This window comes from Parabacteroides sp. AF18-52 (genome assembly GCF_003479145.1).
Classification (GTDB): domain Bacteria; phylum Bacteroidota; class Bacteroidia; order Bacteroidales; family Tannerellaceae; genus Parabacteroides; species Parabacteroides faecis.
Map to the genome: position 1 here is coordinate 1 of NZ_QUGR01000017.1, position 57,671 is coordinate 57,671.

Consider the following 57,671-nt stretch of genomic DNA (forward strand, 5'->3'; position numbering starts at 1 on the left):
TAGTCCTTTTTGAAACTTATTTTTTTTCAAGACTGTCAACTTATTTCAGGACAGGACAGCATGTAATTTTATTTACCACGTATACTAATTCAAATTACATCGTAACAAAAACCAAATACAATAGCGAATGTCTTTGATAAGTTTCCTCCCCTGACAAAAAACACTTACCTTAGTGCCGTAATTCAAAAAATTATGGTAACAGAAGAATTAAAAAGACTCTACTACGGATACACAGGTTCACAGGCCGAAGATATAACTGAACTTCCTTCATCAGGCTCTAACCGCCGGTATTTCAGAATATCCGGACCGAAGACACTGATCGGGGTCAGCGGCTCTTCCCTGGAAGAGAATAAAGCATTTATTTATATGGCCGGATTTTTCAAAGGAAAAGGTATCAACGTTCCGGAGGTACATTTCCATTCGGACGATTATTCCTTTTATCTGCAGGAAGACCTGGGAGATACCATGCTCTTCAACGCCATAGAAAAAGGACGTAAAAGCTGTGTGTTCGATGAAGAAGAACGTCGTCTGTTACACAAGACAATCACGAAGCTCCCTTCTATCCAGTATGCGGGAGCCGACGGATTCGATTACAGTAATTGTTACCCTCAACCGGAATTCAACGAGCGTTCCATTCTCTGGGACTTGAATTACTTCAAATATTGTTTCCTGAAAGCAACAGGCATGGAGTTTCAGGAAGACCGTCTGGAAGATGATTTCCAGAAAATGAGCGATGTCTTATTACAAGACGCCTCTCCTACTTTCCTGTATCGGGATTTTCAGTCACGTAACGTGATGATCAAAGAAGGCGAACCCTGGTTTATTGATTTCCAGGGAGGACGGAAAGGGCCGGTCTATTATGATGTAGCCTCTTTCCTCTGGCAGGCCAAAGCCAATTACCCGGAAGATTTAAGGAATGAATTGCTAGCCGATTATTTGCAGGCATTACGAAAATATACGGACGTAGACGAAGAATATTTTTTCCGTCAACTACGTCATTTTGTCTTATTCCGCACCTTACAGGTGCTGGGCGCTTACGGATTCAGAGGATACTTTGAAAAGAAACCACATTTTATCCAAAGCGTCCCTTTTGCCATCAACAACCTGCGACAGTTATTAAAGAACGATTATCCGGAATATCCGTATCTGTGTTCCGTCCTGAGAGAATTGACCGGTCTGACTCAATTCAGGGACGATATACAAAAACGGATGCTGGAAGTCAAGATCGTCAGTTTCGCATATAAAAAAGGGATACCGAACGACCCGAGTGGAAACGGCGGTGGTTTCGTCTTCGATTGCCGGGCAATCAATAACCCCGGGAAATATGAACGATACAACCACTTTACGGGGCTGGACGAGCCGGTGATCCGTTTTCTGGAAGAAGACGGAGAGATCACTCAGTTCCTCGAACATGTATATACGATTGTCGATGCTTCGGTAAAACGTTATCTGGATCGCGGATTCACGAACCTGATGATCTCTTTCGGTTGTACCGGCGGACAACATCGTTCCGTCTATTCGGCACAGCATCTGGCAGAGCATCTGCATGCGAAATTCGGAGTAAAAGTAGACTTGACCCACAGGGAACAGAATATAGAACAAATCTTTGACGCAATATTATGAAAGCTATGATTTTTGCAGCCGGTATGGGGTCCCGCCTCAAGCCGATGACTGACAATACCCCAAAAGCATTGATACCAATAAATGGAAGACCAATGTTGGAGCATGTGATCCTGAGACTAAAGGATGCAGGGTTTCATCAAATCGTTATCAACGTTCACCACCTGGGAGACCAGATCATTGATTTCCTGGCCGCCAATAACAATTTTGGCGTTCAGATCCATATTTCCGACGAACGGGATTATCTGCTCGACACCGGAGGAGGAATAAAAAAGGCTGCCAAATTTCTCCAGGGAAACGAACCGTTCCTGGTACACAATGTCGATATCATGTCGAACGTCGACCTGAAAAAGTTATATGATCGTCACCTGGAAACTAATCCGCTTGCCACCTTGCTGGTCAGTAAACGCAATACATCACGTTATCTCCTGTTCAATGAAAAGAACCGATTATGCGGATGGCGTAACCACGAAACCGGAGAAGTTAAATCTTTCTATCCGGATTTCGACCCTAATCAGTACAACGAATATGCTTTTAGCGGTATCCATGTCTTATCGCCTAAAATATTCGACTGGATGGAAGAATGGACGGGAAAATTTCCGATCATCAATTTTTATCTCTCGATCTGTGCCAAGACGAATATCCACGCTTATGCAGCCGAAAACCTGCGGTTACTGGATATAGGAAAACCGGATGCGCTGGCTAAAGCGGAAGAATGGATGAAAAATCAATAAAAAGGTAGGTGGCTTTAGCTGGAAATGTATTCAAACAATTCTGACTAAGGCCATCAACAATGGCAAATAATCTTTCAGTTCGGTACGAAGAAGTTTCAATGCCTGTTGAATACGGTAATCGACTGTTTTAGACGAAACATTCAGTTTTTCTGCAATCTCGCTATAAGTCATATTCTGGAACCGGTTCATTTCAAAAGCTTCCCGATAGCTTGCCGGCAAGCGGGACAAGGCTGTTTCAATATTTCTTGCCAGTTCTTCCACGATGTAAAAATCAGGATCCTCATACTGAGCCTGCATATTTACAGAGATAGTATCGACTATCCGCTGTTTCAGCTCGTTACGATTAATCAATGTAAGACATCTGTTCTTTACGGCCCTAAACAGATAATTTTTAGGAGAAGACTCGATCACCTGCATGGAACTATTCTCCCAGAACCAAACCATCACATCCTGTACTATCTCCTGTCCGTCATCAAAATCGACAAATCGTTTAGCATACGCACATAACAAAGGATAGTAACGCATAAACAAAATATCGAATGCTTTCACATCACCAACCTGGATCCTTTGAAAAAGAATCTCGTCGTTTGTTTTGTCTGTTACAGTAGAAAGCATATAAAAAGTATTTAGTTCTAGTAAGACTCATGTATATAGTTGTGCAAAAATAACATTTTTCAACACATTGACCTATTACATTCCGATTAAGTTTTTATAATGTTAAAAAATACAAGCTTTTAGATATATCAACGCCCACAAAATCAACCATATTAACCATAGTCTTACTAGAACTCTTTCAGTAATCAAAAAAAATTATCACAAAAAAACACTTTTTCGTTTAGGAGGTTTCCCAGTTCATTAGTCTTAATTATAAAAGAGACAAAATGGACACACAAAAACATATAGACGAACAAGCATTATTGGACTATTTTTCCGGTATTCTTTCCCCTGTTCAAAAACAGGAGGTGGAAGCCTGGATACAGGAAACTGAAGAAAACCGGAAAATAGCACGGGATATCGAATACATCTACTTTGCCACAGATACGATCAATACGATCAAATCCATCGATTCGACCAAAGCATTAAAGGAGGTAAAAGTCAGATTCAGCAAAAAAGAGAATAATAAACGATCTTTCATTCTTCAATTACAACGGATCGCGGCGATTCTTGTTATACCCTTATTAATCAGCACACTCTATTATGCAACAAAAGAAGAACCGGTCGAATTCATAGAAATCAGGACTAATCCGGGAATGGTTGCAACCGTTAATCTCCCTGACGGCAGCAAGGTATGGCTCAACTCCCGCTCTTACCTGAAGCATCCGCAGAAATTCACAGGAGACACACGAAACGTTGAAATGGAGGGTGAAGCTTATTTTTCCGTACAAAAAGACAAATCGAAAAAATTCATAGTAAACACTCCTTTTAATCTGAAAGCGGAAGTGTTGGGTACAGAATTCAATATGGAAGCTTATAAAGAGAGTAATAAGGTGGTCACGACGCTGATCTCCGGCTCTGTAAGACTCTCATTCCAAAACAAAAACAATACAGAAGAGACGATGATCATGAAACCCAATGATGAAATCTCCTATAACTCAAAAACCAGAGGAGTCAGCCTGAGCAAACCTTATCTTCCTACGCTAACAGCCTGGAAAGACGGTTTGGTTATTTTCAGAAACACTCCATTTGAAGACGCATTAAATGTATTAAGTAAACGATTCAATGTTGAATTCATCGTAAAGAATGATCTTCTATATGAAAACTCATTTACGGGACCTTTCGACGGGCAACATCTGCATCTTATACTTGAACACTTCCGCTTATCATCCGGCATTCATTATAAGTTCGTTGATCCGGAAACAGGAACAGATAAAATATCAGAAAAAACAATTGTTGAACTATATTAAATGTATAGAAGTATGAACAACCTAAATTCAAGTACTAAAATGAAAACATTCGAACCTCCTTAAAAAACATACGGGAAAATATTGGCGTATTTCCCCGTATGAAAAACAACTGAAAGCTTGTTTGGCGACAAGCTCCAGCAAATGAATTTTTTTAACTCTAAAATCACTTACAAATCTATGACAAATTATTTTAGCATCCAACATTTCAGGATGGTGAATTCATCGTTTATTGTCCTGAAAAAAATACCATTATGTATGAGACTCACCGCAATAATGTTATTTGTATGCATCGGACTGGCATATGCTTCCGAAAGTTACAGTCAATCTGCAACATTAACTCTGAACGTTAACAACAAAACGGTACAAGAGGTCCTGGATGAAATTGAGAAACAATCTGAGTTTCATTTCTTCTACAACAACAAACAGGTAAATACGAATCGTGTTGTTTCTATTAAAAGTAAAAAAAAGGATGTATTCAACGTCCTTGAACAATTATTTAACGGAACGGATATCAGTTATAAGGTTCTGGATAAAAGTATTATCCTCTCACCCAAAGAGATGCTGATGAGTGCTGTCGTACAGCAAGCCATAAAAAACATATCCGGTACTATTACCGATAGCAACGGCGAACCGATCATCGGAGCAAATGTATTGGAGAAAGGATCTACAAACGGTACCGTGACCGATATCAACGGTAAATTCAGTTTATCCGTGCCCAATAAATCGACATTGGTAATCTCCTATATCGGATACGTATCCAAGGCTATTATCGTAGGAAACCAGACAGTCTTCAACATACAATTGACAGAAGACACTCAAAACTTAAATGAAGTAGTTGTAACGGCGTTAGGTATCAAACGTGAAGAAAAAGCCTTGGGATATGCAGTTCAAAAAGTAGATGCGAAAGCATTAACCTCTGCAAAAAGCATCGATGTCGGAACTTCATTAACCGGAAAAGTGGCAGGTTTAAATGTTAAGAACAGTACCGAATTCAACGAAGCTCCTTCTTTGAAATTAAGAGGAGAAACTCCCATATTGATCATTGACGGTATCCCATATGGAAATATGACATTGAACGAAATTGCACCTGACGATATCGAATCCATCGATGTTTTAAAAGGTGCCACCGCTTCTGCTTTGTACGGAGCACGCGGTACGACCGGTGCGATCATGATCACTACCAAGAGAGGTTCACAAAATGAAGGTATCAATGTAGAGATCAACAGTAACACAATGTTTTTCGCAGGATATCTGGCATTTCCGGAAGTACAATCATCTTATAGTAGAGGTTATGGTGGAAAATACAATAGCGATTATGTATGGGGAGACAAATTGGATATCGGAAGAACGGCTATTCAATACGATCCGGAAACATTCGAGTGGAGGGAAATGGAGTTAACATCCAAAGGAAAAAATAACTTTAAAAACTTCCTCCAATTCAGTGCGATCACAAACAACAATGTCAGTGTCTCGCAAAAAGGAAAATACGGCTCGTTCAGAACATCATTGACCCACGTATTCAACAAGGGACAATATCCGAACCAGAAACTGAACAAAATAACTTATACAGCCGGAGGTGAAATGAGTTACAAAAACTTCAAACTGGAAGGATCAGCGTCATACAACAAACGTGTGTCATCAAACGACAACGGTTCCGGTTATAGCGGTAGCTATATTTACGACATGGTAATTTGGGGTGGCACAGAATACGACGTACGTGATTATAAAAACTATTGGGTTGAAGGCAAAGAAGATGAACAGCAAAACTGGTACGATAACAGTTGGTATGATAACCCCTGGTTTAAAGCGAATGAAGTAGTCGATGCTTATGACACCGATATATTGAATGTGTATATGAACTCATCCTATGAAATTACTCCGTGGTTAAAAGCCATGTTAAGGGGAGGCCTTGATTTTTATTCTAAGAAAAATCAATGGAGAAACGCAAAAAGCGCAAACTACGCATGGGACAAAAACGGTTTCTTCGGAATCAGCAGAAATTCGGGGTATAGTATTAACACCGATGCTATGTTGATGGCTGATAAAACATGGGGTAAACTAAATATGAATGTTTTAGCCGGAGGAAATATCTACTTCTATTCTGATGACAAATTGAGAAGTACAACAGCCGGAGGACTCACTATTCCTGGATTTTACTCTCTGAAAGCCAGTGTCGATCCTATTTCTGCCAGCAGTGAATTAAAGAGGAAAAGAGTGAACAGTCTATATGGCAAACTTTCATTGTCATGGGCTAGTACTTATTTTCTGGACGTAACCGGACGTAACGACTGGTCTTCCACACTATCCAAAGAGACGCGTTCTTATTTCTATCCTTCCTTAGCTGGAAGTATAGTACTTTCAGAGATTATCACATTACCTGAAGTTTGGAATTTCTGGAAAATAAGAGGTTCATGGACAACCTCCAAACAAGATGCTGCAGTTTACGATAATAATAATGTTTACTCTGTCTCTACCAATGTTTGGGATGGATTAGGTACGGCTTCTTATCCTTCATCTGTTATCGGAGGTAATGTACGTCCTAAAAAATCTATGGTATATGAAGTCGGTACAGCTGTTAATTTCTTCAATAACAGATTATACGCAGACTTTGCATATTTCAGAAAACTTGAATCAGACTTTATCATTTCCGGCGGTATAAGTTCTGCAACAGGTTTCAGCTCCGTTCAGGTCAACTTTAAAGAAGAAAGATTGAGAAACGGTTATGAATTGACCATAGGGGGAAGTCCTATAAAAAATAAAGATTTCCAATGGGACATTCTTACAAACTGGGGACATGATAAATATTCTTACTTCAAAATCGACCCAGATTATTCAACTAAAAAACCCTGGGTAAAAAAAGGTGAAAGCTGGGATTGGTTCGATATATATGACTGGGACAGAGATCCGGACGGAAATATCATACATAACGGAGGTATTCCGGTAAAACAAAACTTCAAAACCAAAGTAGGAAATCTGACTCCCGACCTGGTTTGGGGTATCACCAATACTTTCAGATATAAAAACTTTACACTCAACTTCACTATCGACGGACGTATTGGAGGCATGTCATACTCACGCACCCACCAAATGTTATGGAACTCCGGTGCACATAAAGACTCCGACAATCAATGGCGATATGAAGAGGTGGTCAATGGAAACAAAACATTCATCGGAGAAGGTGTCAAAGTTGTATCCGGTAGTGTTGAACGTGACCCGGATGGAAACATCCTCAGCGATACCCGCGTTTTCGCTCCTAATGATGTTGTAGTATCTTATGAAGCATATATTTCAAAATACCATGACTCAACCAGTCGTCCCAGCCGCCAGAATGTATTGGATGAAACATTCTTCAAACTAAGAAATCTGACATTTACTTATGACATACCTCAATTGTGGTGTGGAAAAATAGGAATGAAAGCGGCATCGGTCAGCCTGACAGGCCAGAATTTATTCTTATGGGCCAAAGAATACAAATACGCAGACCCTGACAAAGGAGGAGATAGCAGTGGTTACGAAAGTTTGAATTCACCTTCTCAACGATACATCGGTTTTAACATAAAAGCAAACTTCTAAAGGTAGAATATATGAAAACAACGAAATATATAAAGCAATCTCTATTTGCTTTCAGTGCAATAGGAATATCTATGATCTGGAATGGCTGCACATCTTCTTTTGATGATCTGAATACCAATCCGGATGCAACAACAAAAGTGTCCCCGGCAATGCTTGCAACTAAAGTGATACTGGATCATGTAAAATCAGCGAGCAGTGATAATGGTGAATTCATGTGCAAACGCATGTTCTGGGGAGAACAAATGGATAATTATCAATACAATCGTGTGGAAAAAGGAAGCTTCAGTGCCATACAGGGACTTACCAATGCACAAAAAATGGTTGAATTATCCTCCGAATCCAATAAAGATGCTTATACAGGTCTCTATTATTATTTAAAGGGCTGGGCATTTTACCGGACAACAATGGATATGGGAGACATTCCCTATAGCGAAGCGCTTCAGGTCAATGAGTTCAGATATCCTAAATATGATGAACAAAAAGAGGTATTCAAAGGGATACTCGACGATCTGGAACAGGCAGACAGTCATTTTGCCAAAGCGACGGAAGGTATCAGCGGTGATCCGTTTTACAACGGCGATCCTGCTAAATGGAGAAAAGCGACCAATGTGCTCCGCCTGAAAGTATTAATGGCTTTACAGAAAAGAGCGGATGACACACCGGAGTTACAGATCAAAGAAAAATTTGCACAAATTGTAAAAGAAGGGAATCTTTTTGAAGGGAATGATGATAACCTCCAGGTTACTTATTCCAATAAAGATGGCCAGAAAAATCCTTTTCATCAGGATCTAACAAGAAGTATCAATGTGTATGCAGGAACAACCACTTTGATCGATCCGCTGAAAAAGTACAAAGATTATCGGTTATTCTCTTACTTTGCCCCGATGCAGGCTCTGACAGATCCAATATATCTGCCGAAAGGTGAAACCTTGTTGGAAAAAAACGATTGGAATGCCTATCAGGGAGTTGAAGCCGCAGGATTATTCAACACGGAACAGAAAAAGATCTCTAACAAAATGCATTGCCGCCCCAACGATATTTATCGCACAGATTATGTCGGAGTTCCTTCTATACGATTGGGATATGCTGATATGAATTTTGTATTGGCCGAAGCTGTTGAAAGAGGATGGATCAGCGGATCTGCTCAAAATTATTATGAAGAAGGTATCCGCGCCTCGTTTGAATTCGTACGTACGACGGTTTCTTCTCCGGAATATAATCAGGGAATGACCATCACAGACGAGTATATCACCCAATATCTAAAGGGAGAAGATGTAGCCTATGCTACAAACGGGACATCACTCGACCGGCTGAAACAAATATGGATGCAGGCATTCTTAGCCTCTTATTTCCACCTGGCCTGGGACTCTTATTATGATTACAGACGTACCGGTTATCCGGAATTACCGATCAACCCGGAAACAAACCTGAATGACGATAAGTACAAAATTCCGGTAAGATGGTTATATCCTGAATCAGAAACGAATTACAATAAGGAACAACTGATCAATGCAGTTAACCGCCAATGGGGAGGAGCCGAAGACGTGAATAAAATTATGTGGGTATTAAAATAATATAGTTCACTGTTACTTTTGAATTTACCGAATAGAATGGATGAACAACCTACTATTCGGTAAATTTGTTTCTAAAAATAAACACTTAAAAGCAGTTGCTTATTGTATAAAATCAACTACTTTTAGATGATCAAAAAAACACATCACCATGAAACATATTATCATTTTTCTTTTTGCTTATTTATTTGTTATTCCGGTCACAGCCCAACAATCCTCTCAAAACCTGGCCCTTCATCTGGACGGCAAAGACAATAATGTCCGCACCGGTATCGGATATCTCAATGGCTCATGGACCCTCGAAGCATGGGTCAAAGGCGATGACAATTCCTGGAAAGAACAGGAAGTTCTTTTTGGCGGAGGCGAATATAGCCTGACAAACAGGGCAGATTATCTGCCTCTGGTTATCGAGAACGGAAGACTTCACAGTACATGGCCCGATCTGTGGTCAAAAGAAGTACTGGACGACCAATGGCATCATGTAGCACTAAGCTGCGACGGTGTTGCCACCCGGCTTTACCTGGACGGAGAAGTCATCGATAGTAAAATAACAGCCATGTCTGTTCTTCCCGGAGCATTAGGAGTAAATGAAGACGATCTTACAACCTTCGGAGGATTAATGGATGAAGTCCGTATCTGGAATTCCGCCGTGCCGACAGAAACACTCAAAGAATGGATGGGCAAACCTTTGGAACCCACTCACCCGCAATTTAAAACACTGGTCGCATACTATAACTTTGACGACGGCATAGAAGATGTTTCGACAAACTGGGTCGGTAAGGGAGACCAGGCATACCATATCAGAAACGGAAGGCTCCAATATAAAGGTAGCATTCCAATGGCATACACAGTTCCCAATGACAATCCAAAATTCGTAAAACCCGCTAAACAGCAAGAATTATTCAATGCAATCGTAATAGATAGCGAATGGGATGCAGATCAGGGTAGTTCGGACGACCAGATCCTTAAACTCCGAATCGCCGTAACCGGAGACCGAAATCCATTACGCCTGACAGAACTTGAACTCGACCTGTCTGATGTCACAACACTGTCCGACATATCGCAGATCCATATCTATCATACCGGGAAAACCGCCCGGTCAAACATTAAAACAGAACTATTCGGTCAGGGGGAAATACCTAAAAAGAAAATGATATTTAAAGATGAACAAGGAGTTCTGACATTAACACCGGGTATCAATTACCTGCTAGTAACAGCTGACATAGCCGAAAAAGCCACCGTTGGTAACAAGATCAAAATATCCGTCCCCTCTTTCAAGCTGGGAGAGACGACCTATATACCGGAGACAAGTGAAAGGAATATCGATAAAAGGATCAGCGAAAACAGCCAGAACAATCCCAACATCATAAAAGTACTGCAATGGAATATCTGGCATGGAGGTAACCACGTCGGAGACGACGGTCAGGCACGTGTCATCGATCTGGTAAAAGCGACAAATGCCGACATTATCACGATGCAGGAAGGTTACGGTAGCCAGAAACGTATTCAGGATTCACTGGGATATTATATGCAAACACCATCGCTCCAGGATAATCTGGTTCTTTTCAGCCGGTATCCTATAACAGACATACCGACAAAGAAAACATTCAATTCCAATCCTGTCAAATTAACACTGCCAGGCAATCGCCCCTTGTTAGTCAACGCTTGTTGGTTACGTTATGCCTATCAACCGGAATATTCCTGCAATTATCCTTGCATAGGACATAATACTTCTACCTGGGTAGCAGAAGATGCCGCCCGAGGATTAGAAGACATGAAATATATTCTGGAAAAGGATACAAAACCTTATCTGACAGAAGGTGAAGATACTCCAATCATCATAGGAGGCGATTTCAATTCTTGCAGCCATCTGGATTGGACAAAAAAAGCAGCGTCGATCCATTTCGGTTACGGACCTGTCCCCTTCCCTATTTCCCAATATATGCTCGACCAAGGTTATAAAGATAGTTTCAGGGAAATAAATCCGGATGAAATAGCTCGCCCGGAAGGGACTTTTGCTGTTATTTACGGACACTTGCAGGTTAGCCGGATCGACTTTCTCTACTATAAAGGGAATAATATCCGGGCCGTTTCTTCCAAAATTGTAAAAACAACCCCGGAGATTGACGATGTATGGGCATCCGACCATGCCGCTGTACTGACAACATTTGAACTGACGCCTCTTTCAGGCAAATAATACATTAAACTAAATACACATGAAAAAAGGATTATTTTTATCAGTCATCGCTTTACTGAACCTAATGACAATGAATGCACAGGTACAGCCTATGCAACCCAAGTTGACAGACGACAGATCATTCTCCATGATCTTGTTGCCCGACCCCCAGAGTTACACCAAATTCGATGTAAACCAGCCGCTGTTCGAACTGATGACGGCATGGACCGCCAACAACAAAGAGAGACTGAATATCGAAGCCGTTCTTTGTACCGGCGACCTGGTAGAACAGAACGAAATCCGCATTCCTGACGGAGTAAACGGCAACCAGACCAGCGAAGAACAATGGAAAGCTGCCTCACAGGCATTTGCCCGACTGGATAATAAATTGCCTTATGTGGTCTGCACCGGAAACCATGATTACGGATACGAAAAGGCTGAGAACCGTCTGTGCCGTCTACCGGAGTATTTCCCGTCAGAAAGAAATTCCTGCTGGAGAAATTCGCTGGTTGAAGTAGGTAACAATTATCAGGGAATCCCGACACTCGAAAACGCAGCTTATGAATTTAACACTGAAACATGGGGTAAAATACTGGTGGTCTCTCTGGAATTCGCGCCACGCGACGAAGCCATCGAATGGGCTAAAGCTGTGACAGAGAAACCCAAATATGCCAATCACAAAGTGATCCTGCTGACCCACTCCTTCCTGACTGCAGACGGAAAACGGCGCCTGAAAGAAAACTATAAGATATCTCCGGCAAACTATGGAGAAGCCATTTGGCAAAAGCTGGTTTATCCGTCGAAGAATATCTGCCTGGTTGTTTGCGGACATGAATGTGAAATCGCTCCGCATAAAGACAATGTCGGTTTCAGCATCGAAAAGAATGCAGCCGGTAAGGATATCCCGCAAATGATGTTCAACGCCCAGACTGCCGATGGTTTCTGGCATGGCAACGGCGGCGACGGCTGGCTCCGTATCATGGAATTTATGCCTGACGGACAGACGATCAAGATCAAAACATTTTCTCCACTTTTCGCCATTTCGCCGACAACAGCCGACAAATCCTGGAGAACGGAATCGTATGACCAATTCGATATTACTATAAAATAATAATAAAAGAACTTATGATAATTAGGGAGTAGCTCCAATTATACATACCTTTGGTGAACTAATACAAAATTAAACACATATCATGAAAAAAAGAAACTTACTTCTTATTTTGGTTTTAACCATTGTAACGATCAGTTCGGCTTTTGCTGCCAAACCAAAAGCAAAACATGTAATCTGGATCGGTCTCGACGGCTGGGGGGCTTACAGCGTAGAAAAAGCAGAGATGCCGGTGACCAAACAATTAATGAAAGACGGTTCTTACACATTGAAAAAACGTTCCGTTCTGCCTTCTTCCAGTGCTGTGAACTGGGCTTCTATGTTTATGGGTGCGGGACCGGAGCTTCACGGATACACCGAATGGGGATCAAAAACACCTGAACTTCCTTCACGTGAATTGAATCAACATGGTATTTTCCCAACAGTTTTCCAACTGTACCGCGACGCTGCCCCGAAAGCAGAAATCGGTTGTGTCTATGACTGGGACGGCATCAAATATCTGGTAGATACACTGGCACTCAGCTATCATGCCCAGGGACCGGATTATAATAAATATCCAACCGTTTTGACAGAAATGGCGGTGAAGTATATCACAGAGAAAAAGCCGAACCTGTTTGCCGTTATCTTCGACAATCCGGATCATGTAGGTCATGCCGACGGACACGACACACCTTCTTATTACAATACGCTGAAAGAGTTGGATAAAAACATCGGAAAAATCGTCGACGCCGTTAAACAGGCCGGTATGCTGGACGAAACAATCTTTGTTATCACAGCAGACCACGGTGGGATCAATAAGGGACACGGAGGCAAGACCATGCTGGAAATGGAGACTCCGTTCATCATCTCCGGAAAGAACGTAAAGAAAGGTTATTGCTTCGACAATGTCAGCATGATGCAGTTCGACTGCGCCTCTACCCTTGCAGCTTTATTAGGTCTGACCCAGCCTCAGGTTTGGATCGGTCGTCCAATGCCGGTATTCAAATAATATAGAAAAGAGATGAAAAGATTATTTATAAGTATCTTATGCCTGTTAGGTGGTCTGTTAAATGCAAACGCCCAGCAACCGGCACTTCAATTCAATAAGGACGGAAAATTCAAGATCGTTCAGTTTACCGACGTACATTATATTCATAACAACCCGAAATCGGCTATCTCGATTGAAAGGATCAATGAAGTGTTGGATACTGAAAAACCGGACCTGGTCCTTTTTACCGGCGATGTCATTTATGGCAAACCGGCGGAAGAAGGAATGAGAACCATTCTCAACCTGGCCTCTAAACGCAAAATACCTTTCGGTATGACATTCGGTAACCATGACAATGAACAGGGGCTGACACGTACGGAGTTGTTCGATATCATCAAAACGATCCCTTACAACCTGACCGATTCCGTTGCAGGCGTATCAGGTGCCAGCAATTATATCCTGCCGGTCAAATCATCCGACGGAAAGAAGGATGCAACCGTCCTCTATTGCATGGACTCTCATTCTTATTCACAGATCGGAGGAATCGGCGGATACGATTACATCAAGTTCGACCAGATACAATGGTATCGTGAGAACAGTGCCCAATATACAAAACAGAACGGCGGAACACCTGTTCCATCTCTGGCATTCTTCCACATCGCCTTACCGGAATACAACCAGGCTGCATCCGACGAAACCGCTATTCTGGTAGGAACACGTAAGGAAAGAGCTTGCGCTCCGCAACTGAATTCCGGCCTGTTCGCTTCCATGAAAGAGATGGGTGATATCCAGGGTGTATTTGTCGGACACGACCACGATGACGATTATGCCGTTTATTGGAAAGGCATCTTACTGGCTTACGGTCGTTATACAGGTGGCGACACGGTTTATAACAACCTGACCAACGGTGCACGTGTGATCGAAATGACAGAAGGTGAAAATGGCTTCAAGACCTGGATCCGCTTGAAAGACAATGAAATCATCAATAAGGTGAATTATCCTTCGGACTTTATCAAGAAGAAAGACTGATCGATTATTGTATCATCAAACAATAAAGTCCTCTCTGCCTAGTGCATGAGAGGACTTATTTATATAATAGATATTCCAAAAGATATACAGAAATGAGAAATGTATTAATATAGTTGGTTACCAATATATCTGATATGATATATTCCAGAATATTTTTATCTTTGTCCTAAAACAAGATAATATGAAAACAACAGCAGAATACCTCGCCATATTAAAGAACTATAAAACTCAGCATGCCGGGAATTATGGTATAACCCGTATGGGGATTTTTGGCTCAGTAGCACGGGGAGAACAAAAAGAAGGTAGTGATGTTGATATTTGTTATGAGGGGAAAGCACCGTCCTTACTTACTTTAGACAAAATACAGTCTGAATTGAGAAACCTGTTCGGATGTCCAGTAGACTTAATCCGCATCCGCGAACATATGAATGATTATTTGAAAGAACGCATCAGTAAAGAAGCTATCTATGTCTAATAAAGAACTACATATCCAATGTTTGAATAATATAAGGAAAGCTTTATTAATGATCGAAGAACGTGCTAACGTGATTTCTTGTATGGACGATTTTCTACAGACTCCGGACGGGATGCTTCGATTAGACGCTATTTGCATGAATCTGATAGCCTTGGGAGAATCAGTTAAAAACTTTGATAAAATAACGGAAGGGAAGATACTACCCCTATATCCCAATATTTACTGGAAAGGTGTAATGCAAATTCGTGATAAAATAGCACATCACTATTTCGACATTGATGCAGGCATTGTTTACACCACAATAAAAGAAGACATTTCATCTTTACTTCCAACAATTGAGACAATGATTAAAGATATATCTAAATAAAAACGGAGCCTGTAATACAGACCCCGTTTTTATTCTTATTCCGGTTTAAGCACCACCCCTAAACTCTTTTTCCCATCCATCTTTATGACGATCGGTTTGTCGAAACGGACATGGCGCAGATACTCGGTATCTTCCACAGCGGGCAAAGCATTCAGGTAAGCCTCATCGAACCAGCCGTCGCCTTTGAACGGGTTGATCGTGAAATAACCGACACCGAAAGAGGTCAGGTTCTGGAAGAAATGCGTTCCCTGGCTCGGGTCGACACGATAGTTCTCCAATCCGCACTCCACGATAACACGGGCGTTACTGATATGTGGCCACTTCACCGGAATACCCAGCCAGGAGTCGCTGCTGCCCCAACGTCCGGGACCAACCAGCACATAATTCTTTTCCTCTTCCGTAAAACGGCGGTTCAGCTTCTCTATCTCGTAAGCGATCAACTGATTGTTAGACGAGTTGAAAGCACCGCTCTTTACATAGATAATATCCTGTACGTCTGTCACGATACCATGCCCCAGGACACTGGTAGAGGAAAGGATCGTTTCTTCATTTTCAATCTGCGTCAGGTCTTCATCCATGATCTCTTTGTTATCAACGATCGGACGGATCTGAAGCAGATAGAAAGTAGCCTTGTCGTGATTGGCGGGATCGACATTCACGGCAAACTCGATCTCTACGGGACGCCCCATCTCCTCCTGCCCGATGCGAAGCAATTCATCTAGCGTCTTTGCCAGCGGGAATACATCATGTTGCAGGATATTAACGAAAGACAAGATCTTCCGCCCGCCGGGATAGTAACCGTCACGAATGATCTGATCGTAGGGGTCGTAAGTAGAAACGATATATTTCAAAGAACCATCCGCATCAGCATCTTTCAGGTTCAGACGCAGGAGGTTAAAAGAATCATCGATAGAGAACTGTTCCGCCAGGTTCTTCAGGTCGAGTGCATAGAAACGGGTCTGCGTCTCACGAAGAGCGAAATCCATCGAACTCATCTGCAGGATACTGTGCGGATGGCGCGGAGAGAAACGTAATGTCTGACCGCCGTCCACAATATATTTACCCAATCCCAGGGCAATATTAGCTATGCCGTCTTCCGCCTTCTCATTACCGATCGGATAGAAATTAAGCGAACGTGCCACACCGGAGATGGTCGGGTAGAAATGATCGTTGTAACGGTTACCGACCACTTCCTGCAGAACAATCGCCATCTTCTCCTGATCGATCAGATTCGACGTGGCAGTCATATATCCCTTGCTGTCCCGGTAAAAGACAGATGCATATACAGCCTTGATCGCATCGCTCAACAAGCGAAGCATCTCATATTTATCATCCAGCCGCGGAATCATATAAGTAGAGTAAATTCCGGCAAATGGCTGGTAATGCGAATCCTCCAGCAGACTGGACGAACGGACAGCAATCGGGCTTTTCACCACATCGAAGAAAGCCATCAAGTCATCTATCAGGCTGGCAGGCAGACTGGCACGAAGGAAATATTTCAGGATCGTCTCGTCATCCGCATCGCTCAACGCAACAGGCAGCAACTCGTTCGTCTCCATAAATTCATCAAAGATATCCGTACAAATTACTACCGTCTTCGGGATATTCGTATTGAAGTTCTCCGTCTCCAACTTGGGATAGCGTTTAACCATCGCCCCCATAAAGGCAAGACCTCTACCCTTTCCTCCCAGCGAACCGTCACCGATACGGGCAAAATTGCTATACTCGTCGAAACGATCTTTCTGATAAATAGCTACCACTCCGGAGTTCTTCATACGGCGATACTGGACGATCAGGTCGAAAATAAGTTTACGAGCCTCATCCATATCTTTATAATCGCTTACATCGACCCGCTTCAACACCTCGGCTGGCGGGAACATGGCACGCGAATAGAAGAAACGGGAGAAATGGTTGCGCGAAAGATGGTAAACCAGCGAATCGTCGGGGATCTGGAATACTTTCCTCTGCAGATCCTTCAAATCCTTGATACGCATAATCTCTTCCTTCGTCTGCGGATTCAGTATCACGAAATCACCGAAGCCGAAACGCTGCATGATCTTCTTACGCAGATCCTGCGGGTAACTCTTTGAATTCTTGTCGATAAACGAGGCACCTAATTCTTTGGCATACACTTTATTGTTCGACTCGGAAGACTCGAGCACAAAAGGAATGATCAGCCCAGTCTTACGGACATATTGCCCGAACTTATACCCGGCATAAGGGTCTTTCACCCCATCATGCATAAAGCTCATATCCGATACGATACCGAGCATATTGTCCCGGTACTGATTAAAGATACGGACAGCTTCCTCATAAGTACGTGCCAGTTTGATCTTGGGACGTCCGCGCATCCGGAGCGTCTGCTGGTGGCCGTTCAGCGCCTCTTTGGCAAACATCTGGCTCTGCTCCAGCACGAATTTATATAAGTGGGGCAATGCTGACGAATAAAAGCGGATGGAGTCTTCCACCAGCAGGATGATCTGTACGCCGACACTCGCCGTATCGTCGGGCGCATTCATCTTATCCTCTATCAGTTTGATAATGGCCAGCAGCAACTCGGCATTACCCAACCAACTGAATACATAGTCAATCGCACTCAGGTCTTCATTGGCGATACGCTTGGAAACCTCCTTCGAGAAGGGGGTAAGCACTACGATAGGGATATTCGGATAATGTATCTTGATCTCCTTTGCCGCCGCAAAAATATCGCGGTTATCCATATTCGGCATGCAGATGATCAACTCAAAATTACGATTCTTTAATTCGGCAAGCGCCTCTTCTTCCGTTGTCACCTGGGTAAAACGGGGAGGATAACGAAGACTGAGTGAAGTATATTCATTAAATATCTGCTCGTCCACACGTCCATCGTCCTCCAGCATGAAGGCGTCGTATTTTGTGGCAATAAGCAGTACATTATATATACGCTTATTCATTAGATTGGCGAATGATGTGTCTTTAAACACAAGGTTCTGAAAGTCCGGTATTCCGCTCATAACGATTTCATAGAATTATATGCGCCCAAATGTAAGGAAAAAATCAGTTTGGATGCCGCCAATTAGTATTTTTCTCCCTATATTCTATTATTTCCCTACTTACTTTTTAATATTTTCCTCCCTTTGGTCCTTATACTTTCCGGTATGCCCGTATTTAATCGGGCGTTAGAGAGACGGCAAAAAAACAGTATCGGCACAAAGACATGCATCAAAAACATATAATCCGCTATCAAAAAGAAAGCAAAACTCTTGGTCAATCCATAGGATTCGCTACATTTGCCTACACATTGTTATTCCTAAAAAAGCAAGAAACGCTATGAAGACAGAAGTTATTTTATCTGCACTGGAAGCAAAGCACCCGGGCGAAAAAGAGTACTTGCAAGCCGTGAAAGAAGTTCTTTTATCAATAGAAGAGGTTTACAACCAGCATCCGGAATTCGAGAAAGCCAAAATCATCGAACGGCTGGTCGAACCGGAACGTATCTTTACTTTCCGTGTGCCCTGGGTAGACGATAAAGGTGAAGTACAAGTCAATTTAGGATACCGCGTACAATTTAATAATGCGATCGGCCCGTATAAAGGAGGAATTCGTTTCCACCCGTCCGTAAATCTGTCCATCCTGAAGTTCCTGGGATTTGAACAAACATTCAAGAATGCCCTGACTACCCTGCCGATGGGTGGCGGTAAAGGCGGTTCCGACTTCGCCCCCCGTGGTAAAAGCGATGCGGAGATCATGCGCTTCTGCCAGGCTTTCATTATGGAACTGTGGCGTAATTTGGGGCCGGACCGCGACGTACCGGCAGGCGATATAGGCGTTGGCGGACGTGAAGTAGGTTATATGTACGGCATGTACAAAAAGCTGGCCCGCGAAAACACAGGTACTTTCACCGGCAAAGGCATGGAGTTCGGAGGTTCTATCCTTCGTCCGGAAGCAACCGGCTACGGTGCTCTCTATTTCGTACATCAGATGCTCGAAACCCATGGTATAGATATAAAAGGTAAGACAGTTGCCGTTTCTGGTTTCGGGAACGTGGCTTGGGGAGCGACAAAGAAGGCAACCGAACTGGGCGCCAAAGTCGTAACGATCTCCGGTCCGGACGGATATGTGTACGATCCGGACGGTATCTCGGGCGACAAGATCGAATATATGCTGGAACTACGTAACAGCGGTAACGATATCGTGGCACCTTATGCCGACGAATATCCCGGCGCAACTTTCTATCCAGGCAAGAAGCCCTGGGAACAGAAAGTGGATATTGCCCTGCCCTGCGCTACACAAAACGAGCTGGATGCCGACGATGCCCGCAAGCTGATAGAGAACAAGACTTTATGCGTTGCCGAAGTCTCCAACATGGGATGTACGGCAGAAGCTGTCGATCTGTTCATCGAACACAAACAGTTGTTTGCACCGGGTAAAGCCGTTAATGCAGGTGGTGTCGCTACTTCCGGACTGGAAATGACGCAGAATGCCATGCATATCTCCTGGACTGCCGATGAAGTGGATGCCAGACTGCATCAGATCATGGGCGCTATCCACGAGCAATGTCTTGCTCATGGTAAGGATGGTAATTATGTGAACTATGTGAAAGGTGCCAACATTGCCGGCTTCATGAAAGTCGCCAAAGCCATGATGGCGCAAGGTATTGTATAAAAGAATCTGGCATGCTTTTTGTAATTACTTTTATACAAATACAACTCAATAAAAGTAAACATTATGATCTTAAGTAGGAACTTATCAAAAGCTTTCAATGAACAGGTAGAAGCAGAAATGTGGTCTTCAAACCTGTACCTGTCAATGTCGATCTATTTCCAGAAAGCAGGCCTGAACGGTTGTGCACACTGGATGAGAAAACAGGCAGAAGAAGAAATGGAACATGCCCACAAGATGATCGATTTCGCTATCGACCGCGGGGGGGACATCGAAATTAACCAGATCAATGTCGTTCCGACTGCATGGGGCACTCCGCTGGAAGTATTCGAACATGTCTACAAACACGAAGTACATGTATCAGAGTTGATCGACAAGATGGTTGACATCGCTGAAACAGATAACGATCATGCAGCAAAAGACTTCTTATATGGTTTCGTTCGTGAACAGGTAGAAGAAGAATCATCGGCAAAGGCAATCGTTGATCAGCTGAAAATGTATGGAGAACATCATGCTATTCTTCTGGATCACAAGCTTGGCAAAAGATAATTTCTTTCCATAATAAAGAAACTCCGGTCTCTGTTAAATCAGGAACCGGAGTTTTTTATTTTCTTACTTTACCGGGATTCTTTGCCATAAAGTCTTTCCAACCGGTATACTTCTTCTCCGAGATCGGATTATTTGTCTGGAAATAATGACATACAGCGGCTGCCAATCCGTCGGTCGCATCCAACTGCGGCAACATCGACTCTTCCGGAATATGCAGGAAACGTTGTAACATGCCTGCTACCTGTTCTTTTGCAGCGTTACCGTTGCCGGTAATAGACATTTTGATCTTCAACGGTGCGTATTCGAAGATCGGAATTTCCCGTTCCAAAGCCGCCGCCATCGCGACGCCTTGTGCTCTTCCTAGCTTCAGCATACTCTGCACGTTCTTCCCGAAAAACGGTGCCTCGATTGCCAATTCGTCAGGATGATACTGGTCGATAAGCGCCAGCACCCGTTCAAAGATCTTCTTCAGACGCAGGTAATGGTCTTCGTACTTGTTCAGCTGCAGTACGCCCATCGCTTCGAGTTTCGGTTTATTCCCTTCGATCTTCAGTACGCCGTATCCCATCACGATCGTTCCGGGGTCTATACCTAATATAATGCGGTCTTTAGTCATTCTCCCAGTCTATTTCTTCGAGTAAGGTACTGAAACCAACGATCTTGGTTCCGAAACGTGTAATCAATTCTTCCTGCAGGGCACGGCCTTCCGATTGCATCCAGTATTCCAGCGTTTCCGGATTCTTTACATGGAACTGTACAGAGTAACTGCTTGCATCCTCCGATTCATCTTGTAAGATACGGCGCAGATAAGGCGTTCTCAAAAATCCGCTCGCCGAGGCACGGGGTATATAGCCCTTTTTCAGATATTCTATGCACTCGGTAAGGATATCATTCTCTATATTGAATGTTGTATTATAAACGATCATATTCTTTTTCTCCAAAATTCTTATACAAAGATAGCGAATATCTCAGGAAAACCTCTATATTTGCAACCGAAAACCACACACGGGGGATTAGCTCATCTGGCTAGAGCGTTAGACTGGCAGTCTAAAGGTGATCGGTTCGAGTCCGATATTCTCCACGGAAACACACTCACAGAGGTTCACTTTATTGGTGAACCTCTTTTTTTATATTTTAATTCGACCATCCCCTCTTTTTTACGTATCATATAATAAAGGAACAGAATATGATGAATGAAAGGGAAATACAAGTACTTATCGACAAATGCAAAAAGCAGGACACGGCCGCCTTTGCCGCATTGGTTGCAGAATACCGGCAACTTGTATTTCGCCTGGCTTTCCGCTTACTCTGCGACGAAGAAGAGGCAAGAGATATGGTACAGGAAACATTTGTAAAAGTGTGGTTGAGCCTTGACAAGTATAACCGGGAATACCGCTTCTCCACCTGGATCTATACAATTGCCGGAAACGTTTGTTATGACCGCCTGCGCTCTTTACAGCATTCCCCTTCGGGGAGTATGCAAGGAATCTCTCTCGCCAATATCTCCCTTTCTTCCGGAGAGGATATGGAACAAAGCCTGATAAATAAGGAACTGAAAGAGCTGATACTCCGGTTTACCCATGAACTGACCCCAAAGCAAAAGCTGGTATTCACGCTGAGGGAAATAGAAGGACTTGAAGTATCCGAAGTAGAAGCTATCACCGGAATGTCTGCCGAAAAGATCAAGAGCAATCTTTACCAGGCACGCAAACAGATACGAATAAAAATAAACCTGATGGAGGACAATTTATGACAAAAAAAGAAGATACATACGAACAATGGTTGGAGAAGATAAAAACAACCGAACCATTTCTGGACAACCCGGAAGAACTGACAAACGATATCCTGAACAGGATATACGCATTACCGTCCGGAAATCCCTCACGGATACTGCTTTTAGTCAGTAGAATCTCCGGTATTGCCGCAGCTTTTCTACTTTGCTTCCTGATCAGCGAAACGGTATTATTTCCGCAAGACAAGCAGTTTACGGAACAACCATCCACTGCTAACGCCGTCTGGCAAGGAAAGGCATCCTTCCTGCCCGATGACTGGAACACTGAAAGTTCTTTCCTTAAAAAGAGCCATTATCTATCCGAACAATGGAAGGAATACAAGAAGGAACTATCGAAAAGAAAGACCTTCTTCCTGTCCAAAAAAAATTCCGTAGAAAACATCATCCACTAAAACGAAGAAAACATGAAAACTATAGGATACTTATTTACCATTTCCGGATTGCTTCTTATGGCATCCTGTTCATCCAATCATCGAATGGTGACTCAGATCTATCCGGACGGACAGATCAGCCGTGAAGTATATGCTTATGGCGATTCTGCCTTTATGGCTGGCGATAATACTCATTCGCCTTTCCTGTTCTCTATCCGGGGCTGGCAGCAGATCCCTTTGGATGCCAGTATCCCTTTTGTCATTCTGGGCGAGAAAAGCAATTCACTCGGTAAAGAAGACAAATTGAATGTGAAAGTCAAACACACATGGAATATATGGGAAAATCCTCCTCTCCTTACCCCCGAAAAAAAGTGGCTGGAGCCATTGGCCGTTCCGCAGGAAAAGCTGGAAAAATATTTCAGATGGTTTTATACTTATTATACATTTACATGTAGTTACCGTCAAATCGAAGAGAAAGGACCTATCCCTATCGAACAGTTCCTGAATAAGCAGGAACAAAGACTGCTCTTTCAAGGTGACCTGACCGACTATCAGGGTATGAATGGGTTGGAACTGAACGATAAACTGAATGACTTAACAGAACGTTTCATGAAATGGTACGATGAGAGTTTGTACGAACTTCGCTTTGAAACCATCGAAGAGTGGGAAAGCAAATCAGGCAACAAAGTCTTTATTTCAAAATTGAAAGCGGATAAAGATGCGATCAAAAGAGCTGCCATGGACAAGGCCAAAGATACAGACCTGGAATCGATAGATATGGGTGAATTACTCGATGCTTTCTACCAGACAACTTATTTCTCCACAGCATATCAAAAGGACAAAGATCATATAAACCAGTTGTTTGAAGAGAAATGCCGGCCAATAGAATTATTCGGCCACCAGATTAAGTATGAGCTCAATATGCCCGGCCGGTTGATCACAGCCAATACTTCTTTGCGGGAAGGAGATACTCCTTACTGGAAGGTAGATGCCTACCGGCTGTTACCGGGCGATTATATACTGGAAGCCCAGTCACGAGTCCCAAATATCTGGGCTTTTGTTATCACCGGATTCCTCGCTCTGCTTGCAATCTGCGGGATGCTATATGCCAGGTGGCAAAGATAAAGCCAGCTTGATCTTTATTTTTATTAAATACACTAATGAATAAAGTTTTTATGTAAGTTTGCAGAAGGAAAAAGGAGACATACTAGGATTTATCTAATTGAGTATTTTGGAAAAACAAGTGCAATATAATGAACCACAACTTATCCTTTCATTGAAAAACGGCTCTTATAAAGCCTTCGAGAGGATATACGAGATGTACGCAAAACGTCTATTTGCGTATAGCATACAATTTACGAAATCTCAGGAAGAGTCAGAAGAAATTGTACAGGATGTATTTATGAGGCTTTGGACAAACCGGGCGAAGATACGACAGGAAGATACACTTCGCTCGCTTCTTTTTATTATGACAAAACATTACCTTATCAATGCATTCCGCACAAAGATCAATCAACCTGAATACGAAGAATATATTCAGTATATAAATGAACGGTCAGTAGATGACGCTTCATGCCAACTGGAATATCAGGAATTTGTAGCAAAGTTCCGTGCTATATTAAAAACATTGCCGGAGACGCAACAAAAGGTAATTACTTTGTCTAAAATAGAACAATTCTCGAATAAAGAGATAGCAGACAAACTATCACTGAGTGAACAGACGGTAAAGAACCAGCTTTCCCTCGGACTTAAAACTCTTAAAGAGAAATTGGGAAGCTTGGGAGTATATCTTATGTTATTATTTATTAATTAAATCGATTCAATTAGTACAAATCAGATAATTGTTTGTCTTAACATACAGAATAGAATGAATGACTTGATAAAAAAATATAGAATAAACGAACTGAGTCCTGAAGATCTGTCGGTACTTAGAGGAAATGCAAACGCGATGGATAATCAGGACCTGGAAAACCTGATTCTTGACGACTGGCTGCATGAAGAGATCGATACGTCTTCTGTCGACGACAAACTGTTACAGAAAATAAAAGGTAAAATCGATCAGGAAGTGAAACCCGAAAGTAATCGTTTTTCTCCGATACTTCGTTGGACACAGTTAGCCGCGGCTGTCCTATTACCGGTCTTTGTCGTACTAAGTTTCTATTTATATCATGAAAATACAGCTTTGCTATCTAATGAAATTGTTGTGGAAACAGGACTAGGGGAACGTGCCAGTGTCACATTGCCTGACGGAAGCATAGCATCACTCAATTCCGAATCCAGACTCGTTTACCTCCCAAAAGATTACAACAAAAAAGAACGAAACATTCACTTTGGAGGAGAAGGTTATTTCCAGGTCAAACACGATATGAATATTCCTTTCCTGATCGATGCACAAGGACTCCAAGTAAAAGTATTGGGTACTAAATTCAACCTGCTTGTCCGGAAAACAGATCGGACAGCCGAATTAGCATTAGAAGAAGGACGTGTTTCCTTGCTGTCTACCCATACCAATAAACAGGTGATCTTAAATAAGAACCAAAAAGCTATATTGGATTACGCAACCGGGAATATAACAGTCATATACGACGAACATATAAAAGATATATCAGCCTGGAGGCGCGGTGATATGGTATTCCGCAACACTCCCCTGTCACAGGTGATTCGTACTATAGAAGAAAATTATAATGTACGCATAAGAATAGAAAGTGAAGTCTATCTCAATGATCCCTTCACCAGTACTCTACCTGTTACCAATCTGAATGAAGTACTTGAAGTACTTGAACACTCGTATCATTTGAAAGCTGTTATCAACGGCAAAGAAATCTTTTTGAAATAAAATCAGGTATCATCCGAGTTCATATAGAGCCGCTTTCTCTAAAGAAAGCGGTTTTTTTATATACATATATATTTTATGTTTTTTAGCATATATTTTTTTCGGTACTAAATAAAATAAGCCCTGTCATTACTATCGAGAACGCTTATTAAGCGAACCCATTAAGTGTAATTCTAAAAACTATTAAGATGAACAAACATTTAAGACTAAGAATGTTAACTTTGTTTTCGTTACTATTCTTTTTTTCTGTTTCTCTCTTTGCACAGGAAAAGTTAGTAACGATACATCTGGAAAATGTTTCTCTAAGGGAGATATTTTCTTCTATTGAAAAGCAAACCACTTATCGCTTTTCTTATCGAAATGTAGTAATAGACACTACAAAAGACATCACCATTTCCAAAACAAAAGTTCCGGTTTCTTCTGTACTTAATGAAGCATTGGCGGGAAAAAATCTAGAGTACAATATTGTATCTGCCAAATCGATCGTGATCTCCGACAAACAAAAGAAAACGACCTCCGGCAAAAAAGAAATTTCCGGTATTATAAAAGATAGTAACGGAGAACCTATTACTGGTGCTACGATCATAGAAAAAGGGACAACCAACGGAGCCATATCCGATATGGATGGTAATTTCTCCCTCAATATCGCAGAGAATGGGATACTGCAGATATCCTATGTCGGTTATGCGGAGCAAACGATCCCTACCAGCAACCAAACGATCTTTAACATCATCCTGAAAGAAGATTCACGATTGCTGGACGAAGTGGTAGTAGTCGGATACGGTAGCATGAAAAAGAAAGACTTAACAGGTTCCATCAGTCACGTAGATGCAAAAAAGTTAGCTAATGAAAGGCCAACTACAGTGCAAGACATTCTTCGCGGTACAGCACCTGGTTTAATCGTTGAACCTTCATCCAGTGATGCTAAAGAAGGACCCAGTTTTCTTATTCGTGGAAAACGTTCCCTGAAAGGTGGTACATCACCTCTAATTGTTTTAAACGGAGTTCCGTTTAACGGTGATCTTTCAGAAATCAACCCTGTTGACATTGAATCTGTCGATGTTTTAAAAGACGCTTCATCGGCAGCTATTTACGGAGCTAAATCGGCCAATGGAGTAGTTATTATAACTACCAAGAAAGGTAAAGGAGAAAAACCTACCGTGCAGTTTGATGGTAGTGTAGGATTTGCGACAATGGGAGTAAGCCGCAAATACTATGAACCCGATGAATATCTGCAATACCGGTCGGATTATGCAACCAGCAGTAACGGGTTCGAAAATAAAGGATATTACAGCAAGCCTACAGCTGAAAATCTACAGAAATACAACTTAACCGAAGAACAATGGCGTAACTATGATGCTATCGGTCAAGGCTCCACAAATATGGAAGATGTATGGTTACAACGTATTGGCCTGGGAGATGTTGAGCGCCGCAATTATTTTGCAAACACTCCATATGACTGGTATGATGCAACCTGGCAGACAGGATTACGACAGAACTATAATGTCAGTTTGTCCGGACAAACATCCCGCGTAAACTATTATTGGTCATTGGGCTATCAGGACAATGAAGGTAATCAGGTTGGAGACCGGTTTAAAAACTATAGGACAAACTTACGCATAGATGCCAAAGCTACCGACTTCCTGGAAGTAGGTGCAAATCTGATTTTACAAAGTCGCGATGAAGGGTACCAAAAAGTAGACTGGGAAGGAATGTGTCAAAACTCACCTTATTCCACCCCTTATTACGAAGATGGTTCCCTGAATCCCTGGCCAATGGGAGAAGGCCACCAGGCACCTGGTACAAATAGTTTCTATAACTTGTCCATGTCTTCCAAAAGTGCAGGAACACAGACTGTCAATAGTAATTTCTTTGCTAAACTTACTTTGCCGTTCAATATTACTTATCAATTTACTTTTGCACCCCGTTATAGCTGGGGACAAAACAGAAACTGGAGTAGTTCAGAAAGCGTTTTTGATACAACTCACGGTTCAGCAACCAGAGAGAGTTCACGCTCTGTTGTTTGGACACTGGATAATATAATAAAATGGAACTATACATTTGCCCAAAAACATCTGGTAGATATTACTTTGTTACAGAGTGCAGAACAAAGTCAGTACTGGAGTGAGTCAATGACCGGTAAACAGTTCTCACCGACAGACATCCTGGAATGGCATAACATGCAAAGTGCAAATGAAAAAACGTTCAGTTCAAATGACGAAAAATACACAGGAGATGCCCTGATGGCACGTTTATTCTATTCCTATGATAATCGTTACATGCTCACAGCTTCTGTACGTCGGGACGGATTTTCAGCCTTTGGACGTTCTAACCCCCGTGCTACTTTCCCATCATTGGCTTTAGCCTGGAGTTTTATTAATGAGAACTTTTTTAACTGGGAGCCTATGAGTAATGGTAAACTTCGTCTCTCTTGGGGTAAAAACGGTAACCGCGAAATTGGTATTTATCAGGCATTATCTCAATTAACTACCGGTAGCGGTATCAGTAAATATACATATGCAACTTCTACAGGTTCATTATATGAGCTTTCCACTTTACAAATTGAACGTATGGCTAATAATGACCTAAAATGGGAAAGTACAGCTTCATGGAATGTCGGACTCGATTTAGGCTTCCTCAATAATCGCATCAATGGTAGCCTAGAATGGTATTACATGCCGACAACAGATTTATTGATGGACCGTACACTCCCTAATATCAGCGGTTATAGTTCTGTTGTAACAAACCTGGGAAGAGTCGTTAACAGTGGTTTTGAATTATCATTACACTCTGTAAACATCGAGAATGAGAACTTCAGTTGGAATACTACATTCAATTTATCTCATAATAAAAACCGTATTAAGCATTTATATTATACTTATGAAGATGTCTTAGACCAAAATGGCAATATAGTTGGCTCAAAAGAAGTCGATGATATAAACAAAAGTTGGTTTATCGATAAACCTATGGGTACTATCTGGGATTATGAAATGATCGGTATCTGGCAAGAAAATGAAGCTGAAGAGGCAGCTAAATACGGACAGAAACCAGGTGATGCTAAAGCACGGGATGTGAATAATGACTATCGGATATCTCAGGACGATAAAGTATTCCTGGGACAAGAGGATCCTAAAGTCAGATTAGCGTTAAGGAATGATTTCGTTCTGTTTAAAGACTTCGACATATCTTTTAACCTGTACTCTTATTTAGGACACAAAGCTGCAACAACTGATTATTTAAACTACTTCGATTTTAAGGGGGATTATTTGAATAGCCCGGTACGGAAATATTGGACACCCGAAAATCAGTCTAATTCTTATGCACGTCTGAAATCTACACTACCTTCAAACGTAGAACCTAAAAAAATAATCAGTAGAGATTTTATCCGTTTGGAGAATATCTCTGTCGGATATAGAGTTCCGAAGAAAATAACAAATTTATTACGCACCCAGGATATCAGGGTATATGCAACTATCCGTAACGTTGCGATATGGGCATTCTCTAAAGAATGGTCAAAAGCCAACTATTGGGATATTGAAACGACAGGCTCTATGCCTCGGACATATACATTAGGTGCTAGTATAACATTTTAATCCATTTTATTATGAAAAATAATTTATTCAAATCAGTATCTCTTACGCTCGTTCTATCGACATTAGCTTCTTGTTCCGAAAGTTGGCTGGAGCCGGAACCTCTGTCCTTTTACGAGCCCAATATCACATTTTCTACTGTAGAAGGTCTTGAAGGGGCTCTTACCCGTTGTAGAAGTGATATGCTTTATTATTTCTTGGGATCCAATGGCACTGCGGTATCAACTGAATTAATTTTTTCAGATGTAGCCGTTTCTGCAATTACAGATTTAAGTGGTTCACAAAATTTCGCTTCTGATATTACTCCAACATCTAGTAATAGTTATATTGGAACCAATCTTTCTAATGCATTTTGGACTAGCGGAGTATCGGGTAGTAGTTTTGCCAATGCAGTCATATCGCGTCTTCCTGAACTGGATTTGGACGAAACGACCAAAAATCAGATGCTTTCCAGAGCTTACTTTCATCGTGCATGGCGTTATTACCATCTTACATTCCAATTTGGAGACGTTCCTCTGGTAACGAAAGAAATAACAACCCCTAAATTGGACTTCCGTTCAGTAAAGATGGAAGTGATTATTGAAAAAATGATCAAAGACCTGGAGTTTGCAGTAGAAAATATCCCGGAAAGAGATGATTGGGGAAAAGAGAATAAAGGTACATGCCTGATGTTGCTCACCAAATATTACCTGGCGGCAGGCGAATTTGAGAAAGCCCTTACCGCCGTAAATACGCTGATAAATAACTGTGGTTATGAATTGATGGAAGAACCTTTTGGCACATTTGAAAATCCTTTCCCGGATGTTCGTCCGATGACACGGAATGTCTTATGGGATTTACACAGACCTGTCAATAAATCTATTTCGGCAAATAAAGAAAGTATTATGACTATCATCAGCCGTTATGAAAATCAGGACAGTAGAGTTAATACAATGTTTTTATACAACTTTACCCCATTCTGGAGTATGACAGATGTTAACAGGGGTATTTTAACTCCAAGTAAGCAAAATATCGGAATCGGCAGACAAGCCGGTACTTCTGAATTCATGGCACAATATCCTGATTATATAGACCAAAGAGCCGTATGCGGACGAGGTGAATGCTTCATAAGACCTACTTACTTTGCTGAAAAAAGTATGTGGACAGACGAGAATGACCTTCGACATGACAGGAAAACTGGAAACTGGATGGCAATGGAAGATTTGAAGTATAACAATGTAAACCTGTTGGGAACTGATGATGAAAAATATTATTTAAAACCTCTTCAAAAATATGCTGATGACGGAACATTATTGTGTAAAGATACTATACGCTGCTGGTACGGTTATCCTTATTACAAATTATGGGTAGATGATGTTGAACGTGATGTTGCCAACGGATACAGAGGTGTCGATTATCAGGGAGGACCTGGTGATACATACCTATATAGATTAGCAGAAGCATACTTGCTGAGGGCTGAAGCATATTATTGGCTGAACGATTATGCAAAAGCTGCAGAAGATGTGAACAGGATCAGAAAACGTGCTCATTGTACAACATTCTTTAGTGCAGCCGATATGAACGGTCTGGATGGTCTGGATGTCATTATGGACGAAAGGGCCCGTGAATTGATGTATGAAGAATTCCGTCATGTGGAACTGGTACGTGTCTCGTATATTAAAGCAAACGAAGAAGGAACATATCAGTCCCCGAAAAGCCTGGCAGACGAAGGCAGTAACAGTTACTGGTGGCATCGCATCGTAAAGTACAATAATTACTATAACAAAGGTGTAACTACTTTACATGGAGATGAATATAAAATCGGGAAACATAATATATTCTGGCCTATTACGCAAGGTAACATTGATCCGAACTTATACGGACGTATAAACCAGAATTACGGATACGCCGGTTATGAGAAAAATGAACCGCCTATCAGTTCTCTTGAAGAATTAGAAGCATCCGGTCAGTAAAACTCATCGTATGAAACATAGTGCTCACTACAACTTAGTGGGCACTATTTGATAATAATAATTTTACTCACGAATCAAATAGAAGTATATCCATGAATATATCAAAGAAAAACACACTCCTTGTTACAACATGCAGCCTATTGATTTCTTCGATAGTAGTAGCCCAGGATAAAGAAGAAAAAAACATTCAGCCCGAATGGTTGAAAAAATACAGCGACAAGGAAATCCATGACATGTTTGATAATCCTCCCATGTTCTATGCACCTCACACCTTTTGGTTTTGGGACGATGTGATCAAAGACGAGCAGACGGCGGCCTCGATGGCTGAAGAGATGGCTAAACAGAAACTAAATCCCGGCTATGCACATCCCCGTTCCGGATTTGATAACACGGTAACAGAGCTTCCTGTCGAACAATACCTCGCAGAACCCTGGTTCAACAGTTTCAGCAACGCACTGCAAAAAACAAAGGAAAACGGATTAACACTCGGATATTGTGATGACTATAACTGGCCAAGCGGGCAAGTAGCCGGAAAAGTCCTTCAGAAACATCCGGAACTTGAAGCCACCTATCTTGCTCCTAGACGTTATTATGTAAACGGAAAAACAGAAGTGAAGTACGATTCGGTTGACTTTGCTGTTGCCGGAAAACTGATCAATAACCAGCTCGATGCCTCATCTCTGCGTGTTATCGGTGAAGGGAATACGATCAAATGGACAGTTCCTTCCGGTAACTGGATGATCTATACATACACTATCAAAACTCATCCGGGTATCGATGGCGGAAAAGTTAATTATCTGGACCCGAAACTAATGGAAGTATTCATCCCAATGGTCCATGAACAATACGACAAACATTTCAAAAAAGATATGGGGCGTAGTATACCGGGCGTATTCGTCGATAATGAAGGTGATTACGGATGGAAAATGGCGTGGTCCGAACACCTTGCAACCCAATATCAGAAAAAAAAGAAACGTGATATAAGAGAATGGCTACCTTTATTAACCGAAAAAGACAAGGACGGTTTATTTGTTGTCGCCCGATGTGACTGGTTCGACGTCGTATCAGATGTATATAATGAATGTTACTTCGAACCATTGGTTAAATGGCTGAAGGAACGTAATATGTATTACATCTCCAATTTATGGGAAGAATCGTTACAGCTTCAGACAATCGCAGTAGGCGATCTGATGAGAACGACACGCTGTGTAACAATGCCAGGCAACGACTGTCTGGAAATGAAATCTCAGGATGTACATGACTTCAAGGAAGTACAGTCTGTTGCCGAATTTGAAAACCGTCCTTTCATGAGTGAGATCATGGGAGTAGCGGGATGGATACAATCTCCGGAAATGATGAAAATGACTATAAATTCAGTCACTTCATTCGGTGTTAATCACGTTGTTCCTCATGGTATTTATATGAACAGACAATTGGAGACAGTTCCTTTCCCCAGTGACTGGTTCACCGAAAATCCCTATTGGAACTATTTACACCAATGGACTGATTTTGCCAGACGTGCAGCCTTTATTACCCGGCAAAGCAGCCTGGTAGCTGATGTTCTGCTGGTCCATCCGCTAGAAACCGTCTGGTCTTTTTCTGAAAATTATTTCTCTGAAGAAAAAGGTGTACAGAATGCACCGTGGGACCCTCGTGTAGTTGAAACGGACCAGGTCTATTCGGATGCCATGAGAAAAATGAATCAGGAAAATATCGACTTCTTAATAGCCGACAAATATTATTTGTCAAAAGGAACGATACAAAACTCAGGTAAAAATGCCACAATAACGATCAATAATCATAATTTCCAGGCAATCGTACTTCCGGCAACGTATATTATCTCCCAGTCATCATTCAAAAAAATCTTTGAATTTGCCAAACAGGGAGGATTAGTCGTTTTATTAGGCGAATTACCTCAGGGCTCTCCCGAAAAAGGGCTGAACGATAAAACGATTATGACACAGGCAAAAGCATTAAAACAGTTTCCGAACGTGATTAATTTAGCATCCGATAAAGACAGAATGGAATCAATGATCACAGTCCTGAACGAAAAGATGAAGCCTCAGATACGTCTTGAAAACTCCGGCAGATTATATACGGCTCAAAGAAAGACCGGTAATACCAATTTATACTGGTTTGCAAACAATACCGATACATTGAAACATTTCACCGCCTGGTTGAGAGATGGAAAAGGAGCTGCTGAAATATGGGATTGTGAGACAGGTCAGAAAAAGAATATTCCGTCGGAAACAGAGAATGGATATCAGAAAGTATCTCTGACATTGAATCCGTTTGAAGCTTATTGGCTGGCTTTTGATCCTGATAAAACAAATTCAATAGAGGTAAAATCGGATATTGCCACCAGAGAAAGAACAATCGATACCACATGGAAAATAAGTTATCCGGACGAAAACACAATCTATAAAACAACCGCAAAAGTATTATATTCAGATAGCCGGTTGAAAGAAAATGAGTTTTTACGATTAGGATATGATGACTCCAACTGGAAATATTATTCCCGCCAGGATGAAAACGAGATTAAATGTACCTATGGCTATTGGAGGATGAATATTCCTGTAGGAGCAAAATCGGTTATAGTCCCTTCCTATATGTTAGGTAAAGAGATCTGGCTAAATGACAAAAAAATAAAGGTAACAGATTCTTTAATCAACCTGGCACCGGAATCAAAATTGCTGTCGTTTGTATTAAACCGGAAGGATGAAAAAGTAACTGTCGCTCCTTTTAAATTTACTGTTGGCACGGAAGAGAATAAAAAACTAGCTTCCTGGTACACTTACGGGCTTCAACAATACACCGGATTTTTAGAATATGAAACTTCCATTACGATAGACGATGCATCTTCATCAGTCTTCCTCGATTTAGGTGAAGTAAAATACATGGCTGAAGTTTTTGTTAATGACCAATCTGTAGGAGCTCGTTTATGGCCTCCTTTCAAATTTGACATTTCCAACACATTAAAACGGGGAGAGAATAAAATCAAGATTAAAATAGGAAATCTGATAGCCAATGAAATGTGGATGAAAGAAGATCTGGGAAAACTCCGGACCTGGGGATGGAAAGGGATACCTGATCTAAACCAATACGATGCGGGACTGTTCGGACCGGTGAAACTAATTACTACTATTAAATGATTTTATACAAATGAAAAAATACATTCTTTTAACCCTGTTTATCTTTACGGCTTTACACCTATCTGCCGTCGACTTGAATGGAGTAAAATGGATATCCATTGAAAAAACATTGACTAAGCCCAATCAATGGATCTGTTACCGAAAAGCGTTTACACTTGAAAAAGCTGAAAAAACAGCCATGCTTACTATTTCAGTCGATTCAAAATACTGGCTTTGGGTAAATGGAAAATTAGTTGTTTTCGAAGGAGGTTTGAAACGCGGTCCCAACCCAAATGACACTTATTTTGACCGCTTGGATATTGCTTCTTACCTGAAAAAGGGAAATAACACAATTGCAATACTTATGTGGTATTGGGGAAAAGACGGTTTCTGCCATAAAAATAGCGGCAGTCCGGGACTACTGGCTAAATTACAATCAGGTAATCGTGAAATAATTTCGGATGCCACCTGGAAAGTTAAAGTACATCCGGCATACGGAGAGTCGCAGGAACCTCTCCCCAATTATCGGCTACCTGAATCAAATATTCATTTCGATGCCCGGAAAGATATTCCCGACTGGATGAAACCGGAATATGATGACTCCAATTGGCAGCAAGCAACCATTGCCGGTAGTTATCCTTGCCAACCGTGGAACCAGATACATCCGCGCCCTTTCCCTAACTGGTATGATTCCGGTCTGACAGAATATGTTTCGGTCGAACGCTCTTTTAAATCGGATACATTAATAATTAAAGCCAAACTCCCACGAAATATCAGTGTAACACCCTACTTTGAAATAGAAGCCAATGAAGGTCTGTTCATCGATATCCGTTCTGACAACTATAAAGGAGGAAGTGAATATAATGTTCGTGCAGAGTATGTAACCAAAAAGGGAAAGCAGTCCTTTGAAGCGTTTAATTACGTAAACGGACACGCAATAATATATACTATACCTCCCGGAGTAAAAGTGAATAAGGTTGCTTATCGTGAAACCCGGTTCAATACGGAACATGTCGGTTCATTCGAGTGTGACGACATATTTTTGAATACACTTTGGCAAAAATCCTTGAACACGATGAATCTAAATATGCGTGATGCGATACAGGACCCGGACAGAGAACGGTCTCAATGGTGGGGAGACGCAGTTATCGTTTCAGGAGAAATACTATATTCCTGTGATAGTAATGCACATGGACTTATACAAAAAGCGATCCGGAATCTGGTTGACTGGCAAAGGATAGACAGTGTATTATATTCTCCGGTTCCTGCTGGTTCCTGGGCCAGAGAACTTCCGCTGCAAATGCTTGCATCTATCGGAAAATTCGGGATGTGGAATTACTATCTTTATACAGGAGATACAGAAACGATCCGGCATGCATATCCGGCAGTGAAACGCTACTTGGCCAAGTGGAAAACCGATGAACGTAATTTGGTCATTCATCGTCCCGGAGATTGGGACTGGGGAGATTGGGGAGAAAATATAGATCTGCCAGTTTTAGATAACGCATGGTATTGCCTCGCTTTAGAAGGAGCACAAAACATGGCTTCAATACTTGGTTATAAAGAAGATGCCAGCGTTTATCATCAACAAATAAAAACAATCAAACAGGCAGTAAATACATTTTATTGGAATGGGAAGGTCTATTGTTCTTCGGATTTTCAGGAATCACCGGATGATCGCGCTAATGGACTGGCCGTACTTGCCGGTTTTGCCGATTCCGATAAATGGAAATCAATAAAGACTTTTCTAACTGATAATTTCCATGCGAGCCCTTATATGGAAAAATATATATTAGAAGCTTTCTTTGTTAGTGGCGACGTTCAGGGAGGTCTCGATCGCATGAAAAAACGCTATAAATACATGGTAGGTCATCCTCTCACCACATTGTGGGAAGACTGGCAGATTGGTGGAGCTGGCGGAGGAAGTATCAACCACGGCTGGGCAGGAGGTCCTTTATCTTTACTTTCCCAGTATATAGGAGGAATCTCTCCACTTGAAGCTGAATGGAATAAAATTCTTATAAAACCGATGTTAGGAAATTTGAAGCAAGTGGTATGTACTGTTCCTACAAAAACGGGAACTATCACAGCAACGATAAAAAATCAAACAGGACATCTATATTCCATCGATGTGACCAATACGGATAATAAAATCATTCATATTGCATTTCCTAAAGATAAAATAAAGCAATCTCTAGTTATAAACGGGAGAAAATATGAAAATAACCAATTGAGCAGTATTAATCAACATTCTGTGAAGTATCTGAAATCTGATGAATCTTACCATTATTTCGAGATAAAGAATCCGACGATCAATATTTCTGCAACTCATTAAGGTTTATAACAAAAAAGAACTACGGTATTCGAACCGTAGTTCTTTTTTATTTCAACTTAAATCAATCCAGGAACAACGCAGAACAAGCTGCATTTGCTCCACGCACCTGGCATATACGGATACGCACAGGCTGGTTCACTTCAAATGTCACATAACGTCCCATTTCATAATTGCGGACCATATGGACCGGAGACAAAATACGTTTATTTTGTAAATCAAACAATTCGATCGCACTCCGTCGTCCGTTATTATCCCAATCCACAAAGTAAAGAGATATTTTATACGGTTTATCGTGCCGGTAATCCACATCTATTGTTATTGTCTGACGGCAGACCTGAGGATCGAACGTCGTTATAGCTCCCAGACTACGACTCTCGTCATTTTCAAGATTTGAGACCAATGCCCGTTTGTCAGAAGCCGTATTCATATATCTGGAATTCTCTTCTCGCTGGCAAATGATGCTTTGACATTGTTTCGGCAGTTTAGTCCGGTGTGCACCTTCCCCGTCGTAACTGAACAAAACATATCCTTTCGAACCATATACACCTTTCCAATTCCCCTGAGTCAGGGTATCTTCCTTTACCGTTGAAGCCGGATAACAGTAGTTGATATCTTCCTCAACCATCGGACTTTCAGCAGGACGGTCATAAGAAAAACTAAATGTATGCAATCCATCATTCAATACAGGCAAATAAACGTGAGTGGCATTTTTCTTTTCCGGCTGTACTGTTTGTCCGTCCATTTTGATTTCTATATTTCCAGCCCCCATAAGAGGTATAGCCAGCCGCCCGGTTGTTCCGGCAGGAACAGACAAAGAACCTTTTCCTTCCTTTACATCCATATAAACCCGTATTTTCCCATGAGGAGTAGGAACAGTCCCGTCGATACGGGTCAATCCGGAAGTCAGATGCGGACAAACGGTAAAAGTTTTAAATCCCGGGGTCTCCGGTTTTACACCTAAAATCTCTTCACTCAACCATTTCGCTACACCGGCACTCCAGGGATGAGTAAAGCTGGTGTATCCGCACTGATTATTGACCGGAGCATCATTATCCTCCAGCTTGCAGAGATTCCACGAAGGACGGAATACTTCAAAGAATGTAGTCGCACCATACCGCAACTGTCCTCCCCAACAATCATCGATCGTATTCATCGCCTCCCCATAACGTCCCAGACGGGCCAATGCATTGATCACAAAATACTGGTTAAAAGGAGAATAAGAAACACGCTGCAAACGATCGCTATATACATTCTTCCACAAAGAAGATACATCTTCTGGAGATACAACATCGGCATTCACCGCATCGGAAGCAGCAAATATATCCAACCCTTCCTGCCAGTCCGGACTACATTGTAACTGCTGTTGTTTTTCATCGGCATACGTTTCATATTTCCGGGAGAGGTCCTGTCGGCCACAGTCATTCATCGCCTTTGCAAATCTCTTCCAGGTCTGGATAGACAACATTTTATATGCCGTATGTGTCTCTTTACAGTTCGGATTCTCAAAACCGGCTCCTAACCGTTCGTCCCATCCGTAAAAAGAGACTGACGGACTATGTTCATAATGCTGGTAAGCGATATCCAGTTTATTACAGGCGTTATTGCATAAGGAATCCAAAAGAGACTGATCACCGGTATACTGGTAATAATCCAATAAGCTCTGTACCCAATAAAGAGAATAACTCAGGATACCATTAAACTGCTCGGCCGTGTAAAGAATGTTCTTACGGACAAAATCATAATTACCAAAAGCAACAAGAGCAGCAGCCTGAGAAGTATGTGCATCCCCGGTCCAGGAATGACGGTCACTCCGCTCCATAAGAATAGCACCGAAATAATCTTTCAGTAAATTAAGCCGGACAGTATAAGCAGCCGTATACCAGATGCGATTCAACTCGTCATTGTTGCTGTTGAAACTTCCCTCATAATTAACCGGCTTTGTCTGGCAAACCAACCGGACATTCCGTATCCTGAATTTCCTGGATACATCTTTCAAATGAATCCAGGCAAAACGTACCCCTTCATACAATTGTTTATTTAACTCTAAACGATAAGTCTTACCGTATTGCTTAGGTTCTGCCGTTTTTACCGGATGTTCGGAACCCAGATTAAATACAGCCGGTTCGTTGAACTCACTGATACTGCATTCGACCGTTGCCGGCATATCATCGCATTCAAATTCCAACCAACCCGCATTTACCTGACCAAAATCAAACATGATATTACATGCTCCTGTAATTGTCAGATCAGAATTACCTTTAGCTTTCATATTCACCGGCTCATCGCACGTTACAGAAACCGGTTTCTGCGTATACACTTCCAGATCATCGTCGGCATCCGGGCTTTTCCACCGGTAATTGACCAAAGGGTCCGGTGAACAAGTGACCTTCTCTCCTGTCGGAATACCCTTCAAAGAAGGATAAGATAACTTCTTCAAGTCTTTTCCATCCGGACCATTGGCTAATGCAAATAAAGGTGTCAACAATAATATTTTCGTGAACAGAATTAAGTTTTTAGACATAACTACATCTTTAATTTATAAATAATTATTCTGCACTCAGAATTTCAATTGCAAGATAACATTATTTCCTATATGTTTTCACCGTATCTATCATTGCCAATATATTTTCCACCGGCGTTCCTGCCTGTGCGTTATGGCATGAGCAACAGATATAGCCTCCGTCCTTCCCCAATGTTTCAAGGCATTTACGGGTTTCATCGATCACTTCACCGACTGTCCCCATCGGTAACGTTCGTTGATTCTCGACCCCTCCATGAAAAATAAGATCTTTTCCGTATTGTTCTTTCAGATTGGCTCTGTCCATACCCGGGCAGACATGCTGTATCGGATTCAGGATATCGACGCCACATTCTATCAATCCCGGGATCAAAGGAAGGACAGCTCCATCCGTATGATACAGCACCTTCTTCCCATAACTATGGATAAGGTCGCACCAATTTTTCAGCCTGTGTTTGAAATGCGTTTCCCATGAATCCAATGAGATCAGCATGCTATCCTGCATTCCCATATCATCACTGATAAACACAATATCGAGTTCATCTTTCAATTCAGTCAGCATCCGTTCCAGCATGACGGTTTGAATAGCATCGATACGTTCTACCGTTGCATCCAGAAAATCCGGATTTGCCAACGTATCCATCAGGGCATTTTCCAATCCGCGCATCTGGCAATAGATCTCAAAATGAGATATCCAGGGACCTATAGTTGCAAAATTCCAAGAACGAGCTTCTTTTGCCAATGCTTTCGCACCTGCATAATCAAATTTATCAGGGTCAGGCCAGGAATGATAACCAAGCAATTCAGACGGATCCATATAATCGGCAATCGGCGGATCGATATACTCCTGATAAGTTGCCAGACCGGCCTTTACCATCCGGGTCGGAACACCCCACATCGTAATTTCTCCACTATCGTTCGGGTCGAAGAAACGTCCTCCGTAACCGGGGAATATCCAAACGATCTTATCTATTCCCAGCTTATTATAAACAGCCATTTCATCTTGCAGTGAAGTGTATTTGCGAAGTGAATCGAGTACTTCGGGTGTACACCAGAGGTCGACCGGCGGACGATCGACCGGCTGACGGTTTATAGTTGCCCAAATACGTTCTTTGGGAGTCATGTTATCCATATCTATTAAAAGTTTATTTATTACTTGTTCAATGTTGATTATTTTTACTTTTTACCTTCCGGTAAATACAGGTGAGATTGTTACAGATATCACACGAATAACTACTTTTCCGGACATTCTTACCGATACCGATAATACCGCTTACCGACTTGATAGGAACCATCAGGCAACTGGCTGAAAGCGAGATGTCACATGCATTAGCAGGCAATAATGAGAAAAGCTGCTTCTGATCGTCAACAGGCCAGTTACAATAGCCCGGACTGTATCGATTGGTTATTTTCATACCTTCCGGTAGTACTTGCTTCTCCAGTTCAGACTGAATAAAATCCATAGACTTTTCGGCAACAAGACTTCCCATAGTATCCACAATATACCCTTTCAGATACTCACCTTCTTTATTGTACTTCCCGGAATAATCGGAAAATCCCTGTCCGGCCGTACAGATAAAAACGGCGATCTTTTCTGCACCCTCCATTAGTCTGCAGATTTTACGGGACGTTTTTATAGTTTGTCCTGCTATCCGTATCTCCCCCGTTTCCGGAAACCGCTCTATGTCCTCAAAAATGGCATAGCCTCCCCGTATATCTGAGATTACAGGGAGTTGCTCAAAAACATCCGTTACTTCACATACTACCGGGTTATCCGGAGATCGGTCCTCTTCATGCAGCATTTCCAGCAAGTCATCCGGAAGAATACCCGTTTCCCGGATCGTCGGACTGTAATAACTAAATGTGGCCATCAAAGCATCATTTATATTCTACGATTAAAGGCTGATAAAGCATTATAATATGCCTGAATATTTTCTTCCGGTACACAAGGAGGTACATCACAACCTGTTGAAAGTACAAAATTCGGAAACTCTGCAGTCTGTTCCAATAAGAAGGTCACTTCTTTTTCAATCTCTTCCGGCGACATCATACGGAGTACACCCACCGGATTAATATTACCCATGACCAACGTATCAGCCGGACACTGTTTCAAAACTTCTGGCATTGATATGGCATTTCCGAAATGGTAGGCTTTCGCCCCTGTGGATATCATAGCGTCTGTACACTGACCGGTATTGCCACAGTTATGCAGAACTACCATGAACGAATCGTCCTGTACCTTATCGATGATATTTTTTATATATACGGAAGAGAACTGCAAACAATCTTCATTCGATAACAGTCCGGCTGCCGGTTCGGCAATTATAACACCGGAACACCCTGTCTGCTTCAGTTCCGTACAATAGTCCTCTATAAAGCGGGAACACTTATCGAGCAGTAAAGCAATAGCATCCGGCTCCAGATAACAAGCGACCATGATCTCCGACATACCGTATAATCTTCCGGCCAAAGAGAAAGGACCGATAGCTCCGGCAAAAACCGGTTTATCCGTAATCATTTCGGCAGCCATTTTATTAGCCAGTATATATTCCGGGACTCTACCGGCCGATAAAGAAGGTATCTGCAACCCCTCTATACTTTCCGAATCTACCAGACTTCCCAGAATATGGGGCATATCATTTTCCGGAAATGCGATGGAACAGCCGAAAGCTTCGGCCTCCACCGTCAGGTCCATTATCACAGTAGCTGCCTTCGACGGGTATTTCTTACTCAGTTCATTGATCGCCTGTGCATGCTTCTCCCCGCTCTGAACAGCATCTTTTACGGTTGCCCCGATCATCTCGATACCCGGATGGGTCATAATCGGCACGGTACAACGTTCGCGGGAAGCTATAATATCACTTATCCATTTATCAACGTTCATATTATTTTTATTTATGCGACCAACTTATCCAATATCTCAACCAGGGCCTGTGGTTCGTCCGTATAGTAATCGGCTCCGATCTTTTTAGCAAACTCATTGTTCAACGGTGCACCGCCCACGCAAGTGATAACTTCAGGAAATTCCGATTTAATAATCTTGTTTATTTTTTCCATGTTGGCCATCGTTGTCGTAAGCAGGGCTGACATTCCTACAAATGCACCCGGATTCATCTTTATAGCTTCGATAAATTTCTCAGCAGGAACATCCACGCCTAAATCTATTACCTCATATCCATTTCCTTCGGCGATCATACTCACCAGGTTCTTCCCGATATCATGCAAATCACCTTCTACCGTACCGATGATAATTTTTCCTTTTCTTTTTACAGAACCATCCAAAAAATACTTCTTCAGATGCGCCATGGCCCCGTTCATCGCTTTGGCACTCATCAATACCTGTGGTACAAAGACTTTATTTTCACGGAATTTTACTCCGATACGCCCCATACCGACAATCAATCCTTTAGAGAGGACATCAGTAGGAGCCACGCCCTCTTCCAATGCCTGTAAAGTAAGTTCATCTGCCCCTAACTGGCCTTTCATGCTTGGTGGATAGGGAGACTTTTGATTTATTTTCCCGTTTTCCACGCATAATGCGATCTGTTCTAAAATGTCGTTCATAGTTTTTGTTGTTAGAATGTTCATAATTTTATTTACCGTATAATCTTATCCTTACCGGTCCTTTACAAGAATGGGTAAAGGACGCTTTGCCATCCGCACCGACTTCTACATGGGTCACTTTGTTCTGGATAGCTAATTTGTATTTTAAAGCCGGATTCAATCCCTCAATAATAAATCTGTAATTGTCTGTTGTATTCATTTCCCATGAAATATCATTTCCGGAACACTGTTTCAGTGTTACACCAACCGGTGAAGACGACTCTCCGAAAATTTTCAATACCGCTTCTTCTTCATTATGCGGATAAACAGCCAAGCCACCATCTTCGAAAGATGCACCGAAAGCATCCTTACTTCTGACAGAAAAACGATCAGTCTGCATCTCATAATCATCTACACTTAGTTTGATACGGTACTCTGTATCCCTCAACGTATAATTAAATTCCGTTCCGTTAAGTATTTCAGACATATTAGGTTCCAGTCCCATCCTGTTCCATTTAGGACGTATTCCGTAGATATCTCTGTAAAGAGCCGTTACGCTTGTACAGATACCTGCCAAAATATCGGAGCCCTGTCCTTCTTGTGTCTTACGGCTATATCGTTGAGACGAGAGTCCGTCTTTCTTATACTGCGCCAGAATATTACGGATATATTTTAAAGCAATATGCTTGTCGTAACCGACATAAGCCCTGACTCCCAGGTATCCCCATGTAGGAAAGATATCTCCATTTTCATAAGTAGGGAAAGGCCAGTTTCCGGCTGATACTTCTTCTCTATCGAAAGAGTCGAAGCAAAGCGGCCAATGGAACAGATTCTCAGCGACCGTTCTTTTCTCAATCTGCTCAAGCACTTGGGCGATCCGCTTTTTATTATCACACAAGCCGAATGCTATCACGGCAAAATTGACCGGAGTAACCAGGTTATCCCCATGCACAGAACCGTCTTTATCTCTCCAATAGACATATTGTTTTTTCTCCGGCGACCAGAATCCTCCGTCATGGATAGATTTGTTGAAATTTTCTTTCAACTTCATTGCCACCGCCGTGTAATAATCAGCTTTTGCTTTATCCCCTAAAACCCGTTCACAACCGGCCCACAGATTCAGTGCTTCATACATCTGGGCATTCACAAACGCATTCTCGAAACTAGCCCAAACGATATCCAGCCAATCGCTTGCCTTCTCTTCTTTTATAGAGCTATTCATCATTTCAAAAACACCGTTGCCATTCGAATCCCTTTTTATCAGCCAATCCAGCGCCTTTTCGCAACCGACTTTATGGGATTTCAGCCACTCGATATCGCCACACAGGTCAAACTGCTCTGCCGCATTGATCACAAAACCGGTCTGTGAATCTACCGTATAACCCCATCTTGCTTCATAATATCCGGTTTTGTAATTAAATGTTCCCGGCATCTGGTCTTCATCCGCATTATGCCAGCGGGACAGAACACGTCCGTCGGCTGTTATCGCATAATCTCTTTCACGGTCCAGTGTCGCCGACATATTTTTTACATAATTACCATCGTTCAATGCCATTCCTATCTGGGCAAAGAAAGGTTCGTGCAGACATTTCCAGTTGGTAGTCCATCCGTTGGCTCCTACGATCGCATTATCCACCACTCCATACCGTCCGGTCGTATTCATCAACTCACGAACAGCTTCTGCATCTATACCTGGAAGATTTCCTCTGGAATAAGCTACGGCATAATCGACATATTCCATTTCAAGTGTCATATTCACATCACCTTTCTGAACATCAAAAGGAGTAAACACATCCGCTCTCTGATGAACAAAGCGGTTCAGATTATACCGGGGTTCCAGTTCCTCATCCGTTACAAAATGAGTACAGACAAACTCTTTCTTATCACTTTGTGAATATTTTGCAGCCAGATGTCTGCCTTCCGATTTTGCCTCGATACGCAAAGCATTTCCCGTATCCGGATTCCAGAAAGTCACCCCTCCGGTATGTACGCCATATGTATCATTTACATCTCTCAAATACTTGCACCAGACCATTCCTCCGTTATCCAGTATCCCTCCTTTCCAAACAGAAAGGTCTGCAAAGTTCCATTGAGGGAAAGCTGTTTCTTCCAGTTTTGCCAGATTACTGTATTTCCGGTTAATATTCCATATTATTTTATCTCCGCTCAAATCAAAAGTCCATGATTCATTCACGTTTATCGAATGATCTCCGTAAATGATATTCTTTATAAGTATCTTATTTCCGGACTCTTCTACTTTTATTTCATCCTGACCGGAACAAGAGGTAAACGAACCTCCCCTGGTTCGGAAACCGGTATAAACACCTGATTCGGATAATACGTTTTTACCTTTTACTTTTAATTGCGTTATTTTGCAACCGTTCGAGTAATCGAGTTGCAGAACCAGCTTTTGGCTAGGATCAGAAATAGTTATTTTTTTTAATGCCGGGTCGTGAGGCATACTGTTCAGGGCATAAGAATCAAGAGTAAACATACACATCCCCAAAACAATAAAGGTCACCAGTAATCTCATATTCATGAATTATGTGAATTAAGTTATTAATGAAAAACATTGGTATTAAATTTCAAGAACAAAGGTCTATATATATTTTTTCTTTGAAACATGGGGATTTGTTCTTTATACATGACAGAATGATACAATCAAACGGGATTTACAAGCGACAGATAGGCTTCGCACTCGAACATAGAAAGAAGTGAACCTATCTGAGCATAAGTCTCAGTCATCAATAAGACATACTTAGTTACAGGTTCATTTGCCGTCTGCTTCAGCTGACGGATTGGTAAATGATCTATCTCATTGGACTTTAGTCCCATTTTAAACAGTCTTACTATTTAAGAGAAATGCGGCTAAAGCCAAAAAAGGGATACAATCTGTAGACCGTTGGTTAAAACCAACGGCAAATGAACCTGTAATAGTCATGTCACTTTGATTATAGGATAGTTCAAATCTGATAATAATTGAATCTTTTATAAAGCAAAGCTTACAATACAATGCTTTATTTTGTTTATAGATATAGGATATACTGATACAATAAAAGTTTTTTTTAATAATTCCTTCATTTATTCATCTAATGCGTTATAGAACTGATTATCTATCGTTTATACATGAATGAAAACAATTGACATAAAAGAAAGTTCTTTTTTTATTCATCTGTAATGATATCCGATACTATAAAAAGAGGAAGTATCTATTGAAAAGTTATCTGTTAGTTAACCTTATTCTAACATGCGGCCTATGACTATTTAATTCAATTGTTCTGTCTTTTCTTTTGTTTGACAGCTATCGAACGCTTATTTGACAATTGAAAAACACTTGTAGCACATTTGTCAAACAAGCATTCGACAGATGACAAACGATAAAAATGTTATAACTCACGGTATTATAAGCAATTTGTTCGTCTCTTACAGGCTTACTATTTAATCCTTTATACAGGAAAGAGTAAGTTCGAACTCCTGTCAGTTTTAAAAAGGAAGATGAAGGATTTTTTCGAGAATATGATTGTTCCCTTCATTCAATAAATATCCTTCATATATATATCACACTTAATCAGAGAATTATATTAAATATGAAGGAATGAAGGAATTATTTATGAAAACTTTGGTTGATATGAGTTTATTATTCACTCATCTGTCGGTATGATCATTTCGCAATGAGAGACATTTTTCAGTACCAAGGTTACGATCTCATAATAGTATCAGAAAAAAAGGCTGTAATAAAGCCCGGATAAATCACAGACATTTATTACAGCCTCCATTTTTAAGATATTACAATCAGCTTTTCTTTGCCAGTTCCGATTCGATCGGATCGTCGTATTGTTTTTGTAATTTATGGAGTTCGTCCATTAATTGTTTCGTGATCTCTTCCGTTCCCGGTTTGTTATAAATATTATTCATTTCCATCGGGTCGTTTTGCAGGTCGTAAAGTTCCCACATATCGATGTCACTATAGAAATGCATCAGTTTATAACGGTCGGTACGTACTCCGTAATGACGTTTTACCATATGTTCCGCCGGGAATTCATAATAATGGTAATACAAGGAAGTACGCCAGTCTTTCGGATGTTCGCCTTTCAGCAACGGCAGATAAGAATCGCCCTGGATATCTTCAGGAACCGGAGCACCCGCCAATTCCAGGAAGGTAGCAGCATGGTCGATGTTCTGAACCATTTCAGGAATATCGCCTTTTATACCACCCGGATAACGAACCAACATCGGTGTACGGAAAGATTCTTCATACATGAAACGTTTGTCGAACCAGCCATGTTCACCCATATAGAATCCCTGGTCTGATGTATAGACAATGATCGTATTGTCCAGCATGTTATTTTTTTCCAGATAATCCAGGACACGGCCCACATTGCGGTCAACCGAATGGATCACACGGATATAATCATGCATATACTGCTGGTATTTCCATTCTGCCAATGCTTTACCGGACAGTTTCTTTTCTTTGAACTCCTTGATGATCGGTTCGTAATGTTTGTCCCAGGCAGCTTTCTGTTCCGCATTGAGTTTATTATACATTGCACGACCGGCTTTTTCCAGTCCCGGATTGGAATGTATTTCATTCTCTTTGTCAGCCAGTTTCAGGTCATAGACAAGGTCCATATCCTTGATGATACTCATTTCCTGCTGAGAGGCGGCAACACGGCCTTCATACTTGTCATAGAATGTTTCCGGAATAGGGAAAACAACGTCCTTATACAACTCCAGGTCACAGGTATCGGGCATCCATGTACGATGCGGAGCCTTATGATGCAGGAGCAGGCAGAACGGTTTATCCTTATCCCTTTTCTGATCCAGCCAGTCGATAGCCAGATCGGTCGTTATATTGGTGGCGTATCCTTCTATTTGTTTCTTCTCACCATTATCGATGAAATGCGGGTTGTAATAATCTCCCTGTCCGATCAAAATATTCCAGTAATCGAATCCGGTCGGTTCGGAAGTCAAATGCCATTTACCGACGATAGCAGTCTGATAACCGGCTTGTTTCAGCAATTTAGGAAAAGTCTGCTGGCCACCGTCAAACGTTTTCGTATTGTCGGTAAAGCCATTCTTGTGACTATGCTTACCCGTCAACAGACAGGCACGACTGGGACCGCTCAGCGAGTTGGCAACAAAACTGTTGGTAAAACGAACTCCTTCCTTGGCGATCCGGTCAATATTCGGAGTCTCGATGAACCGATTATCGTACGCACTGATAGTCTGGTACGAATGGTCATCACACATAATGTAGAGGATATTCATCGGCTTCTTAGCCTCCTCTGCCACTTTTTTCTCCTTGCAGGAGGGCAACGATGCCAACACCGCTGCTCCTGTCAAAGAAAATAATACTGTAGATCTAACGTTTTTCATATATTTTGCTTATATAAATGAGTTTACCAACCCGGATTCTGCTCCCATTTACCTCCTGTCAACGACAGCATACGAGGCTGGATGGGCAACAGATAGTCGCGACCGACATTAAACTTCCATCCTTGTCCGTAACCGGCCGGATTCGTCGGTACTACGTACCGTAAGGCATCACCCGGTTTTCCTGTGAGGAAAAGATTGTTTCCGGAAGCCTGGTCATAAATCAACTTTCCTTCATATTTCGGATGGTTTTCCAGATCACTTCCGGTATACAACGCTCCTTTCGGCCATTTACCAACGATCAGTTCTTCGGCAGCAGCCCAACGCAGGATATCTTCCAAGCGGCGACCTTCGCAAGCCTTTTCAATGCGGCGTTCGCGACGAACAACCTGAATATATTTATCTAAATGACGGAACGGATAATCAGATTCCTGATTATATTCTCTGTCAAAATCAACGGCAGGCATGCCGACACGGTCACGTAACGGTTGCAAAGCTACAATAATTTTCTGAGCATTTACGGCTCCATCCAACTCTGCTAACGCTTCTGCATAATTTAACAGGATATCGGCATAGCGGAACTGAATTGCCGGAGTAGCTCCCTTGAATTCGGCATCCAAACTACCGGTATAATCGATCTGCACATATTTCAGCAAAGAATAACCTGTCATATTCTGGTTATAAGAAGAAGAACCGATCAGCGGCGGAACAACATAATAAGGAGGCGTATCATCCGGACGCAGCTGTTGTCCCGGCATACAGATCGTTTGTGACAAACGCGGGTCACGTACGGTAGGTAATAACTCATTACCAAATACCTTCTTTGCATTTATAAGAGCGGCACCGACAAACGGTTTGCCGTCTTTCGTCAGATAATCGTCGATCAACGATGCCGTCACTCCGACACTGCCACCACCCTGATTCAAATAACGATTCACATTATTTCCCACCTGGTCGCCATCATACATTTTGAACCAAAGTACTTCCGGGTTAGCCGATAAATCAGTCGTCTGGAACATCTGACGATAGTCATTCAGCTCATTACCTGTGGAATAAATTTTCCATACACCACGGTCCATCACAGCCTGCGCTGCATTAACGGCTTGTGTGAAATAGTCGCGAATCTTTTCGTCAGTCACTGAAGGATCGAAGAACTTATCTCCCTTCGCTTTGTGATACTTTTCCCAGGTTCCTTCAAAAAGAGCAACTTCACTCTTCAAAGCACGTGCCACATCTTTATGGACACGCATGGAACCGCTGCTATTTTGTTCACCTAAATGAGAGATAGCATTATCCAGATCCGCCAGAATATTATCAGCAATAGTAGTACGGCTGTCACGTGGCAAAAGCATTTCCTCCGCATTCGGATCAAGCGGAGTACTGATCCAGGTCAGCGGACCATAATCGATAAACATCTTATAATAATACCAGGCACGGAAATAATAGGCTTCACCCACATATTGGTTATAATCGGCACTTCCTTGCTCTGCACAGTTCTCTAAATTAGTCAACAAAAAGTTCAGATTACGGATAGCCGTATAATTCGTCAGCTTGGAAGCCCCGCTCAACGTTGTTTCTCCTGCCAGGCGTGCACTGACGGAACTTGCCGACATATTATCGCTATGTGTATCATAACCGGCAATACCACTTCCTCCACCGGCACCAAAGTCTTGTGTACGCAAGCCGTCACCAAAATTCACTTTTATTTTATCATCTTGATATTTCGGATTACCAGTCTGATAAAACTGGTCCAAATAGTTTCTCATTTCACCTGTACTACTGAAAGGCTGTGCAGTAGAAAGTACTCCTTCCGGCATTTTATCCAGATCGAAACACCCGGAAAGGCTGAACGCCAATGCTAAACCTAAAAATATATTTCTTTTCTTCATAAAAGCTCTAAATTATAAGTTAATAACCAAACCGACAGATAGTACACGATTCATCGGATAATTCTTTCCACCCTCACTGGTGTAATCATTCTTTGTGTAGATCGCTTCCGGATCAAACATACCTTTCAACTTTGTAAAAGTCAGTAAGTTTTCACCCGAGAAGAAGACCTGGGCTTTCTGTAATCCCACTTTATTTGTCCATATAGTCGGAAGATCATAACTGATCGTCAGGTTCTTCAGGCGACAATAGGCACCGCTCTGAATATAACGGTCACTGGTAGTCATTGTCTTGTTACTGAAAGGAACCACACCACCTGCAGTATGGATATAGGGTTTCGGATAATAGGCACCTGGATTCGATTCGCTCCAGTAATCCATATGTTCCTTAAATACGGTCACCTGTGCATATGGACCGCTTCCCCAGAAATAAGCACCAGTTCCCGGATTCCAGTCACGCTTGCCGACCCCCTGGAACATCATGCTCAGACTTATACCTTTCCAACTGATAGAACCGTTCACAGTATACTGATAACGCGGAGTCGTATTACCGATAACCGTCATATCACCCATATCATCCAAAGTATTGGTTCCGTTATTGATCTTATTGTCATTGTTCAGGTCGCGATACTTCACATCCCCTGGTGTCCAAGGTTTACCACTGATAAATGACAGGTCGTATTTTTCGTTGTAAGCATCCGCTTCTTCCTGTGTCTGGATCAAGCCATCGGCACGGTATCCCCAGATTTCACCGACCTTTTTACCGGTATACCAGTTCTCTTTCGGATTGGTTCCTGTCGGGTTCGCATATTCTGTTACTTCAGATATCGCATCAGAGATAGAACCTCCGACTGTATACTGGATGTCATTACCGATCTGTCCGCGATAATTCAAAGCCAACTCCCACCCCCGGTTACGCATACGGGCATTATTTGTCTTAGGCGCATCTGCTCCGAAGAAATCAGGGAAATCGACACCGGGACCTAACATATCTTTCGTATCACGCTGGAAGATATCGAGCGTACCTGTCAACGAGTTTCCTAAGAAACCAAAGTCAAGACCAATATTCTTGCTTTCCACCTTTTCCCAGGTAGTTGTCGGATTTACCACACCCGGCGCTCTTGTAAAAATATGGCGTCCGTCAGAGAAAATATAGTTACCCAGGACATTGTTGAGTTCCATTGTCGAAGCGAAAGTATATAATGCTGCACCGGCCTGGTTGCCGAGTAAACCATAAGAAGCACGAAGTTTCAGGTTAGACAGTACATCTGTTACAGAACTCATAAATTGTTCACGGGTGATATTCCATCCCAATGAAACAGAAGGGAAGAATCCCCAGCGATGTCCGGATGCAAAACGGGAAGAACCGTCATAACGTCCGTTCACTTCCAACAGATAACGTCCGTCGTAATCATAATTGATACGTCCGAAGAAACCACGGGTAGCCCAGCCGTTACGGATATCAGCAACGGTTTTGTCACCGGTTCCCATACCTACGTTCGGGTTGCTGGTCGAATACAGTCCTGTGATCGAATTTTTCATCAAGCTGTAATCATAATCTTCTTCTTGGAAACCAGCCATTACAGTAAAGTTGTGCTTTTCAGCGATGCTGAAAAGGTAATTTGTATACAAATTGATCGACTGATAACGTGAACGGTCATAACTACGGGTAAATTTACCGTCAGGAGACATACCTAGCTCAGAACGTACCCCTTTGGAAGTACTTACGCCGTCAGCTCCATAAATAAGCGGACTGACATTCAGTGCTTCATATTCCTTATTACCTAATTTATAGGTATAATCAAAAAATATGAACCAGTTCTTCAACGGCTGGATATCCAAACCGGCTGTAATATTCATATTATCACGCTGCGTATTCGTATAAGTTCCACTCTGCAGATAAGGAATCATTGTCAGTTCCGTAAAATGTCCGTTCGGGTCGACAGGAGAAACTGTCGGGCGGAAACGAGCCAGTGAATGGTAGAAACCTTCACTGATACCACCGTCACCAAACGGCGTATTCTGGTCAGAATGCATGAATTTCGTATTTACTTTCAGTTTCATCCAGCTCGTCAGCTGTGAAGTGATATTGGCTGCAAAGTTATAACGTTTATAATCCATGTCGGCATAACGAAGGATACCGTCTTCTGAATAATATCCGCCGGAAATATAATATTGTGCCGCTTTACCGCCACCGCTCAGGCTGACATTATGATTCTGTTTGAAAGCCCAGTTCTTATAATGTAAATCGAAATAGTCGACATTACCGACACCAGACTCCGAGTTTTCAAAAGCCGGGTTCATATTTGAGTTAGCCGGTAATTCAAACCAGGGATCGACACTGCTCGGATCTTTGATATATTGCTGTAACAAAGCCATTTTCTCATCACTATACAAACGAGGTGAACCGGCATTGACACAACCTGCATTCCAATATTGTGCAAAAGAGTACGAATCGACCATATCGGGTAAAACTGTCGGAGCACTCCAACCTACCGTACCCTGATAGTTCACACGCATCTTGCCTTCTTCTCCTTTCTTTGTCGTCACCAGGATTACACCATAAGCAGCACGTGCACCATAGATGGCACAAGCCGCGGCATCTTTCAAAACGGATATGTTTTCAATATCACTGGGATTTACATCCGAAAGGCTCATTTCCACGCCATCCACCAATACGTAAGGATTGGCATTATTATCCAGGTTTCCCTGCCCGCGCAATGTCAAAGTACCTGCACCTCCGGGACGGCCACCATCCGAATTGCTTACCAGCAAACCCGGTACCATACCTTGCAAACTTTGTACAGCATCAGCAACCGGACGACGTTCCAAAGCCTCTCCCTTAACGGCTGATACGGAACCGGTCAGATTCACTTTTTTCTGTACACCATAACCTACTACTACTACTTCATTAATATCAACCGCATCACTGAGCATCTTTACGGTTATATCATTCATACCGCTCTTTATCAGAATTTCCTGTGAGATCATACCGATATAAGAGACTAACAATGTTTGTCCGGGTGATACCGAAATGGAAAAACGGCCATCCGCATCGGCTATCGTACCACTGTGTGAATCCTTCACCTGGACTGCTGCTCCAGCCAGGGGTTCTGACGTAGCTTCTTCAAGAATAATCCCGGTCACATTTTGCTGAGCAAAACTTACCAGGCAAAACAACATCAAGAAAAATGTTAGAAAAGATTTTTTCATAAAACACTAAATTTTAAAATAACATACTTAATTTCTCAAGACAGACAAGTTTCTTCAAACTTACATCTAATAACATCCAATCAGTCCTATTTCATAAGCACTCTCGATTAGTTAATAATTGCAAAGGCAAAGTTGCATTTTCCGTCATATCCCGACGTCAATCAATGTACTTTTCATATCAAAAACCATCCTAATGTTCTGATTATGCCGAATACTTTCATCTTTGGACATGTTTTAGTACATTTGCGGATATTAGAATAGGAGACTATGGGGAACAGCTATATTTTTAGGATATTATACATTTTGTTCTTGTTTTTCACCTGCACCGGATATGGAAGGGGAGCTAATCCCAGCTACTATTTCCAGCAGTTGGGGCTCGACAAAGGATTATCGCAGACGACCGTCCATTGTATCCTGGCAGACAACAAAGGACTGATATGGATCGGCACAGCTTCCGGTCTGAACTGTTTCGACCGTTACGACATGAAAAGTTATTATCACGAAAAAGATAATCCACATTCTTTACCCGGCAACACGATCTATTTTATAGCTGAAGATGCCGAAAATAACATCTGGATATCGACCAACAACGGATTAACCCTGTATGATAAAAGCAGCGACTCATTCCGTCCCGCTAAATTTGAAGATAAAGCGATCATCTCCTATTCATTCTGCTCACTTTCCGGTTCGATCCTGTTCACAGCCAACGAAGGGATATATATTTACGACTATAAAAAGCAGACATTCCGCAAAAGGCCGGTCCTTCTGGAGGATTCTTCCAATTTCAGTCCTTACTACATAAAAACCTGGGATAAGGACGAACTATTACTGGTTTCCCAATACAAAGGCGTTCTCAAATACAATCCGATCACCGACCAGCTCTCCCCTACCGACTATCCGGTTCAGACCGGTTTGAATGCCATATACCTGGACAGCAAGAAAAGACTTTATCTCTCCTCTTATAATAAAGGTTTCGTCTGTTATGCTCCGGACGGCAAAAAATTGTATACTATCCACGCCGGAAATTCCAGACTGACCTCGAACCTGGTCCTCGACTTCATGGAGATAAACAATAAACTCTGGGTCACCACCGATGGCGGAGGCATCAATATCATGGATATGGATGATCCTTCCGATATGACCGCTATCATGCACACTCCCGGGGATATGAGTACGATCCCGGTAAACTCCATCAAATGCATTTATAAAGACAAACAGGAAAATATCTGGGTGGGGACAGTACGTGGCGGTATGATAGGCATTAAAGAAGTTTTCATGAAAACATATAAAGACGTGCCTCTCAATAATACCAACGGATTGAGCGACATATCGGTCAGCAGTATCCACGAAGATAAAAAAGGGCGTTTATGGTTGGGGACAGACGGAGGCGGCATCAATCAGTATAACCCCTATACCGATACATTCAAACATTATCCGGCCACCTACGGAGATAAAGTCGTTTCCATAACGGATTATTCCGATTCGGAACTGCTTGTTTCCCTATACACGAAAGGTCTCTACCTGTTCAATAAAGAGACAGGGCGTTACAGCCGTCCTTTTTATGTGATCGACGAAGCGACCACGATCGACCAGTTTCATGGCGGCAATGCCTCTATGGCTTACCGTATAACAGATGAATGGTCCTATTTTCTCGGCAAAAATGCTATCAGCCACAATCTCCGGACCGGTAAATATTCATTCCTGAAAATCGACGGGAATAAGTTGGCCGTCGGACCGATGAAAATGGTTTGTACCGATGACAGATCCGCATACATCATCCAAAGTAATAAACTCTATGAAGCCCATCATGGCAACGATACATTATATACACTTCTCAGCATAGGAACACACGAAGCCATTAAAGCCGTTGCCCGCGATAAAAACGGTATATTCTGGATCGGGACAGAATATGGTTTCGGCTATTTCGATTCAAAGACCAAAGTGTTCACCAAGATCGAAACCAAACTCTTCAACAGTGTCTCGACTTTGCTGCTGGACGACCAGGACAGACTGTGGATCGGAGCACGTAATATGTTATTCTCGTATGACCTGAAAAAGAAACGGTTTGCCTCATGGGGAGAATCGGACGGTTATACCACGAATGAGTTTATTTATAAATATCAGGTTTCTTCTATTTCGGATTATATTTATCTGGGAGGAGCCTCCGGACTGCTCCGCATCAACAAAAATATATCCACTAAGGAAGCTCCCCTGCCGGAGGTAAGGCTTATGGACGTCTTACTGAACGGAAATTCATGTATCGACCAACTCGAAGCCAGCGGTAAGAACCGGATAACCATTCCTCATACGCACAGCTCGATAGAAATAAAAGTAATCTCTATGGAAAAGGACGTGTTCAGAAACAAACTGTACCGTTACATGATCAATGGGACAGACAAGCAATATACTGAAACATACAACCATATCCTCTCTTTACGCATGCTGGCTCCGGGCGATTACTCCATCCTGGTCTCCTGTAATTCGAAAAGCGGAGAATGGAGCGAACCGGCCGAAGTGCTTCATATCACGGTAACTCCTCCCTGGTATCAACGTCCTTACGTTTTTGCTATTTTTATTATTCTGCTGACCCTGATGCTCTTCTGGACCGACCGTGTATCGCGCCGACGCAGGAACAGAAAGATGCAATGGCAAATGAAGGAGCATACCAACAGGATGAATGAAGAAAAGGTACATTTCCTCATCAATATCAGTCACGAACTGCGTACGCCCCTGACCCTGATCTATGCCCCGCTGAAAAGGATACTCGACAAAAAAGGATGGAACGATCCGGAAATGATGAAAGGGCAATTGGCAGGCATATACAAACAAGTGCTGGACATGCGGAACACGATCAATATGGTACTGGACATGAACAGTCTGAAAGAAACAAAGACCGCTTTACACAAGACGCCTTACCAACTGAACGAGTGGATCGTATCAGTTGCCAAAGATTTTGAAAGCGAACTGGAAGCCCGGAATATCAAGATAAAATACCAATTGGATGAAAACATCCGTCAGGTTACATTCGACGGGGCAAAATGTACGACCGTCTTATCGAATCTGCTGATGAATGCCCTTAAATTCAGTCCTACAGATACGACGATCACCGTTTCCAGCCAGTTGGAAGATGGAAAAGTACGTGTCAGTGTAGCGGACCAGGGTATCGGTCTGGATAATCTGGATGCGAACAAACTGTTCACACGTTACTATCAGGGGAATCACGAACAATCCGGAAGCGGTATCGGCCTTTCTTTTGCCAAAATACTGATCGAGAAACATAACGGCACCATTGGAGCCATGAACAATGACGACGGAGGAGCTACTTTCTTCTTCGAACTTCCGCTCGGAGACGATCGTGGAGAACAGTTGGACGAAGAGAACCGACAGGATACATGGTTTGCAGTCGACACGCCATCTGAACCCGACGTGTTTTCCACAAACAACTATTCTATCATCATTGTGGAAGATAAAAAGGAATTAAGTTCTTTCCTGAAAGAAGCCCTGCTCGATTCTTTCAAAAACATTTATGTGGCAGGTGACGGAGAGGAAGCGCTTGAAATAATCAACCAGAAGCATCCGGACATTATCGTCAGCGACATTATGATGCCGAAGATGAACGGATATGAATTATGTAAAAAGATCAAGGAAGATATGGCAACCAGCCATATTCCGGTGATACTGCTCACCGCCAGGGGCGACCTGGATAGCACGACAATGGGATATAAACTCGGAGCAGATGCTTATCTGGCAAAACCGTTCGATATGGAACTGTTGCTAGCTGTCATTGTCAACCAGTTAAAGAACAGGGAGGCGATCAAACAGAAATATAAAGAAAGCCATTTGCATCTGGCCGAAGCAATCCCGGCACAAACAAACAATCTGGATGAAGAATTCATGTTGAAACTGAATAAGCTGATCCATGACAATATCTCTTCCCGTGAACTCGATGTCAAATTCCTGACCACTCAAATGGGCATGAGCCGTACGCCGCTCTATGCCAAACTAAAGGCACTGACCAATATGGGGGTCAATGACTATATCAATATGATCCGTATAGAAAAGGCTTCGCTATTACTGCTCCATTCGACGATGAATATCACAGAAATATCCGAAGCCGTAGGGTTTGAATACCCCCGTCATTTCAGCACGATGTTCAAACAGATCAAAGGAATGCCCCCATCGCAATACAGAAATAATGCAGAGGCAGGAAAAGGGTAGATTCAATATTTATCAGAATTGAATGTTACTTTTCTCTTGAAAGAAAAGTAACCAAAAGTTCAAGGCTGCACCTACCTCGCTACTCCGCATCCTGCGTTCGCTGTCGCCTCCGAAACTCGCTTCGCTCAAACAGCGGATGTTCCGGACGCTCTCTACGGCTGCTGCGTTTAACGCTCACCAGCTGATGCCTTTCAGAGAACGC

The 57,671-nt window shown here is 42.1% G+C and carries 37 protein-coding genes and 1 tRNA gene; 24 read left to right on the forward strand and 14 right to left on the reverse strand.

The features are described from left to right. Positions 1-192 precede the first annotated feature (192 nt). Positions 193-1,623, forward strand: coding sequence for an RNase adapter RapZ (locus DWX23_RS20330; RefSeq protein WP_122375801.1), 1,431 nt, complete (start codon positions 193-195; stop codon positions 1,621-1,623). After that, the gene (locus tag DWX23_RS20335; protein WP_122355644.1) at positions 1,620-2,354 is read left to right on the forward strand and encodes a nucleotidyltransferase family protein; all 735 of its coding nucleotides are present in this window, start codon (positions 1,620-1,622) and stop codon (positions 2,352-2,354) included. Before DWX23_RS20330 ends, DWX23_RS20335 begins: the two co-directional genes overlap by 4 nt. 30 nt (positions 2,355-2,384) lie before the next feature. Here the strand turns inward: DWX23_RS20335 and DWX23_RS20340 are convergent, their stop codons facing one another. Beyond that, on the reverse strand, positions 2,385-2,969 hold the full coding sequence (locus DWX23_RS20340; protein ID WP_122375802.1) for an RNA polymerase sigma-70 factor: 585 nt from the start codon (positions 2,967-2,969) through the stop codon (positions 2,385-2,387). A gap of 266 nt (positions 2,970-3,235) precedes the next feature. Between DWX23_RS20340 and DWX23_RS20345 the strand changes: the two genes are divergently transcribed. From DWX23_RS20345 to DWX23_RS20385, 9 genes are all read left to right on the forward strand, one after another. Then, positions 3,236-4,258 (forward strand): FecR family protein, encoded by a 1,023-nt coding sequence (locus DWX23_RS20345; protein ID WP_122375803.1) that lies wholly within the window; start codon positions 3,236-3,238, stop codon positions 4,256-4,258. Positions 4,259-4,513: 255 nt separating this feature from the next. Beyond that, positions 4,514-7,831: a SusC/RagA family TonB-linked outer membrane protein gene (locus tag DWX23_RS20350; RefSeq protein ID WP_199673352.1), complete on the forward strand. Its 3,318-nt coding sequence runs from the start codon at positions 4,514-4,516 to the stop codon at positions 7,829-7,831. A gap of 11 nt (positions 7,832-7,842) precedes the next feature. Further along, entirely contained in the window at positions 7,843-9,405 is a 1,563-nt protein-coding gene (locus DWX23_RS20355) for a SusD/RagB family nutrient-binding outer membrane lipoprotein (protein ID WP_122375804.1), read from the forward strand. 148 nt (positions 9,406-9,553) lie between these two features. Further along, positions 9,554-11,599: an endonuclease/exonuclease/phosphatase family protein gene (locus DWX23_RS20360; RefSeq protein WP_122375805.1), complete on the forward strand. Its 2,046-nt coding sequence runs from the start codon at positions 9,554-9,556 to the stop codon at positions 11,597-11,599. Positions 11,600-11,618: 19 nt separating this feature from the next. Beyond that, positions 11,619-12,689, forward strand: coding sequence for a metallophosphoesterase (locus DWX23_RS20365; RefSeq protein WP_122375806.1), 1,071 nt, complete (start codon positions 11,619-11,621; stop codon positions 12,687-12,689). Positions 12,690-12,771: 82 nt separating this feature from the next. Further along, positions 12,772-13,674: an alkaline phosphatase gene (locus tag DWX23_RS20370; protein WP_122355657.1), complete on the forward strand. Its 903-nt coding sequence runs from the start codon at positions 12,772-12,774 to the stop codon at positions 13,672-13,674. A 12-nt stretch (positions 13,675-13,686) separates the two neighbouring features. Beyond that, a complete protein-coding gene (locus DWX23_RS20375) occupies positions 13,687-14,682 on the forward strand; it encodes a metallophosphoesterase family protein (RefSeq protein ID WP_122375807.1) in 996 nt (331 codons plus the stop codon). 181 nt (positions 14,683-14,863) lie between these two features. Then, positions 14,864-15,157, forward strand: coding sequence for a nucleotidyltransferase family protein (locus tag DWX23_RS20380; protein ID WP_122355661.1), 294 nt, complete (start codon positions 14,864-14,866; stop codon positions 15,155-15,157). After that, on the forward strand, positions 15,150-15,524 hold the full coding sequence (locus DWX23_RS20385; RefSeq protein WP_122375808.1) for a DUF86 domain-containing protein: 375 nt from the start codon (positions 15,150-15,152) through the stop codon (positions 15,522-15,524). Before DWX23_RS20380 ends, DWX23_RS20385 begins: the two co-directional genes overlap by 8 nt. A gap of 35 nt (positions 15,525-15,559) precedes the next feature. Here the strand turns inward: DWX23_RS20385 and DWX23_RS20390 are convergent, their stop codons facing one another. After that, positions 15,560-18,517 (reverse strand): PEP/pyruvate-binding domain-containing protein, encoded by a 2,958-nt coding sequence (locus DWX23_RS20390; protein ID WP_122355665.1) that lies wholly within the window; start codon positions 18,515-18,517, stop codon positions 15,560-15,562. 316 nt (positions 18,518-18,833) lie between these two features. On the opposite strand from DWX23_RS20390, the gene gdhA reads away from it, so the two are divergent. Then, positions 18,834-20,168 carry an NADP-specific glutamate dehydrogenase gene (gene gdhA, locus DWX23_RS20395; RefSeq protein ID WP_122375809.1) on the forward strand — a complete coding sequence of 445 codons (1,335 nt, stop codon included), beginning with the start codon at positions 18,834-18,836 and terminating at the stop codon, positions 20,166-20,168. A gap of 63 nt (positions 20,169-20,231) precedes the next feature. Then, positions 20,232-20,714 (forward strand): ferritin, encoded by a 483-nt coding sequence (locus tag DWX23_RS20400; protein WP_122375810.1) that lies wholly within the window; start codon positions 20,232-20,234, stop codon positions 20,712-20,714. Positions 20,715-20,769: 55 nt separating this feature from the next. On the opposite strand, the gene ruvC is transcribed toward DWX23_RS20400, so the two are convergent. Both ruvC and DWX23_RS20410 read right to left on the reverse strand, forming a co-directional pair. After that, the gene (gene ruvC / locus DWX23_RS20405) at positions 20,770-21,330 is read right to left on the reverse strand and encodes a crossover junction endodeoxyribonuclease RuvC (RefSeq protein WP_122355671.1); all 561 of its coding nucleotides are present in this window, start codon (positions 21,328-21,330) and stop codon (positions 20,770-20,772) included. Then, positions 21,323-21,640 carry a DUF4286 family protein gene (locus DWX23_RS20410; protein WP_122375811.1) on the reverse strand — a complete coding sequence of 106 codons (318 nt, stop codon included), beginning with the start codon at positions 21,638-21,640 and terminating at the stop codon, positions 21,323-21,325. The genes ruvC and DWX23_RS20410 overlap by 8 nt, the downstream gene beginning before the upstream one ends. Positions 21,641-21,721: 81 nt before the next feature. On the opposite strand from DWX23_RS20410, the gene DWX23_RS20415 reads away from it, so the two are divergent. From DWX23_RS20415 to DWX23_RS20460, 10 genes are all read left to right on the forward strand, one after another. Continuing rightward, a tRNA-Ala gene (locus DWX23_RS20415) sits at positions 21,722-21,795 on the forward strand. Between the two features lie 108 nt (positions 21,796-21,903). Next, entirely contained in the window at positions 21,904-22,467 is a 564-nt protein-coding gene (locus DWX23_RS20420) for an RNA polymerase sigma factor (RefSeq protein ID WP_187576753.1), read from the forward strand. Then, positions 22,464-22,898: a hypothetical protein gene (locus DWX23_RS20425; protein ID WP_122375812.1), complete on the forward strand. Its 435-nt coding sequence runs from the start codon at positions 22,464-22,466 to the stop codon at positions 22,896-22,898. Before DWX23_RS20420 ends, DWX23_RS20425 begins: the two co-directional genes overlap by 4 nt. A 12-nt stretch (positions 22,899-22,910) precedes the next feature. After that, a complete protein-coding gene (locus DWX23_RS20430; protein WP_122375813.1) occupies positions 22,911-24,002 on the forward strand; it encodes a hypothetical protein in 1,092 nt (363 codons plus the stop codon). A 118-nt stretch (positions 24,003-24,120) separates the two neighbouring features. Further along, positions 24,121-24,690, forward strand: a complete 570-nt coding sequence (locus DWX23_RS20435) for an RNA polymerase sigma factor (protein WP_255419764.1) — start codon at positions 24,121-24,123, stop codon at positions 24,688-24,690. Between the two features lie 54 nt (positions 24,691-24,744). Further along, positions 24,745-25,713 (forward strand): FecR family protein, encoded by a 969-nt coding sequence (locus tag DWX23_RS20440; protein WP_122375814.1) that lies wholly within the window; start codon positions 24,745-24,747, stop codon positions 25,711-25,713. 185 nt (positions 25,714-25,898) lie between these two features. Continuing rightward, the gene (locus tag DWX23_RS20445; protein ID WP_122375815.1) at positions 25,899-29,303 is read left to right on the forward strand and encodes a TonB-dependent receptor; all 3,405 of its coding nucleotides are present in this window, start codon (positions 25,899-25,901) and stop codon (positions 29,301-29,303) included. A gap of 11 nt (positions 29,304-29,314) precedes the next feature. Next, the gene (locus tag DWX23_RS20450) at positions 29,315-31,252 is read left to right on the forward strand and encodes a RagB/SusD family nutrient uptake outer membrane protein (protein WP_122375816.1); all 1,938 of its coding nucleotides are present in this window, start codon (positions 29,315-29,317) and stop codon (positions 31,250-31,252) included. 92 nt (positions 31,253-31,344) lie between these two features. Next, on the forward strand, positions 31,345-34,404 hold the full coding sequence (locus DWX23_RS20455) for a glycosyl hydrolase (RefSeq protein ID WP_122375817.1): 3,060 nt from the start codon (positions 31,345-31,347) through the stop codon (positions 34,402-34,404). A gap of 10 nt (positions 34,405-34,414) precedes the next feature. Beyond that, positions 34,415-36,718 carry an alpha-L-rhamnosidase N-terminal domain-containing protein gene (locus DWX23_RS20460; protein ID WP_122375818.1) on the forward strand — a complete coding sequence of 768 codons (2,304 nt, stop codon included), beginning with the start codon at positions 34,415-34,417 and terminating at the stop codon, positions 36,716-36,718. 61 nt (positions 36,719-36,779) lie between these two features. Here DWX23_RS20460 and DWX23_RS20465 read toward each other — a convergent pair whose 3' ends face one another. From DWX23_RS20465 to DWX23_RS20505, 10 genes are all read right to left on the reverse strand, one after another. Beyond that, positions 36,780-39,239: an alpha-L-rhamnosidase C-terminal domain-containing protein gene (locus DWX23_RS20465; RefSeq protein ID WP_122375819.1), complete on the reverse strand. Its 2,460-nt coding sequence runs from the start codon at positions 39,237-39,239 to the stop codon at positions 36,780-36,782. Between the two features lie 61 nt (positions 39,240-39,300). Next, complete coding sequence (locus tag DWX23_RS20470; RefSeq protein ID WP_122375820.1) at positions 39,301-40,368, reverse strand: uroporphyrinogen decarboxylase family protein; 1,068 nt, start codon at positions 40,366-40,368, stop codon at positions 39,301-39,303. A 28-nt stretch (positions 40,369-40,396) separates the two neighbouring features. Then, positions 40,397-41,107, reverse strand: a complete 711-nt coding sequence (locus tag DWX23_RS20475) for a vitamin B12 dependent-methionine synthase activation domain-containing protein (protein ID WP_122375821.1) — start codon at positions 41,105-41,107, stop codon at positions 40,397-40,399. Positions 41,108-41,118: 11 nt separating this feature from the next. Next, a complete protein-coding gene (locus tag DWX23_RS20480; protein WP_122375822.1) occupies positions 41,119-42,120 on the reverse strand; it encodes a uroporphyrinogen decarboxylase family protein in 1,002 nt (333 codons plus the stop codon). Between the two features lie 11 nt (positions 42,121-42,131). Beyond that, positions 42,132-42,800 (reverse strand): B12-binding domain-containing protein, encoded by a 669-nt coding sequence (locus DWX23_RS20485; protein ID WP_122375823.1) that lies wholly within the window; start codon positions 42,798-42,800, stop codon positions 42,132-42,134. Positions 42,801-42,828: 28 nt separating this feature from the next. Continuing rightward, a complete protein-coding gene (locus DWX23_RS20490; RefSeq protein ID WP_122375824.1) occupies positions 42,829-45,318 on the reverse strand; it encodes a hypothetical protein in 2,490 nt (829 codons plus the stop codon). A gap of 122 nt (positions 45,319-45,440) precedes the next feature. Beyond that, the gene (locus DWX23_RS24915) at positions 45,441-45,614 is read right to left on the reverse strand and encodes a hypothetical protein (protein WP_158607104.1); all 174 of its coding nucleotides are present in this window, start codon (positions 45,612-45,614) and stop codon (positions 45,441-45,443) included. A gap of 957 nt (positions 45,615-46,571) precedes the next feature. Further along, positions 46,572-48,155 (reverse strand): sulfatase, encoded by a 1,584-nt coding sequence (locus DWX23_RS20495; RefSeq protein WP_122357046.1) that lies wholly within the window; start codon positions 48,153-48,155, stop codon positions 46,572-46,574. Between the two features lie 23 nt (positions 48,156-48,178). After that, entirely contained in the window at positions 48,179-50,041 is a 1,863-nt protein-coding gene (locus DWX23_RS20500; protein ID WP_122375825.1) for a RagB/SusD family nutrient uptake outer membrane protein, read from the reverse strand. Between the two features lie 12 nt (positions 50,042-50,053). Next, positions 50,054-53,251, reverse strand: a complete 3,198-nt coding sequence (locus tag DWX23_RS20505; RefSeq protein WP_122375826.1) for a TonB-dependent receptor — start codon at positions 53,249-53,251, stop codon at positions 50,054-50,056. Positions 53,252-53,560: 309 nt separating this feature from the next. Here DWX23_RS20505 and DWX23_RS20510 point away from each other — a divergent pair, with 309 nt between their 5' ends. Continuing rightward, positions 53,561-57,469 carry a two-component regulator propeller domain-containing protein gene (locus DWX23_RS20510; protein WP_233587706.1) on the forward strand — a complete coding sequence of 1,303 codons (3,909 nt, stop codon included), beginning with the start codon at positions 53,561-53,563 and terminating at the stop codon, positions 57,467-57,469. Positions 57,470-57,671: the final 202 nt, after the last annotated feature.

What these genes read in the sequence shown, in the direction of transcription:
- DWX23_RS20385 (WP_122375808.1), top strand. Translation starts at nt 15,150, where the DNA reads ATGTCTAATAAAGAACTACATATCCAATGTTTGAATAATATAAGGAAA.
- DWX23_RS20460 (WP_122375818.1), top strand. Translation starts at nt 34,415, where the DNA reads ATGAAAAAATACATTCTTTTAACCCTGTTTATCTTTACGGCTTTACAC.
- DWX23_RS20425 (WP_122375812.1), top strand. Translation starts at nt 22,464, where the DNA reads ATGACAAAAAAAGAAGATACATACGAACAATGGTTGGAGAAGATAAAA.
- DWX23_RS20490 (WP_122375824.1), bottom strand. Translation starts at nt 45,318, where the DNA reads ATGAATATGAGATTACTGGTGACCTTTATTGTTTTGGGGATGTGTATG.
- DWX23_RS20365 (WP_122375806.1), top strand. Translation starts at nt 11,619, where the DNA reads ATGAAAAAAGGATTATTTTTATCAGTCATCGCTTTACTGAACCTAATG.
- DWX23_RS20500 (WP_122375825.1), bottom strand. Translation starts at nt 50,041, where the DNA reads ATGAAGAAAAGAAATATATTTTTAGGTTTAGCATTGGCGTTCAGCCTT.
- DWX23_RS20420 (WP_187576753.1), top strand. Translation starts at nt 21,904, where the DNA reads ATGAATGAAAGGGAAATACAAGTACTTATCGACAAATGCAAAAAGCAG.
- DWX23_RS20470 (WP_122375820.1), bottom strand. Translation starts at nt 40,368, where the DNA reads ATGGATAACATGACTCCCAAAGAACGTATTTGGGCAACTATAAACCGT.
- gdhA (WP_122375809.1), top strand. Translation starts at nt 18,834, where the DNA reads ATGAAGACAGAAGTTATTTTATCTGCACTGGAAGCAAAGCACCCGGGC.
- DWX23_RS20335 (WP_122355644.1), top strand. Translation starts at nt 1,620, where the DNA reads ATGAAAGCTATGATTTTTGCAGCCGGTATGGGGTCCCGCCTCAAGCCG.
- DWX23_RS20480 (WP_122375822.1), bottom strand. Translation starts at nt 42,120, where the DNA reads ATGAACGTTGATAAATGGATAAGTGATATTATAGCTTCCCGCGAACGT.
- DWX23_RS20375 (WP_122375807.1), top strand. Translation starts at nt 13,687, where the DNA reads ATGAAAAGATTATTTATAAGTATCTTATGCCTGTTAGGTGGTCTGTTA.
- DWX23_RS20495 (WP_122357046.1), bottom strand. Translation starts at nt 48,155, where the DNA reads ATGAAAAACGTTAGATCTACAGTATTATTTTCTTTGACAGGAGCAGCG.
- DWX23_RS20340 (WP_122375802.1), bottom strand. Translation starts at nt 2,969, where the DNA reads ATGCTTTCTACTGTAACAGACAAAACAAACGACGAGATTCTTTTTCAA.
- DWX23_RS20345 (WP_122375803.1), top strand. Translation starts at nt 3,236, where the DNA reads ATGGACACACAAAAACATATAGACGAACAAGCATTATTGGACTATTTT.
- DWX23_RS20475 (WP_122375821.1), bottom strand. Translation starts at nt 41,107, where the DNA reads ATGGCCACATTTAGTTATTACAGTCCGACGATCCGGGAAACGGGTATT.
- DWX23_RS20450 (WP_122375816.1), top strand. Translation starts at nt 29,315, where the DNA reads ATGAAAAATAATTTATTCAAATCAGTATCTCTTACGCTCGTTCTATCG.
- DWX23_RS20380 (WP_122355661.1), top strand. Translation starts at nt 14,864, where the DNA reads ATGAAAACAACAGCAGAATACCTCGCCATATTAAAGAACTATAAAACT.
- DWX23_RS20330 (WP_122375801.1), top strand. Translation starts at nt 193, where the DNA reads ATGGTAACAGAAGAATTAAAAAGACTCTACTACGGATACACAGGTTCA.
- DWX23_RS20440 (WP_122375814.1), top strand. Translation starts at nt 24,745, where the DNA reads ATGAATGACTTGATAAAAAAATATAGAATAAACGAACTGAGTCCTGAA.
- DWX23_RS20355 (WP_122375804.1), top strand. Translation starts at nt 7,843, where the DNA reads ATGAAAACAACGAAATATATAAAGCAATCTCTATTTGCTTTCAGTGCA.
- DWX23_RS20430 (WP_122375813.1), top strand. Translation starts at nt 22,911, where the DNA reads ATGAAAACTATAGGATACTTATTTACCATTTCCGGATTGCTTCTTATG.
- ruvC (WP_122355671.1), bottom strand. Translation starts at nt 21,330, where the DNA reads ATGACTAAAGACCGCATTATATTAGGTATAGACCCCGGAACGATCGTG.
- DWX23_RS24915 (WP_158607104.1), bottom strand. Translation starts at nt 45,614, where the DNA reads ATGGGACTAAAGTCCAATGAGATAGATCATTTACCAATCCGTCAGCTG.
- DWX23_RS20400 (WP_122375810.1), top strand. Translation starts at nt 20,232, where the DNA reads ATGATCTTAAGTAGGAACTTATCAAAAGCTTTCAATGAACAGGTAGAA.
- DWX23_RS20390 (WP_122355665.1), bottom strand. Translation starts at nt 18,517, where the DNA reads ATGAGCGGAATACCGGACTTTCAGAACCTTGTGTTTAAAGACACATCA.
- DWX23_RS20505 (WP_122375826.1), bottom strand. Translation starts at nt 53,251, where the DNA reads ATGAAAAAATCTTTTCTAACATTTTTCTTGATGTTGTTTTGCCTGGTA.
- DWX23_RS20370 (WP_122355657.1), top strand. Translation starts at nt 12,772, where the DNA reads ATGAAAAAAAGAAACTTACTTCTTATTTTGGTTTTAACCATTGTAACG.
- DWX23_RS20465 (WP_122375819.1), bottom strand. Translation starts at nt 39,239, where the DNA reads ATGTCTAAAAACTTAATTCTGTTCACGAAAATATTATTGTTGACACCT.
- DWX23_RS20455 (WP_122375817.1), top strand. Translation starts at nt 31,345, where the DNA reads ATGAATATATCAAAGAAAAACACACTCCTTGTTACAACATGCAGCCTA.
- DWX23_RS20485 (WP_122375823.1), bottom strand. Translation starts at nt 42,800, where the DNA reads ATGAACGACATTTTAGAACAGATCGCATTATGCGTGGAAAACGGGAAA.
- DWX23_RS20410 (WP_122375811.1), bottom strand. Translation starts at nt 21,640, where the DNA reads ATGATCGTTTATAATACAACATTCAATATAGAGAATGATATCCTTACC.
- DWX23_RS20350 (WP_199673352.1), top strand. Translation starts at nt 4,514, where the DNA reads ATGAGACTCACCGCAATAATGTTATTTGTATGCATCGGACTGGCATAT.
- DWX23_RS20360 (WP_122375805.1), top strand. Translation starts at nt 9,554, where the DNA reads ATGAAACATATTATCATTTTTCTTTTTGCTTATTTATTTGTTATTCCG.
- DWX23_RS20445 (WP_122375815.1), top strand. Translation starts at nt 25,899, where the DNA reads ATGAACAAACATTTAAGACTAAGAATGTTAACTTTGTTTTCGTTACTA.